Origin of the sequence: Streptomyces sp. NPDC012510, from assembly GCF_042955065.1 — a bacterium.
In the GTDB taxonomy this organism is placed as follows: domain Bacteria; phylum Actinomycetota; class Actinomycetes; order Streptomycetales; family Streptomycetaceae; genus Streptomyces.
In genome coordinates, this window is record NZ_JBIBEN010000012.1 from 195,788 (window position 1) to 252,312 (window position 56,525).

The 56,525-nt window shown below is 70.6% G+C and carries 53 protein-coding genes and 1 pseudogene (2 of these 54 running past the window's edge); 15 read left to right on the forward strand and 39 right to left on the reverse strand.

Annotated features, from left to right (window positions below):
- The 4 genes from ACFY9I_RS23255 to ACFY9I_RS23270 all read left to right on the forward strand — a co-directional run.
- Positions 1-1,878 carry the 3' portion of a multicopper oxidase domain-containing protein gene (locus tag ACFY9I_RS23255; protein WP_391004549.1) on the forward strand. 780 nt of this gene lie to the left of the window's left edge, so only the last 1,878 of its 2,658 coding nucleotides appear in the window; its start codon lies off the left edge, out of view; it ends in the stop codon at positions 1,876-1,878.
- Positions 1,878-2,324, forward strand: a complete 447-nt coding sequence (locus ACFY9I_RS23260) for a hypothetical protein (protein ID WP_391004551.1) — start codon at positions 1,878-1,880, stop codon at positions 2,322-2,324. The genes ACFY9I_RS23255 and ACFY9I_RS23260 overlap by 1 nt, the downstream gene beginning before the upstream one ends.
- 32 nt (positions 2,325-2,356) lie before the next feature.
- Positions 2,357-3,376 carry an Acg family FMN-binding oxidoreductase gene (locus ACFY9I_RS23265; RefSeq protein WP_391004553.1) on the forward strand — a complete coding sequence of 340 codons (1,020 nt, stop codon included), beginning with the start codon at positions 2,357-2,359 and terminating at the stop codon, positions 3,374-3,376.
- Positions 3,377-3,806: 430 nt separating this feature from the next.
- The gene (locus ACFY9I_RS23270) at positions 3,807-5,405 is read left to right on the forward strand and encodes a cutinase family protein (protein ID WP_391004555.1); all 1,599 of its coding nucleotides are present in this window, start codon (positions 3,807-3,809) and stop codon (positions 5,403-5,405) included.
- A 137-nt stretch (positions 5,406-5,542) separates the two neighbouring features.
- On the opposite strand, the gene adh is transcribed toward ACFY9I_RS23270, so the two are convergent.
- Complete coding sequence (gene adh / locus ACFY9I_RS23275; RefSeq protein WP_391004557.1) at positions 5,543-7,060, reverse strand: aldehyde dehydrogenase; 1,518 nt, start codon at positions 7,058-7,060, stop codon at positions 5,543-5,545.
- Positions 7,061-7,196: 136 nt separating this feature from the next.
- Positions 7,197-8,435: a GAF domain-containing protein gene (locus ACFY9I_RS23280; protein WP_391004559.1), complete on the reverse strand. Its 1,239-nt coding sequence runs from the start codon at positions 8,433-8,435 to the stop codon at positions 7,197-7,199.
- Positions 8,436-9,232: 797 nt separating this feature from the next.
- Between ACFY9I_RS23280 and ACFY9I_RS23285 the strand changes: the two genes are divergently transcribed.
- Genes ACFY9I_RS23285 through ACFY9I_RS23295 form a run of 3 tightly spaced genes read left to right on the forward strand, consistent with a single transcriptional unit; the run spans position 9,233 to position 14,413 of the window.
- Entirely contained in the window at positions 9,233-10,042 is an 810-nt protein-coding gene (locus ACFY9I_RS23285) for a hypothetical protein (protein WP_391004561.1), read from the forward strand.
- 3 nt (positions 10,043-10,045) lie between these two features.
- A complete protein-coding gene (locus ACFY9I_RS23290) occupies positions 10,046-12,208 on the forward strand; it encodes an ABC transporter substrate-binding protein (protein WP_391004563.1) in 2,163 nt (720 codons plus the stop codon).
- Between the two features lie 18 nt (positions 12,209-12,226).
- Positions 12,227-14,413, forward strand: coding sequence for an ABC transporter substrate-binding protein (locus ACFY9I_RS23295; protein WP_391004565.1), 2,187 nt, complete (start codon positions 12,227-12,229; stop codon positions 14,411-14,413).
- Positions 14,414-14,645: 232 nt separating this feature from the next.
- Here ACFY9I_RS23295 and ACFY9I_RS23300 read toward each other — a convergent pair whose 3' ends face one another.
- Positions 14,646-15,068 carry a pyridoxamine 5'-phosphate oxidase family protein gene (locus tag ACFY9I_RS23300; protein WP_391004567.1) on the reverse strand — a complete coding sequence of 141 codons (423 nt, stop codon included), beginning with the start codon at positions 15,066-15,068 and terminating at the stop codon, positions 14,646-14,648.
- A gap of 328 nt (positions 15,069-15,396) precedes the next feature.
- Between ACFY9I_RS23300 and ACFY9I_RS23305 the strand changes: the two genes are divergently transcribed.
- From ACFY9I_RS23305 to narI, 6 genes are all read left to right on the forward strand, one after another.
- Positions 15,397-16,668: an MFS transporter gene (locus ACFY9I_RS23305; RefSeq protein ID WP_391004569.1), complete on the forward strand. Its 1,272-nt coding sequence runs from the start codon at positions 15,397-15,399 to the stop codon at positions 16,666-16,668.
- Between the two features lie 47 nt (positions 16,669-16,715).
- The gene (locus tag ACFY9I_RS23310) at positions 16,716-17,192 is read left to right on the forward strand and encodes a hemerythrin domain-containing protein (RefSeq protein ID WP_391004571.1); all 477 of its coding nucleotides are present in this window, start codon (positions 16,716-16,718) and stop codon (positions 17,190-17,192) included.
- Between the two features lie 308 nt (positions 17,193-17,500).
- The gene (locus ACFY9I_RS23315) at positions 17,501-21,184 is read left to right on the forward strand and encodes a nitrate reductase subunit alpha (protein ID WP_391004769.1); all 3,684 of its coding nucleotides are present in this window, start codon (positions 17,501-17,503) and stop codon (positions 21,182-21,184) included.
- Between the two features lies 1 nt (position 21,185).
- The gene (gene narH / locus ACFY9I_RS23320) at positions 21,186-22,883 is read left to right on the forward strand and encodes a nitrate reductase subunit beta (protein ID WP_391004573.1); all 1,698 of its coding nucleotides are present in this window, start codon (positions 21,186-21,188) and stop codon (positions 22,881-22,883) included.
- 5 nt (positions 22,884-22,888) lie between these two features.
- Positions 22,889-23,560, forward strand: a complete 672-nt coding sequence (gene narJ, locus ACFY9I_RS23325; protein WP_391004575.1) for a nitrate reductase molybdenum cofactor assembly chaperone — start codon at positions 22,889-22,891, stop codon at positions 23,558-23,560.
- Positions 23,557-24,327, forward strand: coding sequence for a respiratory nitrate reductase subunit gamma (gene narI / locus ACFY9I_RS23330; protein ID WP_391004577.1), 771 nt, complete (start codon positions 23,557-23,559; stop codon positions 24,325-24,327). The genes narJ and narI overlap by 4 nt, the downstream gene beginning before the upstream one ends.
- 231 nt (positions 24,328-24,558) lie before the next feature.
- On the opposite strand, the gene ACFY9I_RS23335 is transcribed toward narI, so the two are convergent.
- On the reverse strand, positions 24,559-26,043 hold the full coding sequence (locus ACFY9I_RS23335; protein WP_391004578.1) for a DASS family sodium-coupled anion symporter: 1,485 nt from the start codon (positions 26,041-26,043) through the stop codon (positions 24,559-24,561).
- A 334-nt stretch (positions 26,044-26,377) separates the two neighbouring features.
- Positions 26,378-28,117 carry a GAF domain-containing protein gene (locus ACFY9I_RS23340; protein WP_391004580.1) on the reverse strand — a complete coding sequence of 580 codons (1,740 nt, stop codon included), beginning with the start codon at positions 28,115-28,117 and terminating at the stop codon, positions 26,378-26,380.
- A gap of 308 nt (positions 28,118-28,425) precedes the next feature.
- Here ACFY9I_RS23340 and ACFY9I_RS23345 point away from each other — a divergent pair, with 308 nt between their 5' ends.
- A complete protein-coding gene (locus tag ACFY9I_RS23345; RefSeq protein ID WP_391004582.1) occupies positions 28,426-28,602 on the forward strand; it encodes a hypothetical protein in 177 nt (58 codons plus the stop codon).
- 428 nt (positions 28,603-29,030) lie between these two features.
- On the opposite strand, the gene ACFY9I_RS23350 is transcribed toward ACFY9I_RS23345, so the two are convergent.
- The 30 genes and pseudogenes from ACFY9I_RS23350 to ACFY9I_RS23495 all read right to left on the reverse strand — a co-directional run bounded on the left by ACFY9I_RS23350 (position 29,031) and on the right by ACFY9I_RS23495 (position 53,777).
- On the reverse strand, positions 29,031-29,201 hold the full coding sequence (locus ACFY9I_RS23350; protein WP_391004584.1) for a hypothetical protein: 171 nt from the start codon (positions 29,199-29,201) through the stop codon (positions 29,031-29,033).
- A gap of 148 nt (positions 29,202-29,349) precedes the next feature.
- On the reverse strand, positions 29,350-30,720 hold the full coding sequence (locus ACFY9I_RS23355; RefSeq protein ID WP_391004586.1) for a DUF317 domain-containing protein: 1,371 nt from the start codon (positions 30,718-30,720) through the stop codon (positions 29,350-29,352).
- A gap of 63 nt (positions 30,721-30,783) precedes the next feature.
- Positions 30,784-31,920: a DnaB-like helicase N-terminal domain-containing protein gene (locus ACFY9I_RS23360; protein ID WP_391004588.1), complete on the reverse strand. Its 1,137-nt coding sequence runs from the start codon at positions 31,918-31,920 to the stop codon at positions 30,784-30,786.
- The gene (locus tag ACFY9I_RS23365; protein WP_391004771.1) at positions 31,920-33,191 is read right to left on the reverse strand and encodes a DNA cytosine methyltransferase; all 1,272 of its coding nucleotides are present in this window, start codon (positions 33,189-33,191) and stop codon (positions 31,920-31,922) included. The genes ACFY9I_RS23360 and ACFY9I_RS23365 overlap by 1 nt, the downstream gene beginning before the upstream one ends.
- Positions 33,191-34,063: a hypothetical protein gene (locus ACFY9I_RS23370; protein WP_391004590.1), complete on the reverse strand. Its 873-nt coding sequence runs from the start codon at positions 34,061-34,063 to the stop codon at positions 33,191-33,193. Before ACFY9I_RS23370 ends, ACFY9I_RS23365 begins: the two co-directional genes overlap by 1 nt.
- A 23-nt stretch (positions 34,064-34,086) precedes the next feature.
- A complete protein-coding gene (locus ACFY9I_RS23375; RefSeq protein ID WP_391004592.1) occupies positions 34,087-35,052 on the reverse strand; it encodes an alpha/beta fold hydrolase in 966 nt (321 codons plus the stop codon).
- A 148-nt stretch (positions 35,053-35,200) separates the two neighbouring features.
- Positions 35,201-35,680 carry a hypothetical protein gene (locus ACFY9I_RS23380; RefSeq protein ID WP_391004594.1) on the reverse strand — a complete coding sequence of 160 codons (480 nt, stop codon included), beginning with the start codon at positions 35,678-35,680 and terminating at the stop codon, positions 35,201-35,203.
- On the reverse strand, positions 35,677-36,453 hold the full coding sequence (locus ACFY9I_RS23385) for a hypothetical protein (RefSeq protein WP_391004596.1): 777 nt from the start codon (positions 36,451-36,453) through the stop codon (positions 35,677-35,679). Before ACFY9I_RS23385 ends, ACFY9I_RS23380 begins: the two co-directional genes overlap by 4 nt.
- Positions 36,454-36,548: 95 nt before the next feature.
- On the reverse strand, positions 36,549-37,148 hold the full coding sequence (locus ACFY9I_RS23390; RefSeq protein ID WP_391004598.1) for a hypothetical protein: 600 nt from the start codon (positions 37,146-37,148) through the stop codon (positions 36,549-36,551).
- Positions 37,149-37,203: 55 nt separating this feature from the next.
- Positions 37,204-38,994, reverse strand: coding sequence for a TraM recognition domain-containing protein (locus tag ACFY9I_RS23395; protein WP_391004773.1), 1,791 nt, complete (start codon positions 38,992-38,994; stop codon positions 37,204-37,206).
- Between the two features lie 246 nt (positions 38,995-39,240).
- A pseudogene (locus tag ACFY9I_RS23400) lies at positions 39,241-39,894 on the reverse strand (DUF317 domain-containing protein); the annotation flags it as partial.
- A gap of 250 nt (positions 39,895-40,144) precedes the next feature.
- A complete protein-coding gene (locus ACFY9I_RS23405) occupies positions 40,145-40,966 on the reverse strand; it encodes a DUF317 domain-containing protein (protein WP_391004600.1) in 822 nt (273 codons plus the stop codon).
- A complete protein-coding gene (locus ACFY9I_RS23410; RefSeq protein ID WP_391004602.1) occupies positions 40,963-41,331 on the reverse strand; it encodes a hypothetical protein in 369 nt (122 codons plus the stop codon). The genes ACFY9I_RS23405 and ACFY9I_RS23410 overlap by 4 nt, the downstream gene beginning before the upstream one ends.
- A 92-nt stretch (positions 41,332-41,423) precedes the next feature.
- Positions 41,424-42,221, reverse strand: coding sequence for a DUF317 domain-containing protein (locus ACFY9I_RS23415; protein ID WP_391004604.1), 798 nt, complete (start codon positions 42,219-42,221; stop codon positions 41,424-41,426).
- On the reverse strand, positions 42,218-42,607 hold the full coding sequence (locus tag ACFY9I_RS23420) for a hypothetical protein (protein WP_391004606.1): 390 nt from the start codon (positions 42,605-42,607) through the stop codon (positions 42,218-42,220). The genes ACFY9I_RS23415 and ACFY9I_RS23420 overlap by 4 nt, the downstream gene beginning before the upstream one ends.
- A 264-nt stretch (positions 42,608-42,871) precedes the next feature.
- Positions 42,872-43,636, reverse strand: a complete 765-nt coding sequence (locus tag ACFY9I_RS23425) for a DUF317 domain-containing protein (RefSeq protein WP_391004608.1) — start codon at positions 43,634-43,636, stop codon at positions 42,872-42,874.
- A 37-nt stretch (positions 43,637-43,673) separates the two neighbouring features.
- On the reverse strand, positions 43,674-44,087 hold the full coding sequence (locus ACFY9I_RS23430) for a hypothetical protein (RefSeq protein WP_391004610.1): 414 nt from the start codon (positions 44,085-44,087) through the stop codon (positions 43,674-43,676).
- A 55-nt stretch (positions 44,088-44,142) separates the two neighbouring features.
- Positions 44,143-44,898, reverse strand: coding sequence for a hypothetical protein (locus tag ACFY9I_RS23435; RefSeq protein WP_391004612.1), 756 nt, complete (start codon positions 44,896-44,898; stop codon positions 44,143-44,145).
- Between the two features lie 29 nt (positions 44,899-44,927).
- Positions 44,928-45,632: a hypothetical protein gene (locus ACFY9I_RS23440; RefSeq protein ID WP_391004614.1), complete on the reverse strand. Its 705-nt coding sequence runs from the start codon at positions 45,630-45,632 to the stop codon at positions 44,928-44,930.
- A gap of 14 nt (positions 45,633-45,646) precedes the next feature.
- Entirely contained in the window at positions 45,647-46,537 is an 891-nt protein-coding gene (locus tag ACFY9I_RS23445; RefSeq protein ID WP_391004616.1) for a hypothetical protein, read from the reverse strand.
- Positions 46,534-47,316, reverse strand: a complete 783-nt coding sequence (locus ACFY9I_RS23450; protein WP_391004618.1) for a hypothetical protein — start codon at positions 47,314-47,316, stop codon at positions 46,534-46,536. The genes ACFY9I_RS23445 and ACFY9I_RS23450 overlap by 4 nt, the downstream gene beginning before the upstream one ends.
- Positions 47,313-47,699: a hypothetical protein gene (locus ACFY9I_RS23455; protein WP_391004775.1), complete on the reverse strand. Its 387-nt coding sequence runs from the start codon at positions 47,697-47,699 to the stop codon at positions 47,313-47,315. Before ACFY9I_RS23455 ends, ACFY9I_RS23450 begins: the two co-directional genes overlap by 4 nt.
- Positions 47,700-47,857: 158 nt before the next feature.
- Positions 47,858-48,355: a hypothetical protein gene (locus ACFY9I_RS23460; protein WP_391004619.1), complete on the reverse strand. Its 498-nt coding sequence runs from the start codon at positions 48,353-48,355 to the stop codon at positions 47,858-47,860.
- Positions 48,356-48,401: 46 nt separating this feature from the next.
- Complete coding sequence (locus ACFY9I_RS23465; protein WP_391004621.1) at positions 48,402-48,845, reverse strand: hypothetical protein; 444 nt, start codon at positions 48,843-48,845, stop codon at positions 48,402-48,404.
- A gap of 155 nt (positions 48,846-49,000) precedes the next feature.
- Positions 49,001-50,215, reverse strand: coding sequence for an MFS transporter (locus ACFY9I_RS23470; RefSeq protein ID WP_391004623.1), 1,215 nt, complete (start codon positions 50,213-50,215; stop codon positions 49,001-49,003).
- 28 nt (positions 50,216-50,243) lie between these two features.
- A complete protein-coding gene (locus tag ACFY9I_RS23475; RefSeq protein ID WP_391004625.1) occupies positions 50,244-50,594 on the reverse strand; it encodes a hypothetical protein in 351 nt (116 codons plus the stop codon).
- A 2-nt stretch (positions 50,595-50,596) separates the two neighbouring features.
- Positions 50,597-51,007: a hypothetical protein gene (locus ACFY9I_RS23480; protein ID WP_391004627.1), complete on the reverse strand. Its 411-nt coding sequence runs from the start codon at positions 51,005-51,007 to the stop codon at positions 50,597-50,599.
- 67 nt (positions 51,008-51,074) lie between these two features.
- Positions 51,075-52,805 carry a hypothetical protein gene (locus tag ACFY9I_RS23485; RefSeq protein ID WP_391004629.1) on the reverse strand — a complete coding sequence of 577 codons (1,731 nt, stop codon included), beginning with the start codon at positions 52,803-52,805 and terminating at the stop codon, positions 51,075-51,077.
- The gene (locus ACFY9I_RS23490; RefSeq protein WP_391004631.1) at positions 52,805-53,497 is read right to left on the reverse strand and encodes a glycosyltransferase; all 693 of its coding nucleotides are present in this window, start codon (positions 53,495-53,497) and stop codon (positions 52,805-52,807) included. Before ACFY9I_RS23490 ends, ACFY9I_RS23485 begins: the two co-directional genes overlap by 1 nt.
- A 121-nt stretch (positions 53,498-53,618) precedes the next feature.
- Positions 53,619-53,777 carry a hypothetical protein gene (locus ACFY9I_RS23495; RefSeq protein WP_391004633.1) on the reverse strand — a complete coding sequence of 53 codons (159 nt, stop codon included), beginning with the start codon at positions 53,775-53,777 and terminating at the stop codon, positions 53,619-53,621.
- 138 nt (positions 53,778-53,915) lie between these two features.
- On the opposite strand from ACFY9I_RS23495, the gene ACFY9I_RS23500 reads away from it, so the two are divergent.
- Positions 53,916-54,233 carry a hypothetical protein gene (locus ACFY9I_RS23500; RefSeq protein WP_391004635.1) on the forward strand — a complete coding sequence of 106 codons (318 nt, stop codon included), beginning with the start codon at positions 53,916-53,918 and terminating at the stop codon, positions 54,231-54,233.
- A 9-nt stretch (positions 54,234-54,242) separates the two neighbouring features.
- Here the strand turns inward: ACFY9I_RS23500 and ACFY9I_RS23505 are convergent, their stop codons facing one another.
- The 4 genes from ACFY9I_RS23505 to ACFY9I_RS23520 form a co-directional block, all read right to left on the reverse strand.
- Positions 54,243-54,788 carry a hypothetical protein gene (locus ACFY9I_RS23505; RefSeq protein WP_391004637.1) on the reverse strand — a complete coding sequence of 182 codons (546 nt, stop codon included), beginning with the start codon at positions 54,786-54,788 and terminating at the stop codon, positions 54,243-54,245.
- Positions 54,785-55,495, reverse strand: a complete 711-nt coding sequence (locus ACFY9I_RS23510) for a hypothetical protein (protein ID WP_391004639.1) — start codon at positions 55,493-55,495, stop codon at positions 54,785-54,787. The genes ACFY9I_RS23505 and ACFY9I_RS23510 overlap by 4 nt, the downstream gene beginning before the upstream one ends.
- A gap of 41 nt (positions 55,496-55,536) precedes the next feature.
- Entirely contained in the window at positions 55,537-56,133 is a 597-nt protein-coding gene (locus ACFY9I_RS23515) for a hypothetical protein (RefSeq protein ID WP_391004641.1), read from the reverse strand.
- Positions 56,134-56,356: 223 nt separating this feature from the next.
- Positions 56,357-56,525: the 3' portion of a hypothetical protein gene (locus tag ACFY9I_RS23520; protein ID WP_391004643.1), read on the reverse strand. Its footprint extends 620 nt past the window's final position; the window shows 169 of its 789 coding nt (coding positions 621-789); its start codon lies off the right edge, out of view; the stop codon is at positions 56,357-56,359.

Sequence of the window (56,525 nt, forward strand, 5' to 3'; positions counted from 1 at the left end):
GTGGCGGGCCTCGCTCTGTACGTGGAAGGGGCGGCCCTCGCCGTCCACCTGTTAGTGCGCACCGTACGCGGCAACCGGCCCGTCGCCGCGGCGGCGGCCTGGATGCTCGCGGCGGCCACCTGCTGGCTGCTGATCGCGGTGGCGGCGGACCTGGCATGGCTGGCCGCCCGGCCGCTCGCAAAAGCACAGGCCGAGATCGACGCCCTGCTGCCGGTGCTGCTCGTCGGCTTCGTCGCCCAGATCCTGATCGGCGCGCTCACCTATCTGCTCCCGGTCGTCCTCAGCAGCGGCCCCAAGGACCGTGCGGCCGTACGGGCGCTGCTCGAACGGGGCTGGCTGCCGCGGTTGGTGACCCTCAACGCTGGCATCGCACTCGCGGCACTTCCGCTGCCCGGCCCGGCCGCCACGACCGGCGTGCTGCTGGCCGCGCTGGCCGGGGCCGCGTTCCTCGCCCTCGCCGTGCCCGTACTCGTCCGCAGCGGACGGGGTCTCCTCCATGACGCGGACCATGCCGCCGGTGTGTCACGGCGCCCCGCCCTGTGGGGCACCGCCGCAGGTGCCGCACTGACCGTGCTGGCCGTACTCGTGGCCAACAGCGGCGGCGACACGAGCGGCGAGGCGAGCGCCGCAGGGACGGCGGGTGCGGGAAGCGGAACCACCCGCACGGTCGCCGTCACCCTCGCCGACATGCGCATCCGCCCCGCCCGCATCGAGGTCACCGCAGGAACCGTGCTGCGCCTGAAGGTCACCAACACCGACGCCCAGCGCCACGACCTCAAGGTCGAGGACGGTCCCGCCACCCCGATGCTCGCCAACGGCGACACCCGCGTACTTGATCTCGGGCAGGTCACCGAGAACCGCGAGGCGTGGTGCACGCTACCGGGCCACAAGGCGGCCGGGATGACCATGGACATCGTCGTCAAGGGCGGCGACACGGCAGGTGACACGGCAACGGACAGCGGCGGACACGAGGGACACGCATCGGCCGCCGACAACGGCGACGCCGGTCTGGACCTCGCCGCCGACTACTCCACCGGCTGGCAGTCACGCGACGCCGGCCTGGCCCCCGCGCTCGGCGGGACGGTCCACAAGGTCGAACTGCACGCCGCCCACACGACGGTGGAGGTCGCCCCCGGAGTGAAGCAGCAGATGTGGACCTTCGGCGGCACCGCACCCGGCCCCACCCTGCGCGGAAAGGTCGGCGACGTCTTCGAGATCACCCTCGTCAACGACGACCACGGCATGGGCCACGGCATCGACTTCCACGCCGGATCCCTCGCCCCCGACAAGCCCATGCGCACCATCCAGCCCGGCGAGCGCCTGGTCTACCGCTTCCGCGCCGAGAAGGCCGGCGCATGGCTGTACCACTGCAGCACCAAACCGATGCTCCAGCACATCGGCAACGGCATGTACGGCGCCGTCGTCATCGACCCGCCCGGCCTCGCCAAGGTCGACCACGAATACGTCCTGGTGTCCTCCGAGCTCTACCTCGGCACGCCCGGCAGCACCGCCCAGGTGACGAAGATGCGTCAGAACACCCCGGACGCCTGGGTGTTCAACGGCATGGCCAACCAGTACGCCAAGGAGCCGCTGAAGGTGAAGGCCGGTGAGCGGGCCCGCTTCTGGGTGGTCGCCGCCGGACCCAGCGACGGCATCGCCTTCCACATCGTCGGCACCGTCTTCGACACCGTGTACAAGGAGGGTGCCTACCTGCTCGAGCCGGGCGAGGCGGGCGGCGCGCAGGTGCTGGACATGGCCCCGGCGCAGGGCGGCTTCGTCGAGACGACGTTCCCCGAGGCCGGCCACTACGCGTTCGTCGACCACGACATGCGCCATGCCGAGGCAGGAGCGCACGGCATGGTGGAGGTGAGTGATTGATGGACACCGTCGGCTGGTGGTCCCTGGTGCGGTTCGCGCACGTGGCCGGTGCCGCCCTGTGGGTCGGCGGCCAACTCGCCCTCTCCCTCGTCATCCTTCCACTGGCCCGCCACCTGCTCGCCCCGGAGGCCAAGGACCGCTTCACCGCCGCGGCCGGCCGCCGTTTCGGGATGCTGACCGGGGCGGTGTTCCTGCCCGTGCAGCTGGGCACCGGCTGGGCCATGGCCTGGCACCGGGGAGTCACCTGGGCCTCGCTGGCCGAACCCGGCTACGGCCGCACGCTGGCGACGAAACTCGCCCTGTTCGTGGTGGTGATGCTCGCCGCCGCAGGACACGGCATCGCCCACGCCAAGGGCCGAGCCGAACTGGCCCGGGCTCTCGCAGTGGTCTCCCTCGTCGGCTCACTCGGAGTCGTCCTGCTAGCCACCGCCCTGCCCGCCACATGACCAGCGGCCACCACGAAGAAAGAGGAGGCATCATGCGCACCCAAGCTGTACTGGACGCGGCCACCGTGGAGTCGCTCCTGGCGGCCGCCGTGGCAGCCCCGTCGATCCACAACACACAGCCCTGGCGCTTCCGCCTGAACCCGAACAGCCAGATGCTGGAGGTCCATTCGGCGCCGGAGCGAACACTGCCGCTGACCGACCCGATGCACCGCGCCCAGTATCTGTCCGTGGGCGCCGCGGTCTTCAACCTCCGGCTCGCCGCCGTCCACCACGGCTGGCGACCCGAGGTGAAACTGCTGCCGGACCCCCACGCCCCCGGCCTGTTGGCCACCGTACGACTGACCGGCCCCCTCGACGCGGAGGACCAGCCATCGGACCCTGGACTCTACGAGGCCATCGCACGACGGCACACCAGCCGGATGCCGTTCACCGGACGCTCGGTCCCCGAGCCGATCGTGGCCGAGATGACGTCCGCCGCACACGCCGCCGACGCCCGCCTTCATGTACCGGACATCGCCGGAACACGGCGACTGCTGCGCCTGACCGCCGCAGCCGAGGCACGCAACCACGCCCACCCGGACCGCACCGCCGAAACCCTCACCTGGATCACCGCACCCGGACGGGATACCCCCTACGGCATCCCCGTCACCGCCCTCGGCCCACCGGACGCGGGCAGGCGGATACCGATGCGTGACTTCACCGGACCCATCCCCGCCGTCCGCCGGCCCGCCCTGTGGTTCGAACGCCACGTCCAGCTGGCCCTGCTGTGGACGGCACACGACCGGCGGGACGACTGGCTGCGGGCGGGCCAGGCCCTGCAGTACGTCCTCCTCACGGCGACCGCCCACGGTCTGCGCACGTCACTCCTGCACCAGGCCATGGAATGGCCCGACCTGCGCGCCGCGACGGCCCTCCCACGACACAAGCGGTGCCATCCGCATGTACTGATCCGCTTCGGCTACGGCCCGGACGGCGCCGCGACACCGCGAGGACCCGTGCACTCAACTGCTCGTCCCGCAGCACCGTCTGCGACCGATTCCGAAACGGGCTGAGCGCCGCGATCTCTCACGGCGCTCCGGCCCAGGGGCGCTCGATCCGTACGCACACGCTGTCCTTTTGCCGTCGCCCAGGAAGCGGGGCGCATCCGTGGCAACCGTTCATGCTGGGCGGGACCAGATGCAGCCACATGGATTGGGACGCATGATGGGAAGCGGGAAGATCCTCAACTACCTCGGGTTCACCGATGGCAGAGCATCCAGGACTCTCTGTTGAGACGGCGGTTGCGAGGGTCAGCACGATGCGCGGCGCGCCTGCCGTGGGTTGCCCTCATAGCCATGGGCTGAAAGCAGCTACCTCCTGCATATGTGAGGCGGGCTTATGCGGCGATATTGTGCATGTCTTATTGCCGGACTCTTCCTTGTTTTTAGCGTGGGGCTCACCCCAGCTCAGGCATCATCCGGCCAGACAACCGTCGCATGCCCAGTGGTGTTCATCGGAGCGCACGGGCTCAATGAGGACTGGCAATCCACAACGATCGACAAAACGTGGCAATCCTTCAATTCTGCTCCACGCAGTAATGGGCCAAGCCTCAAAATGATCTCACTGCGTTACCCGAAGATGACAGTGTCGCAGTTCTTCAGGAACGAGGTGGTCGGCTCGGAAGCTGTCTCGGCGACGACCGTAGGCGTGGGTTTCCTGAATAAGGAAATCAGGAACGCACGTGCGAGCTGTCCTTCGACGCGCTTTGTGTTGGCCGGATACTCTGAAGGCGCATGGATCATAGACAGGTACCTGCGGCAAAAGCACGACTATAACTATCGCGATGTAATAGACGGCGTCGTGCTCTACGGTGACCCGCAAGCGGATAACGGATCCAAGGGGCAGGGACTTGCCCGGCGTTACGGATACGGCGTCAGCGACCCTTACATTCCCGATGAGCTTGGCGGCCGAGTCAAAACATTCTGCTACGACCATGACCCGATTTGCGGCAATGGGTATGAGAGTCAGTCCACCGATGCGCAAATGCGTGCCGCACTAGTATGTTCCTCCGATGCAGAGTGCGCACACTTCAGGTACGCAACTCGCGGCGCCACAGAACAAGGCGGCCGCTTCCTGGCTTCCAGGACGTTTACCGAGGGAGCAATTGACTGGCAGCATCGTACTTACGGCCTCACATGCGATGACATCGTCGACAAGCCGGTCCAGGTAGCTGTTCGCAACGGCAAAGGAGTCGCGAAGGGAAGCGGCCTCGGCGGGTATGACCACTGGGAGGTGGCAGTTCAGGAGACCGCCTCAGGCAGACTCCCACGCCTCGGCAACGTGACGGCCGTGCTCTTCTCCTGCAGCCCGCAACCCAGCAACTTCGTCAATCAGGAGCTGCGTGTCTACCACGAGGACGGTCACGAGGCGGGTCGTACGCCATCCTTCGATGTCTCAGGGCTGTCACCTGAGTACCAGCCAGAATCCTTGGTGGTAAGGGACGGTCGTCTGGCCGCCGATGTCAAGTTCTACGGGCCTGAAGACAACCATTCGACGGGACCGTCGATACTCCGCCATGTCACCTGGACGTGGGACGGCAAACGGTTCGTGACACACGGTGCTGAGCCGGAGGCGCAGGCACCCAAGCCTGTTGATCTAACTCAACACGCCATCACCGTCAACGGCATAGGTCCCGTAGAGCTGGGCATGAGTCGAGCCCAAGCCGAGAAGGCGGTGGGGGCACCGATTCCGGAAGGGCCCGGTGGGCCGGACTGCACGGACCTCTCGGTCGGAGGCGGGCCGAACGGGCTGCTTCTGCGATTTGCCCAGGACAACCTCGTAGCTGTCTACGTGTTGTCGTCGGCATCGACGTCTATCTCGACAGCCTCTGGCATCCATCTGGGCAGCACACGGGCGGACGTACTACGGACTTACGCGAACGAGGTCACCGTCGGCAAGGATCCCGACGAACTCATCTTCGAACCCTCCGGGTCTGAATTTGAGGGCAAGGTCATCAAGTTCCACACGACAAGCGGCAAGGTGGATTCCTTCATTGCCGGCCAGCGAGATTGGGCAGAATTTCTTCCCTGCGGCTCGGACTGATCCGCGAGGGTAGCCCATCGGGGGCTGCCGTCGAAGCAGCCCCCGGACTGGTGAACATCACCGACCCGTGCTGGTTGGCCGCCGCACCAGGTCGTCGGCGGCCGACTTCGGCTCGACACGCCTGGTGCGGGCGCCCGTCAGAAGAAGCCGAGCTTCTTCGGCGCGTAGCTGACGAGAAGGTTCTTCGTCTGCTGGTAGTGGTCGAGCATCATCTTGTGGGTCTCGCGGCCGATGCCCGAGCCCTTGTAGCCGCCGAAGGCCGCGTGTGCGGGGTAGGCGTGGTAGCAGTTGGTCCACACGCGTCCGGCCTTGATCTCGCGGCCGACGCGGTAGGCGTTGTTGGCGTCCCGTGTCCACACGCCGGCGCCGAGGCCGTACTGGGTGTCGTTGGCGATCTTCAGGGCCTCGTCGAGCGAGTCGTACGTGGTGACGGAGACGACGGGTCCGAAGATCTCCTCCTGGAAGATCCGCATGTCGTTGGTGCCGCGGAAGATGGTGGGCTCGATGTAGTAGCCGTCTTCCAGGCCCGTCACCGAGCGGGGGTTGCCGCCGGTGAGGAGGTCGGCGCCCTCCTTCTTGCCGATGTCGATGTAGGAGAGGATCTTCTCGTACTGGTCGACGCTGGCCTGGGCGCCGATCATGGTGGCCGGGTCCAGTGGATTGCCGCTGACGATGGCCTTGGTGCGCTCGACGCAGCGGGCAATGAACTCGTCGTAGATCGAGGTGTGGATCAGGGCGCGGGACGGGCAGGTGCACACCTCGCCCTGGTTGAGTGCGAACATCACGAAGCCCTCGACGGCCTTGTCCAGGAAGTCGTCGTCGGCCGCCATGACGTCCGGCAGGAAGACGTTCGGGCTCTTGCCGCCCAGCTCCAGTGTGACCGGGATGATGTTCTCGCTCGCGTACTGCATGATCAGCCGGCCGGTGCTGGTCTCACCCGTGAACGCGATCTTGGCGATGCGTGGACTGGACGCGAGCGGCTTGCCCGCCTCGACGCCGAAGCCGTTGACGATGTTGACCACGCCGGGCGGGAGCAGGTCCGCGATCAGTTCGATCACCAGCAGCAGGCTGACGGGGGTCTGCTCGGCCGGCTTGATGACCACGCAGTTGCCGGCGGCCAGGGCGGGCGCCAGCTTCCACGCGGCCATGAGGATCGGGAAGTTCCAGGGGATTATCTGGCCGACCACGCCCAGCGGCTCGTGGTAGTGGTACGCGACCGTGTCGGCGTCGATCTCGGAGAGGCTGCCCTCCTGGGCGCGGACCACCCCGGCGAAGTAGCGGAAGTGGTCCACGGCGAGCGGGAGGTCGGCGGCCAGCGTCTCGCGCACCGGCTTGCCGTTCTCCCAGGTCTCGGCCACGGCGAGCTTGGGGAGGTGCTCCTCGACCCGGTCCGCGATCTTGTTCAGGATGTTGGCGCGTTCGGCGCTGGAGGTGCGGCCCCACTTGCCTGCCGCGGCGTGGGCGGCGTCCAGGGCCAGCTCGATGTCGGCCGCGGAGGAGCGGGCGACCTCGCAGAAGACCTTCCCGTTCACCGGCGAGACGTTCTTGAAGTACTGGCCCTCCACGGGGGCGACCCAGTCACCGCCGATGAAGTTGTCGTATCGCGGGGCGAAGCTGACGATGCTGCCGTCCGTTCCCGGCTGTGCGTACACCATGGCGGCTCTCCTCGGTGAGCGTTGGTGAGTGACGGTGGCACGACGGCCCACGCCGTCGTGGTCTGCCTCACTGTCGCGTTGAGAGGTTGGCGTGAGGTTGGCGCGCCGCGTGCCGGCGGTCGATGTAGCGGCGGGGTCAGTCCCGCAGGGCGGTCGTCAGTCGGCCGGCCGCGATAGCCCTGCGTGCGTCAGCCGGACCGAACAGACGCAGCGCGTGCTCGTGCACCTCCGCGTCGTACGACGCCCGCCCGCCGTAGCGCAGGGCGTGCTCCGGGCGACTGCTCGCCAGGACCGCCTCGCGTACGGCGACCTCCAGGTGGGTACGCCACTCCTCGATGCCCGGGGCCTCGGACCGGGGAAGCAGCGGGCCGCGGTAGAGGCGCAGGGCCGTCTCCGTGTCGCCGTTCTCCAGCGCGCGCAGCACATCGGCGGCGTCGCAGGAGACGGGCGTGGTCAGCGCGTAGCGGCGGGTGGCGATACCGCCCCCGAGGGATCGGCGCAGATGGGAGATCTCCGCCTTGAACGTGGACGCGGTGACGGCACGGTCGCCGTACAGGGCCTCGCGGAGCCGTTCTGGTGTGTAGCCGTCCGGTTCCAGCGCGAGGAGCGTGAGGATCTCCAGCTGTCGGGGCCGCAGGAGAAGGGGCACGCCGTCTCGTACGGCTTTCTCGGCGCCCAGGCAGTCCAGCCGCACCGGGGGTCGGTCTTCGCGGGACTGAAGGGGCAGTTCCGTGCGGAGTCCGGCCTCGATGGCGGACGCCAGACCGCGCACGGTGGACATGGCCAGAGGGTGCGAGCGGTCCCAGGTGGTGGACAGGTCCAGAACACCGACGACTTGCCCGTCGGGACTGTGGATCGGCGCGCAGTAGCAGGCCCAGCCGTGCAGTGCCGTCACCAGGTGTTCGGCGGAGAAGACGGCGCTGGGGCGGCCGGTGCGCAGCGCGAGGGACACGGCGTTGGTGCCCATGGCCTGCTCGTCCCACCGCCCGCCGGGCGCGAAGTTGACCCGCTCGGCCCGTCGCCGCATGGCCTGGCCGCCGTACGTCCACAGGATCGTCCCGGACTCGTCGGTGACCGCGGTGACGAATCCGGCGTCGTCGGCGACGCCGCGCAGTTCGTCGGCGAGGCCGTCGACCGGTCGCCGCAGCAGGGAGCCGGACCAGCGTTCGTGCACCGCGCCCTCGTCGGCGACGGGAGCGCTGTCCCGTCCGGGATCCACACTGATCAGCGAGCGCGCCCAGGACTCGGTCACCTCGTGGCGCAGGCCATCACCACAGCTCGGGGCTGTACCCGCGACCTTCAGCCGTGGCACCCAGCGGGACCACTCGGCCTCCAGGCCGGCCATGCGCCTTCGCAGGTCACTGCGCTGCCCCATGTGCTTCCCCTGCCGTCGAACGGGGGCAACCGCCCCTTGCCCGCGATGACTTCGCCGACCCGCCCGACAGGGCAGGCTTCCTCGTCCGACCGGACGGGTCTGCCGGACTGACATCGACGGGCGTCAGACGTGGGCGTCCAAGCGGCCTGTGCGGCCGCTCTCCACATGCGGGAGGTTAGACGGGCGCGGGCGCGCGACACTTGGGCGGATCGGGCCTTCTTGAGGGGCCGTTCGGCCCTGCTCAGGATGGTGATCAAGGACCCGGCGTACGGTGTCTTGGACCGTCCGGTCCAGGCACCCGACCTCTGGCCTCCCGCGATGCCGGCCTCCGACCGGCCGGGAGCTGCCACGGACCGCCGTGCTCAGATGTCGGCCACGTCTGCTCGGTCCCGACGGCCGCAGCAGGCGCAGCGTGCTCCCGGTCCGGTCACCGTCCGTCCGCGTCGGCGACGAGGCGCGTGCACCGGCTTCTTCTTGGGCGGGACAGGTGCTCGCGTGGCGCCGAACCGGGTATTCCCTGGACACTTTCTGAACTACCGTGAAATGGGAGCGCGTTGGGGAACGGGGAACCATCCAGTGCCGGCGTGGCATCGGTACCGGCATGAGGTGGCCGCCTGCGATGCGTGGCGTCTGCCGCGGAGTCGGCGGCGGCTGCCAGGGGAGCGGGGAAGGCACGCACGCGACGAGGGGGCGGGACCGTGACGTATGCGAGAGCCCGGTTGGTCTGCGGGGCCGTGACGATGTGCGCGGCGTTGCTGGCCGGTTGCACGGACGGTGGCAGCGGTCCTGGTGGGGAGATGAGACGGGCATCGACTCCGGGCGACGGCCGGAGCACCGGTGGTAGGGAAACAGGGGCGACGGCGGACGCGAGCGGCGGCGACGGAGCGCTTCCGGCGGTGTCGCCGACCGAGCAGGCGGACCCGGCGAAGCAGCCGCGAACCGTGGAGGAGGCGCGGGCGTTCGTCCGGGAGGTGATCGCCGATCCGGAGCTGGTCGGGGCGGGGGCGGTGCGGGCGACGCCGTACGAGAGCGATCCGAGCAGTTGGGCGGCGCTGGGCGAGAACTGCGTGTGGCAGCGGCAGGCGTTGCCGGACGACGTACTCGCCACACTCACCCGCCACTTCACGGTGCCCTCGGGCAGCGGTAAGGGATCGGTGCGGCTGTCGGCCACGGTCACGGTGCACCGGACGGCGCTGGACGCCGCCTGGGAGCAGGCCGGGATGCTGGAGGAGGCCGCCGGTTGCCCGGAGCAGACGCTGCAGCAGGGGGAGCGGCTCACCGATCTCGCCTCAACCGCCGTCGCGTGGGGTGAGAACGGCAACGTCACCAGCGACGACTCGCTGTCGGAGACGGGCAGGTGCGTCAGCGACACGCGGGGTGGGCCGTATCACTACTCGTGGACGCAGTCCACGTTCGGCTCGGTCGTGGTCTCCGCGTCCGTGTGCGGAGGGCAGAAGAGCACCGCGAAAGAGGTGGAGGTGGCCGCCATGATGCTGGTGCGGGTACAGGACGCGATCGGGGGCCCCACCGGGTCCGGTTCGGCTTCACCGGAGCCTGCCCCCTCCTCCCCGGGCGCCACTGCCAAGGACGCGAAGGGAGGCGAGTGAGGGATGGAGCGGCTGCTTCCCACCGACCCCTCGCGTCTGGGCGGGCACCGGCTGCTGGGGCGGCTGGGCGCCGGCGGCATGGGCGTGGTCTACCTCGCCCGGACCGAGGCGGGCGACCTGGCCGCGGTCAAGGTGATCCAGCCCGAGTACGCCGACCAGGCCGAGTTCCGGTCCCGTTTCCGCCGGGAGGCGGAAACCGCCCGGCAGGTCGACAGCCCGTGGGTGGTGCGGGTGCTCGGCGCCGACACGGAGGCGCAGGCGCCGTGGCTGGCCACCGCGTTCGTGCCCGGACCCTCCCTGGCCGAGGCGGTCGCGGCCTGCGGGGCGCTGCCGGACCGTGCGGTGCGGGTGCTGGGCAAGGTGCTGGCACGTGCCCTGGCCGCCGTGCACGTGGCGGGCCTGGTGCACCGGGACGTCAAACCGGGCAACGTCCTGCTCGCCCTCGACGGGCCCCGGCTGATCGACTTCGGCATCGCACGCCCCACGGCGGCCGACGAGACGGAGCTGACCTCCGACAACGTGGTGGTCGGCACGCCCGGCTTCCTCTCCCCGGAGCAGGCGCGGGCGGTGCAGGTGGGAGCGCCGAGCGACATCTTCTCGCTGGGCTGCGTGCTGGCGTACGCGGCCACCGGCCGCCTGCCGTTCGGTACCGGCGCGGCGGACGCGCTGCTGTACCGCACCATCCATGACGTGCCCGAGCTGGACGGTGTGGCGGACGCCGAGTTGCGGGCGCTGCTCGGCCGCTGCCTGGCGAAGGAGCCTCAGCAGCGGCCCACGGCCGCCGAGGTGGACGCGCTGCTGGTGGAGGACGCCCCGGCCGGCACGGTCGACTGGCTGCCCGACGCGGTGGTACGGATGATCGCCGAACGGTCGGCTCAGATGCTCGCCCTGCCGGGCATCGAGCCCACCGAGGTGCCGGAAGGCTCCGGGGCCGGGTCCGGGCCACGGCCTCCGGGCCGGCGCAGGGTCCTCGCCCTGGCCGGCGGCACGGCGCTGCTCCTGGCGGGCGGCGGTGCCGCGCTGTGGGCGGCGCTGGCAGACGACGACGATGGCGCCGCGGCACAGACCGCGGACAGCCCGTGGACCATCGGCCTCCACGCGGATCTGACGGGCCCGCAGCGAGAGGCCGGGCGCGCGCAGGAGCGAGGCGCGCGGCTGGCGGTGGAGCAGTTCAACGCCCGCAGGAGCAGACCCTTCACTCTCGCACTGCGGACCGAGGACGACCGGGGTGAGCCGGCCCGGGCCGTGCGGGTGGCCCGGAGGCTGACCGGCACCGGCGACGTCCTCGCCGTGCTCGGCCCCACCGGCTACGCCTCGACGCTGTCCGCGCTGGAGGTCTACGACGGCGCCGGCATGCCGCTGCTGACCGTGTCGGAACTGTCGACCACCGCAGCGCAGACGGCGCTCGCAGGGGCCACCCCACGCGCGTACTTCCACGCCTCGTCGCTGTCCGCGTACGGCGCCTTCGCCACCGTCACCACGCTCGGCGCGCAGGGTGCCGGCCGGCTGGGCATGCTGGCCGACCGGGCGGGCAAGGTGGCAGGCATGGAGTCCATGCTCGTGGCGCAGAGCGCCGCACGCGAGCGGATGGAGATGTATCTGCGCGTGGTGCCCGCAGCCGCGAGCGCGAGCGCTCTGGAACCGGTCGTCGCCGACATCCTCGGCCACGGCGTGGACGGGTTCTACTACCTGGGCGCACCAGAACGCGCCGCCACGGTGGCCCGCGTTCTCGCGGAGCGTGATTTCGCCGGGTCCCGCTTCCTCGACGCCGCCTCGGCCACCGCGGCCTTCACCTCCCGGGCCGGCCGGGCGGCCGAGGACTGGCAGGTACTGACCTCGTACATCGCACCGGACGCCACACCCGTACGCGGTTTCGCCGCCGCCTACCGCAAGCGGTACGGGAGCGCGCCGGGTCCGTGGGCGGCCGAGGCGTACGACGTGACACGCCTGCTCGGCGACCGGCTCACCGCCCTCGCCCCGAAGGGCCGCAGCCGTCCCGCCCGCGACCGGCTCACCCGGGCCCTCACCGAGGCCCGGTTCACCGGGGTGGCCGCGACCTACGCCTTCAACAGCGACAAGTGGATGAGGAATGGGCTGCTCCACCATTTCCGGGTCCAGGACGGCCGGTTCGCCTACGTGGCGCCAGTGGACACCTCCGGAGCCTGACCCCGGAGGGCGTGGACGATGCGGGCGCTGAGCGCGCAGGACCCCGGCGAACTGGGCGGGCACCGGCTGCTCGCCCGGCTCGGCGCGGGCGGCATGGGCGTGGTCTACCTGGCCCGCACCACGGACGGCACCCTGGCCGCCCTGAAGGTCATCCGTGCCGAGTACGCCGCCGAGCCGTCCTTCCGGGAACGGTTCCGGCGCGAGGCGCGGCTGGCGAGAGGGCTCACCGGCCGCTGGCTGGTACCGGTCACCGCCGCCGACGCCGAGGCCCGCGAGCCGTGGCTGGCCACCGCGTTCGTGCCCGGCCCCTCCCTGGCCGAGGCCGTGGACGGCTACGGGCCCCTGCCGCCGTACGCCGTCGCCACACTCGGCGCCCGGCTGGCGGAGGCCCTGACCGAGGTGCACGCGGCGGGCCTGGTGCACCGGGACGTCAAGCCCGGCAACGTCCTGCTCGCCCTCGACGGCCCCCGGCTGATCGACTTCGGCATCGCCCGGGCCACCGGCGCGACGGCGCTGACCGAGCCCGGCGCGGTGGTCGGCACCCCCGGCTACCTCGCTCCCGAGCAGGTCCGGGCAGGCGGCGGGGCCGTCCCCGCGAGCGACGTGTTCGCCCTGGGCTGCGTGCTGGCGTACGCGGCCACCGGGCGACGGCCCTTCGGCACCGGCAATCCGGCCGCCGTCCTGTACCGCACTGTGCACGAGGAGCCCGACCTGGTCGGCTTCGACAGCCTGCTGCCCCCGCTGCGTACGGCGATCACACGCTGCCTGGCCAAGGACCCCGCCGATCGACCAACGGCCGCCGAACTCGCCCACGTACTGACAACTTCCGGCCAGGCGGCGCCCCACCTCGCCGACTGGCTGCCGTCCCCGGTGCTGCGGCTGGTGGCCGAACGCTCGTCCCGCGCGCTGGACCCACCGCCCCGGCAGACGGCCCCCACCGCGCCGGTGGAACCCACCGTCGACGCCGGACGGCTGGGGCGGGCACCCTCCCGCCGCCGGATCCTGGCCGTCGGCGGCTCGGCCGCCGCGGTGCTCGCCGCATCCGGCACCGGCGCCGCGGTCCTGCTGACCACCCGCCGGGGCACCGCGCCGGGCGGTGGGACACAGGGCCTGCCCACCCACACCATCGGCCTGCACGCCGCCCTGACGGGCGCCCACGCGGAGGAGGGACAGGCACAGCAGAGAGGCGCCCGGCTCGCCGTGGCCGATCACAACGCCCGCAAGGACGCCCGTTTCCGGCTCGCCCTGACCTCGTACGACGACCGGGGCGAGGCTGGGCGCGCGAAGGACGGGGCCCGCCGCCTGATCGCCGACCCTTCCGTCCGCGCGGTCATCGGCCCCACCACCGAAGCCACCGCCCGCGCCGTGGTCGAGCTGTACGGGAAGGCGTTCATGCCGGTCCTGCTCGTCTCGGTCGACTACGACGCCCTGAGGCTGTCCGCGGCCTTGAGCCGTTCCCTCTGCGTGACCAGGGCCCCGTCGGGGTACTGGACCTCGGCGGTGATCAGCTACCTGACCAGAGTGCGCAAGGCCGAACGCACCGCCGTCATCCAGGACCGGGCCGCGGGCCAGGCGGCCGAGGACATCGCCCGCGGGCTGCGCGAGAACCCGCCCAGCGAGGGCACCGCCACCGTTCACCCGGTGGCGGCCAAAACGGACGACTTCCGCCCGGCCGTCGCCGCCGCCCTCACCACGCGCCCCGAGGCCGTCGTCTACGCGGGCACCTCGCCGACCCGGGCCGCGGCCTGCGCCCGGGCTCTGGCCGCCGCGGGTTACACCGGACCACGCCTGGCCGTCGAGCCCGTGATGCGCCCGGACTTCACGAAGGCCGCGGGCGAGGCGGCCGAGGGCTGGGTGTTCGAGGCGCCCTACAGCGAACCGCAGTCGTCCGGCACCAAGGCCGCGAAGGCATTCACGGCAGCGTACCGCGACCGCTTCGGCGAACCTCCCGCCCGCTGGTCCGCCGAAGCCTACGATGCCGTGGGGCTGATCGCCGCCTCCCTGGACGCCCTCGGCGGCGGTGCCGGCATCACCCCCGGGCAGGTGGCCGAGCGCATCTTCAAGCTCACCTACAACGGTGTGGCCAAGCCCCTGCGCTTCACCCAGGACATGACCCACAGCCTCATACCCGACAATACGAGCTTCCTGTACCAGGTCAAGGACGGGGAGTTCCGCTACCTGGGCCGATACGACCAGGTGAGGTGACCGGCAGACGCTCGGTTCCGCACGCGAACCACACGGTCCTGCTGTCACGGGGCCCGGCGTCCACTCCCCACGTGCCGACCACCGCCGCTGGTCACGGGCCAGGCCGGAGACTCCTCACATGAGCACCGGCGCGAGGCCCGAGCCGACAGACTGACCTCGTACGGTCGGCTCGCGCCCCGTTCGCGCGGTACGTACCGGAAGCCCGGCGGGCTGCGGCGGGATGCGCCACGGCTCACTGCGTACCGTGAGTTCCCCCGAGTTCGCGTCCGGTGACCATCTCCGACTCGATCCGTACGAACACCGGGTCCCGCAGAGGCATCCAGGACGTGGGGCCGGTCTGCGAGAGCCGTTCGTGCTCGGCGGGATCGGTCACCACGGTGGCCCGGCCGGTGACGACCACGCTCCAGCCGGACCGGGTCGCCGCGTCGAACTCGTCCGCCTCGAAGGCGACCACGACGCCGTCGATGGCGTGGACGAGGTCTGAGTCCGGCGAGGTACGGAGCAGGACGGAGGCGTCCGTGTCCAGGGAGAAGTTGATGGGGAGGACCGCGGGCAGTGCGTGCCTGGTGTAGACCACGCGGCCGACCGGCACCTTGGCGAGGAGGCGCAGGCACTCCTGACGGTCGAGTGCGCGAAAGGCGTCGTTCTGGGACATCAGTCCATCGTCCCCGCGGTCGTCGTGTGGGGGTAGGGCCGACCGGCCCTACCCCTTGGGACTCGGGGCCGGCCGATCGCAGCCGCTGTTTCGCCGGTGCCGCGCGGGCAACGCGATACAGGGGGCCGGTGCGGAGGGACGTCCGGGTCCGAACCCGGGGACTGTCTGGCCGCCGGTAGGGACTCATGGCCCATGCCGCCGGTGGCTCCTGGTGCGGACAGTGGTTCCGGGATGCCGTTCCGCCGGCAAGGGGCCTGTGGGGCGTGTGCGATCCCGGTGGCGCAGTACCACCCTGAAGAGGAAAGGGACGGACAACATGGTCCAGCCGATGAAGTCGAAGAGCGACAGCTCACCGTCAGATGGGTCGGTGTCCGGCCGGGCGTGGCTGATGCTGGCCCTGGCCACCGTTGGTTTCGCCGTGAACTTCTGGGCGTGGGCGCTGCTCAGCCCGCTCGGCCCGCGGTTCAAGGACGGCCTCGACCTGTCGTCGTTCGAGCAGTCGCTGCTGGTGGCGGTGCCGGTCGTGGTCGGCTCCCTGGGCCGGATCCCGGTGGGCGCGCTGACCGACCGGTTCGGCGGCCGGGTGATGTTCCCGATCGTGTCGGCGGCCACCATCGTGCCGGTGCTCTACCTGGGGCTGGCCGGGCACTCCTCGCTCACCGCACTCCTGATCGGCGGGTTCTTCCTCGGCATCGGCGGTACGGCCTTCGCCGTCGGTGTGCCGCTCGTCAACGCCTGGTTCCCGCCCGAGCGGCGCGGCCTGGCCATCGGCGTCTTCGGCGCCGGCATGGGCGGCACTGCCATCAGCGCCCTGACCACCGTGAAGCTGGTCGACGCGAACAGCATGTCCACCCCGTTCCTGATCACCGCTGCGGTGCTGGCCGTGTACGCGGTGGCCGCCGCGCTGCTGCTGCGCGACGCACCCGGCCGCACCGTGCCCACCGAGCCGCTGGCCCGCCGCCTGGCCGCCACCGCTCGACTGCCCATCACCTGGCAGGCATCCGCGCTGTACGCGGTCGCGTTCGGCGGCTACGTCGCCTTCTCCGTCTACCTGCCCACCTACCTCAAGACCGGGTACGACCTGACCCAGGCCGACGCCGCCAACCGCATGGCCGGGTTCGTGCTCCTCGCGGTGGCGATGCGCCCGATGGGCGGCTGGCTGTCCGACCGGCTCGGCCCGGTCCGAGTGCTGGCGGGCTCGCTGGCCGTGGTCGTGGCCGGAGCGGTCGTGCAGTCCTTCACCCTCCCCCTGGCGCCCGTGGGCACCATCGCCTTCCTGTCCATGGCCGCAGCACTCGGCGCCGGCAGCGGGGCGGCCTTCGCCCTGGTGGCCCTGCGGACCCCCTCCGACCAGGTCGGCTCGGTCACCGGCGTGGTCGGCGCCGCGGGCGGCCTGGGCGGCTTCCTGCCGCCGCTGGTGATGGGCTCGCTATACGGCGAGTACGGGACGTACGCGGCCGGCCTCGCCCTCCTTGCGATCGTGGCCGCCGCCGCGCTGGCCTACACCGTCACCGGTGTGCGCGCCGCAGCCGGAGGCGGCGAGCGCAACCAGCGCACCGGTCGCCGGCATGGGCACCGCACCGCAGGCACCACCGCGTAACGGCGAGCGGACCAGACCCACAGGAACGAAGGACAGGGAGAAGACCGGTGTGCGAGTACTGCGGCTGCCAGGCCCTGGAGACGATCGGCGAACTGACCCAGGAGCATGATGAGGTGGTTCGCCTGATCAGCCACCTTCGTCCCGCCCAGCAGGAGGGCGGGGTGGTCCGGATGGCGGAGGTCGCTCGCGAGATCGCGAGGGTGCTCGGCCCGCACACCCAGGTGGAGGAGCACGGCCTGTTCCCCGCCCTGGCCGGGGACTTCCCCGACCAGATCGCCGCCCTGGAAGCCGAGCACCGCCGCATCGAGACGGTGCTCGCCGAGGCCGCCGACGGTGCGACGCCCTCGGACCCGACCTGGCCAGACCGGCTGATGGAAGCGATGGCCATGCTGCGCGATCACATCCTGAAGGAGCAGGACGGCGTCTTCCCGGCCGCACTCGCGAACCTGAGCACCGAGGAGTGGGAAGCGGTCGAGGCCACGCGCGCCAAGGCGGGCAGCACCCTGTCCCGGCCAGCCGCCTGAAAGGCCCGCCTGCCACCGCTGGCAGGACAGCATTCCCGCAAGCACCGTACCCCCGTTCACCCTGAGCGGGGGTACGGGACTTTGCAGATACGGGCATGACGGCGCGGAGCCGGGGTAACCGGCCCTGCACGCAGGCGATCTTTACGGGCCCCGCTTGTTCGTGGTGTGGCTGTTGACCTTCCGTGGGACGGCGGTCGTAGAGTCGTGTGCGGCCGGGAACCGATCACAATTCGAACGGGCGTCCGGAGCGCCCGGGGTGGAGTGGCACGGTGAGCACGGAGACCAGCCGGGAACAGACGCGGACGGGCATGGACGGCGATCTGGCGGAGGCGCTGGTGCGCAGCCGCCGCTTCTTCACCCGGGCGGAGGTCTCCGACGACCTGCGCACCCTGCACCGCAAGGGCGGTCGGCAGGCGGACGAGTTCTACCGGGACCGGTGGTCGCACGACAAGGTGGTGCGTTCCACGCACGGGGTGAACTGCACCGGCTCGTGCTCGTGGAAGGTGTACGTCAAGGACGGCATCATCACCTGGGAGGCGCAGCAGACCGACTACCCGTCGGTGGGCCCGGACCGCCCCGAGTACGAGCCGCGCGGTTGTCCGCGCGGGGCGGCCTTCTCCTGGTACACCTACTCGCCCACCAGGGTCCGCTACCCGTACGTGCGCGGCGTGCTCCTCCAGATGTACCGCGAGGCCAAGGCCCGCCTCGGCGACCCGGTGGCGGCCTGGGCGGACATCGTCTCCGACCCCGAGAAGGCGCGCCGCTACAAGAAGGCGCGCGGCAAGGGCGGCCTGGTGCGGGCGAGTTGGGACGAGGCGGTGGAGATGGTGGCCGCCGCGCATGTGCACACCATCAAGGCGTACGGTCCGGACCGGCTGGCCGGGTTCTCCCCGATCCCGGCGATGTCGATGGTCTCGCACGCCGCCGGCGCCCGCTTCTACTCGCTGCTCGGCGGGGCGATGCTGTCGTTCTATGACTGGTACGCCGACCTGCCGGTGGCCTCGCCGCAGATGTTCGGCGACCAGACCGACGTACCGGAGTCGGGGGACTGGTGGGACGCCGGGTATCTGATCATGTGGGGGTCGAACCTGCCGGTGACCCGGACGCCGGACGCGCACTGGATGGCGGAGGCCCGCTACCGCGGGCAGAAGGTCGTCGCCGTGTCGCCCGACTACGCGGACAACGTGAAGTTCGCCGACGAGTGGCTGCCCGCCCAGCCGGGCACCGACGGGGCCCTCGCCATGGCCATGGGGCATGTGATCCTCAAGGAGTTCTTCGTCGACCGGGAGACGGAGTACTTCACGTCGTATGTGAAGCGGTACACCGACCTGCCGTTCCTGGTCACCCTGGATGAGGCGGCGGACGAGCCGGGTACGTACACGCCCGGCAAGTTCCTGACCGCCGCCGACCTCGGCGGCGAGCCCGCCACGGCCGAGCACGCGGAGTTCCGGACCGTACTGCTGGACGCGGCCACCGGAGGGCCGGTCGTGCCGAACGGCACCCTCGGGGACCGCTTCGGCGATGCCGGCGCCGGAAAATGGAACCTCGACCTGGGTGACGTGGATCCGCTGCTGTCCGCCGACGGAGGCGGCGAGGCACCGGTCGCCGTCGATCTGCCCCGCTTCGACGCCCCGGACGGCAGCGCGGGACGGCTGCGGCGTGGCGTACCTGTGCGCCGGGTGGCGGGACGCTTGGTGACCACGGTGTTCGACCTGCTGCTGGCCCAGTACGGGGTGGCCCGCGACGGATTGCCTGGCCAGTGGCCGGCTTCGTACGACGATGCCGAGGAGCCGTACACCCCGGCCTGGCAGGCGGCGATCACCGGAGTGGACGCGGCCCGGGCGGCCCGGATCGCCCGGGAATTCGCGACCAACGCCGAGGAGTCCGGCGGCCGTTCGATGATCATCATGGGGGCGGGCACCAACCACTGGTTCCACTCCGACACCATCTACCGCGCGTTCCTGACGCTGACCACGCTGACCGGCTGTCAGGGGGTCAACGGCGGTGGCTGGGCGCACTACGTCGGTCAGGAGAAGGTCCGCCCGATCACCGGCTACTCGGCGATCGCGACCGCCGCGGACTGGAACCGTCCGGCCCGGCTGATGATCCAGACCGCGTACTGGTACCTGCACAGTGACCAGTTCCGCTACGACCCGTTCTCCGCCGACACCCTCGCGGCGGCGGGTCAGCAAGGCCCGTTCGCGGGGAAGACCACCGCCGATGTGATCGCGCAGTCGGCGCGGATGGGCTGGATGCCGTCATACCCGACCTTCGACCGCAACCCGCTGGACCTCGCCGACGAGGCCGCGGCCGCCGGCCGCGACGTGGGCGCTCACGTCGTGGAGGAGCTGAAGTCAGGGCGACTGGGGTTCGCGGGTGAGGATCCGGACGCCCCGGAGAACTACCCGCGGGTGCTGACCGTGTGGCGGGCCAATCTGCTGGGCTCCTCGGCCAAGGGCAACGAGTACTTCCTCAAGCATCTGCTGGGCACCGATTCCTCCGTACGCGCCACGGAGGCGCCGCCGGATGCCCGTCCGCGGGATGTGGTGTGGCGGGAGGAGGCACCGGCGGGCAAGCTCGATCTGCTGATGACGCTGGACTTCCGGATGACCAGCACGACCGTCTTCTCCGACGTGGTCCTGCCGGCTGCGACCTGGTACGAGAAGCACGACCTGTCCAGCACGGACATGCACCCCTTCGTGCACGCCTTCAATCCGGCGATCGCCCCGCCGTGGCAGACCCGTACCGACTGGGACGCCTTCCACACCCTCGCCAAGGAGTTCAGCCGCCAGGCCGCCGGCCACCTCGGCGTCCGCAAGGACGTCGTGGCCGCGCCGCTGCTGCACGACACTCCCGACGAGCTGGCCACCCCGCACGGCCGGGTGCGGGACTGGAAGGCGGGGGAGTGCGAGCCGGTGCCGGGCCGCACCATGCCGAAGCTGGCGACGGTCGAGCGGGACTACGGTGCGGTCGCGGACAAGATGGGCGCCCTCGGCCCCCTCCTGGACTCCCTGGGCGCCACCACCAAGGGCATCACCTTCAAGGTCGACCGTGAGCTGGAGTACCTGCGGCACAAGAACGGCACCGTGCGGGGCGGCGCGGCCGACGGACGGCCCTCCATCGCCCGGGATGTGCACGCCTGCGAGGCGATCCTCGCCTTGTCCGGCACCAGCAACGGGCACTTGGCCACGCAGGGCTTCCACACGCTCGAGACCCGCACCGGCACGCAACTCGCGGACCTGGCCGCCGAGCACGAGGGCAAGCAGATCACCTTTGCCGACACCCAGGCCGCTCCGGTCCCGGTCATCACCTCGCCGGAGTGGTCCGGTTCGGAGACGGGCGGGCGCCGCTACTCGCCGTTCACGGTCAACGTGGAGCGTCTCAAGCCCTGGCACACTCTCACCGGCCGCCAGCACTTCTATCTCGACCACGACTGGATGACCGCGCTCGGCGAGCAACTTCCGGTCTATCGTCCGCCGTTGAACATGGATGCCCTGTTCGACGAGCCGCGCCTGGGGGACGTCGGGGAACTGGGCGTGACGGTCCGCTACCTGACCCCGCACAACAAGTGGTCGATCCACTCCGAGTATCAGGACAACCTGTTCATGCTGTCCCTCTCGAGGGGCGGCCCGACGATCTGGATGAGCACGCAGGATGCGGCCAAGGTCGGGGTGAGGGACAACGACTGGGTGGAGGCCGTCAACCGCAACGGTGTGGTCGCCGCCCGCGCGGTCGTCTCGCACCGCATGCCGGAGGGCACCGTCTACATGCACCACGCCCAGGACCGGCTGATCGACGTGCCCCGCACCGAGACGAGCGGCCGGCGCGGCGGCATCCACAACTCCCTGACCCGTCTGCTGATCAAGCCCAGCCATCTGATCGGCGGCTACGCCCAGCTGTCGTACGCCTTCAACTACCTCGGCCCGACCGGCAACCAGCGCGACGAGGTCACCGTCATCCGCCGCCGCGCGAACCAGGAGGTGGAGTACTGACATGCGTGTCATGGCTCAGATGGCGATGGTGATGAACCTCGACAAGTGCATCGGCTGCCACACCTGCTCGGTCACCTGCAAACAGGCGTGGACCAACCGCACCGGCGTCGAGTACGTATGGTTCAACAACGTCGAGACCCGCCCCGGCCAGGGATATCCACGCCGCTACGAGGACCAGGACACCTGGAAGGGCGGCTGGGAACTCAACAAGCGCGGGAAGCTGGCGCTGAAGGCCGGCGGCCGCTTCAAGAAACTGATCCAGATCTTCTCCAACCCCGTGCTGCCGTCCCTCGACGACTACTACGAGCCCTGGACCTACGACTACGAGACGCTGACCAACGCCCCGCTGCAGGAGCACACCCCGGTCGCCCGCCCCAAGTCCCTGATCTCGGGCAAGGACATGAAGATCTCCTGGTCGGCGAACTGGGACGACGACCTCGGCGGCTCGGCCGCCACCAGCGAGAAGGACGTGCTGCTGAACGAGGTCGCGGAGAAGATCAAGCTCGAGTTCGAACAGAGCTTCATGTTCTACCTGCCGCGCATCTGCGAGCACTGCCTCAACCCGTCCTGCGCGGCCTCCTGCCCCTCCGGCGCGATCTACAAGCGCGAGGAGGACGGCATCGTCCTCGTCGACCAGGACCGCTGCCGGGGCTGGCGGATGTGCGTCACGGGATGCCCCTACAAGAAGGTGTACTTCAACCACCGCACCGGCAAAGCCGAGAAGTGCACCTTCTGCTTCCCACGCGTCGAGGTCGGTCTGCCCACCGTCTGCTCCGAGACCTGCGTCGGCCGGCTGCGCTACATCGGCCTCGTTCTCTACGACGCCGACCGCGTCCTGGAAGCCGCCTCGACACCCGACGAGAAGGGTCTGTACGAGGCCCAGAGGCAGGTCTTCCTCGACCCGCACGACCCCCAGGTCATCGCCGAAGCCGAGAAGGCGGACATCCCCCGGGACTGGATCGATGCGGCCCAACGCTCCCCGATTCACTCCCTGATCAACACCTACAAGGTGGCCCTGCCACTGCACCCGGAGTACCGCACCCTGCCCATGGTCTGGTACATCCCGCCGCTGTCCCCGGTGGTCGACGCCGTACGCGGCACCGGAGCCGACGCCGAGAACCACCACAACCTCTTCGCCGCCGTCGATGCCCTGCGCATCCCCGTCGACTACCTCGCCCAGCTCTTCACCGCCGGTGACCCGGCCCCCGTCGACGCGGTCCTGCGCCGCCTCGCCGCCATGCGGTCCTACATGCGGGACATCAATCTCGGCCGTGAACCCAATGCCGCGATCCCCAAGGAGGTCGGCATGGGCGAGGAGCAGATGTACGACATGTACCGGCTGCTCGCCCTGGCCAAGTACGACGAGCGGTACGTCATCCCGCCCGCCCATGCAGAACAGGCGCACAAGCTGGAGGAACTGGCCACCGAGTGCAGCCTCGACTACGAGGGTGGCCCGGGCATGGGCGGCTCCGGCCCCTTCGGTGAGACCTCCGGAGGCGCGGCGCCCATCGCCGTGGAGAACTTCCACGCCTTGCGTGACCGCCAGACCTCCGACACCCCCGCCGCCCCCACCGACAAGGGCACCCGGGTCAACCTCCTCAACTGGGACGGCAAGGGTTCCCCGCCCGGCCTGTTCCCCGACAAACGAGCCGGAGGCGTCGGCGGCGACAGCGCAGGGGAGGTCGAGCCGAAGCCATGAAATCCATGAAAGCCATGAAGGGGAAGACCACGCGCAGGGCTCGCACGGAGCCTTGGCACTCCTGGGCCTGGCAGGCCCAGTCCCTGCTGCTCGCCTACCCCGACGAGGAGTTCGAGCAGCGCCTGGCCCTGGCCGGCCGGGTCGCCGCCACCCTGCCGGACCCGGTCGCCCGCCCCCTGCTGCGCTTCACCGCACACGCCGAGCAGACCGCCCCCGCGGACCTGGCCGCCACCTACGTGGCCACCTTCGACCACCGCAAGCGCTGCTGCTTCTACCTGACGTACTACGCACACGGCGACACCAGGAAGCGCGGCACCGCCCTGCTGCGGTTGAAACAGACCTACGCCACGGCCGGCTGGCGCCTCGCCGACGACGAACTGCCCGACCACCTCGCCGTCGTCCTCGAATTCGCCGCCACCGACCCGCCCACCGGAACACGCCTGCTCACCGAACACCGCGCCGGCCTGGAACTCCTGCGCCTGGCCCTGAACGACGACGGCTCACCCTGGGCACACGTCCTGGACTCCGTCTCCGCCACCCTGCCTGCCCTCGCCGGCGACGACCGAGAAGCCGTCCTGCGCCTGGCCGCCGAGGGCCCGCCCGAGGAACAGGTCGGCCTCGACCCGTACGCATCCCCGGTTTTCCTGCCCGATCCCGTCGTAGGAGGTCCCCGATGACCGCACCCGCGCAGCCTCTCACCTTGGCGGCGGAGACCGGCACCGGCGGCATCCTCCTGTGGGTCGTCCTGCCGTATGTCGTCCTCGCGATGTTCGTTCTCGGCCACGTCTGGCGCTACCGCTACGACAAGTTCGGCTGGACGACCCGCTCCTCCCAGCTCTACGAGAGGCGGCTGCTGCGCATCGGCAGCCCGCTGTTCCACTTCGGCATCCTCGTCGTCCTCATCGGACACATCGGCGGGCTGGTGATTCCGAAGAGCTGGACGGAAGCGGTCGGTATCAGCGAGCACACGTACCACATCGGCGCGGTCGTCCTCGGCACCATCGCGGGAGTCGCCACGCTCGGCGGACTGGCCATCCTGATCTACCGCCGCCGCACCGTCGGCCCGGTCTTCTCCGCCACCACCCGCAACGACAAGGCCATGTATGTCTCCCTGACCGTCACCATCGTGCTCGGCCTGGCCGCCACCGTGGCCGCGAACGTCGTCGGCGGCGGATACGACTACCGCGAGACCATCTCCCCCTGGTTCCGCTCCATCTTCTACCTCCAACCCGACCCCGACCTGATGACCGAAGCCCCGGTGCTCTTCCAGCTGCACGCGATCAGCGCCCTGTTGCTGTTCGCGGCCTGGCCCTTCACCCGCCTCGTCCACATGCTCACCGCACCGCTCGGCTACTTGACCCGCCCCTACATCGTCTACCGCAGCCGCGACACCCAACTCGGCGCCCGCGCCCCGCGCCGCGGCTGGGACCGTGTCGGGTCATGAACAGCCAGGCCGGGTGACGAGTGATGGGCCGGCGCTGACGGCCGGGGACTTGGTCCAAGTCGGCCGCGGCGGTAGCGCCGCGGCCGGTGCACATCCGGAGTGGCTCCGGTGGGGTCTGCCCGGTTCCGACGGATCCGAGCCGAGCTCGGGGTCTACTGCTGAGGACTCCGGCCCGTTCCGCAAGCAGAACGGGCCGGGAGGACCAGGTAGCCGGTCGGCTGGTCGCGTTGCTCACCAGTGGCCGAGGACCTTCAGCCAGGCGGCGCCGACGCCCATCCAGATGACGATGTTGGCAGCGGCGGTGATCAGGCCGGTGCGCCACCATTCGCCGAGGGTGACGTAGCCGCCGCCGAAGAGGACGGGGGCCGGTCCGGAGGCGTAGTGGGTCAGGCCGCCGTACAGGGAGCTGATGAAGCCGAGCACGAGCGCGGCCATGACGGGCGGTGCGCCGGTGGCGGTGGCGGCCGCCAGGAAGGCGGCGTACATGGCTGCCACATGGGCGGTGTTGGAAGCGAACAGGTAGTGGGAGAAGAGGTAGACGAGTGTCAGGATGGCGAACGCGGTCTGCCAGCCGACTCCGGAGGTGGCGTCGGTGATCGATGCGCTGAACCAGCCGATCACGCCGAGTTCCTGAAGCTGACCGGCCATCATCACCAGGACGGAGAACCACACCAATGTGGTCCACGCCGCCTTCTCCGCGACCAGGTCGCCCCACGTCAGCACGCCGGTGATGAGCAGCAGCGCCACGCCGGTGAAGGCGGAGACGGTGGCCGACAGGTCCCAGACCTGGCCGCCGACCGACCACAGCAGGAGCAGGAGCACGAAGACCGCGGCCATCGTCCACTCCTGACGGGACATCCGGCCGAGCTCGGCGAGCTGGGAACGTGCCTGAACCGGGGCCTCGGGGGTCTCGCGGACCGCGGGCGGGAAGACCCGGTAGAGCAGTGCGGGAAGCACCAGCAGCGCCACCAGGCCGGGCACCAGGGCCGCCAGCGCCCAGGAGGTCCAGGTGAGGTGGATGCCGTGGTCGGCGGCGAGCTTCTGTACCAGCGGGTTGGCGGCCATGGAGGTCAGGAACATGGCGCTGGTCACGGTGTTGATCTGCATCGCGGTCACGCTCAGGTAGGCGCCGAGCTTGCGGCGGCTTTCGTCGCCGGGGTGGGAGCCGGCGTTGGTGCTGAGCGAGCGGATGACGGGGTGGATGACACCCCCGGAGCGGGCGGTGTTGCTGGGGGTGGCCGGCGCCAGCACCAGATCGGTCAGCGTGATCCCGTACGCCAAGCCCAGGCTGCTGCGGCCCAGAGCACGCACGAACAGCAGCGCGATCCGGCGGCCCAGCCCGGTCTTGGTGAAGCCGAGGGAGATGAAGAACGCCGCCACGATCAGCCAGATCGTCGGCTCGGAGAAGCCGCCGAGCGCGACATCCGGCTCCAGCGTCCCGGTGATCATCGCGGTGGTCAGGCCGACCAGGGCGACTGCGCCCAGAGGCAGTGGCTGCAGGATCAGCCCCAGCACGGTACCGACGAAGATCGCCAGTACGGCCCAGCCACCGGACTTGACCCCGTCCGGCTGCGGCAGCAGGTAGACGGTCAGACCCGCCACGACCGGAATGATCCACTTCAGCGCCGTCCACACCGCGGCCGTGCGGGCCTTGGCCGGGGCAGGCGGCGGGGCCGACCTGGCTGGTGTTTCTTCTGCGTCCCGGAAGGGGCTCATTGTTGCCATCCCATGGGAGGGGCCCGGCTTGTCTCAGACTGCTCAGCCGGACCAGGGGCGAGCTTTCGCCTCCACGGTGACGGACAGGGGCGGGACCCGGCGCGAGGCGAACGGCCCCTGTCATGGGGCCGAACGGCACCACCAGGGAGGGACAACTCTCCGTGATCCGTCGGCTGTTCAGGGGCGAGTGTGCTCCCACCCACTGGACGTTAGCGGGCACGAGGCGGCTGAGTGAAAGCGATGCGGCCCGACGATCACGCGGCCGGGCATTGCATGTCCCTTCAGGGCACGTTCGCCATCGCGGGCGTTTTCCCGGCGCGTTGGATCGCGGAATTCAGGCTTGTGCCTGTGCGGGCAGCGGCACGGTCCATTCCGCGATGGTGCCAGTGGGCTGGTTCTGGGTGAGGGTGAAGCTGCCGCCGAGGTCGGTGGCGCGCCGGCGGAGGTTGTCCAGGCCGCTGCGCCGGGTGACGGCCGGGTCGATGCCGGTTCCGTTGTCGGTGACGCGCAGCCGTAGTCGGCTGCCGTCCGTCTCGGCGGTGACCTCGACGGCGGTGGCGTGCGCGTGCCGGGCGGCGTTCGACAGCGTTTCACGCAGCACCGCGACGAGGTGCTCGGCATAGTCGGAGGGCACGTCGGTGTCCAACAGACCGGTCATACGCAGAGCGGGACTGAAGCCCAGCACAGCGGCGGCCTGGTCGGTCTCGACCAGAAGCTTTGCGCGCAGCCCGCCGCGGCCGTCGGAGCGGTCGCGCTCGCGCAGCGCGTAGATCGTGCCCCGTACCGTCTTGATGGTGTCGTCGAGGTCGTCGACGACCCGCTGGACACGCTCGGCCACCTGGGGCCGGTCGGAGACGCGGCCGAGTACCGAGTTCAGGGTCAGGCCGGAGGCGAACAGTCGCTGGATGGCCAGGTCGTGCAGGTCGCGGGCGATGCGGTCGCGGTCGCTCAGCACCAGCAGCTGCTCGGCCTCGCGCCGGTGCTCGGCGATCTCCAGCGCCAGCGCTGCCTGGTCGGCGAAACTGCTGATCATGGTCATGGTGGCGTCCGAGAACTCGGCCCCGCCGGCCCGGTTGGCGACCTGCAGGACCGCGCGGACACGCTCACCACCTCCCAGTGGGAGCAGGAACCCCGGCCCCAGGTCGATCAGTGCCGCGGAGCCGCCTCCCGCCTGAGGCTCGCCGGACAGCGCACCGCTGGTGATCCGCTCGTTGGAGTGGTAGACCTTCGCGGCCAGTGTGGTGGCAGCCAGCACCAGCCCCTGCACGCGCTCGGCGCCTTCGCCGTCGGCCGCCTCGATCACCAGCTCGTCGCCGCTGTCGAACGGCACCGCCAGCGTCACCAGATCGGCGCTGGACAGCGCCCTGACGGTCGCGGCGACCTTGTACAGCACCTGGTCCGGGTCGGTGCCGGACAACAGGCTGCGGGTCAGTTCGCTGCTCGCCGCCAGCCACCGCTCCCTGCGGCGTGTGTCCTCGTACAGGCGCGCGTTGTCGATCGCGACGCCCGCCGCGGCCGCGAGGGTGCGCAGCACCGCCTCGTCATCGTCGTCGAACTCCGCGCCGCCGCGCTTGTCGGTGAGGTACAGATTTCCGAAGACCTGGTCGCGCACGCGCACCGGCGCGCCCAGGAACGTCGTCATCGGCGGATGGCCTTCGGGGAAGCCCACCGAGTCGGGATGCCGGCCCAGGTCGGCCAGCCGCAGCGGCTCCGGCTCCTTGATCAGCAGCCCCAGGATGCCCTTGCCCTCGGGATAGTGGCCGATGGCGTGGATGGTGTCCTCGTCCATGCCGACCGTGATGAACTGCCGGATCTTCCCTTCCTCGCCCAGCACGCCCAGGGCTCCGTACCGGGCGTCCACCAGGGTGACCGCGGACTCGGTGATCCGCCGCAGTACGACGTCGAGATCCAGATCGGTGCCGATGGCGAGGACCGCGTCCAGCAGCGTGTGCACCCGGTCCCGGGCCGCGCGGACCTGCTCCACCTGCGCCTGAAGGCCCTCCAACAGCTCATCCAGCCGCAACTGGGGTGCCGCCGGGCGGCTCCTGCGCTCCTCGGCCGGACTGTCCGCCATCCCCGCTCCCTCCGGAATAGGTGCCGCTGCTACGCCCTCATCATGCCTGAACGGCCCTACCTTCACGTGAACGCACGTGCTAAATGGGCCGCCGCCGCCCCAGCAGCCAAGATCCTATGGCCCTCCCGTCTCTGTGGCCGAAGTGCTGTGCACGGTCCGGGCCCGAGCCGTGGCCGTCTGGCCCCCGGTCCCAGTGCTCAGCGCCAGGCACCGCCCGCCGCTGCGAGTCGGTTGCCGTCCGCGCCACTGGGCGGCCGCCACGGCTGCCTGCGGTCGGCTTCGCCTGGCTTGCTGGGCTGACCTCCGCGGTGGCGCTGTACATCGGATTCCTGCCTGCCGCAGCCGCCCTGGTGCTCGTCGACGGACTGCTTCTTCTGCTCAGCCTGGGCACCATCCCCGTGGTGGGTGCTGCGCAGGCGTTTCGCTGGCGCAGGCACGTGGATACCGGCCACCGCAGTCGCCTTCTGGCGCACTGGCCTTCCTGACCACCGCCAACGCGGTTCTCACAGCCCGCGCCAGTACCGCGGAGCCGTGACTGCCTTCCCGCTCGGTCGTTACCAGAACGCCCCTCGGCACCTTTCGGGGGCCCGGTGTTGTCATGGCTGATTCCCCCGGGGCCCCGTGGGCCCGGGATCGGGTCGAGGATGTCGCGTGTGCGGGCCGAGTATCCGAGCCGGGACGGACCGGTCGGCGAACACTTCCAGCAGTTCTTTGGTCGCGGTGAGCGTCCACTGGTCGTACCGGTTCACGACACACTTACGGCTCGGACTGGCGCTCCCATGCTCGGCAACTGTTCACCCTGCAGGGCAGCTCCCCGCTGCCCTGCACCGGATGCGGCACAGCGTTCTGCATATCGGGCAGACCTTGGTCCGTCGCGGTCCGCACGATCTGATCCCCCTCGTCGCAGGTCACATCAGGTTTCAGCAGCATCGTGCCCCCTGATGTTGCGGAACAGCCGGTCCGTCACCGGCCAGCTCCCGCCCGTATCGTGTCCGAGCGTTTCGGTGAAGCACTCGGCGGTCAGCTTCAGGTGGAACAGGCCCCGGCTTGCGGCTGTGTCCCTGCCCGCCTTGGTGGTCAGCACCGAGGACAGGAAGTGCCGGGTGCTGGTGCAGCCTTCGCACCCATCGCCGCGCGGACCTCGGCGAGGTCCTCGTGGAGGAAGAACCCGCTGCCGACCCGTCACCGTGTCCGCCGCGGAGAGATGGGACAGCCCGGATTCTATGGCGAGGTCAACGTCGGCGGCCTGTAGTCAGAGTGCTCGGTGGTACTGCAGGCGGGGGCGTGGCGGTGATCCGGCTGGTGTGCCTGGCGGCGTGGTGAGGGCTGCTGCGGCGGGTGCCGGTTCCGTGGGCGAGCTCTTCTGCGAGGTGGGCGAGGAGGCTGGCGGGGGTGTAGGCCGAGGCGTGGATGGTCCAGGCCGGGCGGTCGATGCTGGGGCCGGCCCAGATGGTCCAGGTGGAGAGGGCGGAGTTGGGGGTCTGGGCAGCGAAGGCGTCGAATTGCACTCCTGCGTCTTTCTGATTTGTCTGCCAGCGCAGCCAGCGTCCGTCCACGGTATGCGTCCAGCCTGCGTCGGTGAGCGGACGGGTGGCCTCGGTGACGGTCTTCTCGATGACCGGACTTCCGACCGCTGTCTCCCACGCGTCCCCGGCGGCGATGACGGTCAGCAGGATGTTCAGGATGGGGGCGGGGGTGGCGGTGGCGATGGTCATGTGCCACATGCGCTCGCTGACGGGTGTTTCGTACGCGGCGATGGTCCATTTCGTGTCACGGGCTTCGGCGTCGTGGTCGAGTAGGGCGCGCAGGGTGAGCGATTCGTGGTTGGCGATGGTGGTGTTGTCGTCCCAGGTCCGGTACTTCTCCCAGTCGGTGTTCTCGTCGAGGAAGTCGTGCAGCAGGGTCTCGTGGTCGCCGGGATCGGCGGCGTAGGCGGGCACGGTCTCGACGGTCGGCGCCGGCGGGGCCACCGCCGTGTCCGGTGAGTCGAGGCTGGTGCGGGCTTGGGCTGTCTGGCGTTCGGTGTCGGTCATGGGAGCGGGTCCGGGGCGTAGGGCATCGCCGTGAGCGCGTTCGAAGGCGGTGAGTGCTTGGGCTGGCGAGTCGAAGGTGTCGGCGATCTGCCGCAGGTGGTTCTCGCCGTGGAGGTAGACGCTCTTGCCGCTGTGGCGGTAGGTGCCGACGGCCGCGATGGTCCAGCCGTCGTCTGCGTGGGCATGGATGATCAGGCGGCCGTGGCGGATGTCGTCGTAGATCTTCTGTGCCTCGTTGGAGACTTCGCGGATCTCGGCGCGGGTGCACCAGGGCATGGGGTAGTCGGCCCAGGTCCATTCCTCGTCAAGGGCTTCCCGTAGCCGGGGTGTGATTTCGGCGGTGATGCCTTCGGCATTCAGGGCATGGGCGGCCTGGTCGGCCCAGTACGGCTCTTCGTGGTCGATCCGGGCCAGGACCATCGTGTGCTCGTCCAGGCTCTCGAAGCCGCGGGCGGCCAGGAGGGCTTGGGCGGTGCGATGGTGGGTGCCGTCAAGGGTGGCGGTCACAGCGCTCGAGTGGGCGGGGTGGGTGTCGAAGCGGACGTGGGCGTCGATGGATGTGTCGGACATGTGGGTTGGCTCGATTCGAGTCCGGGCCCGGCCGTGGATGGTCGTCAGGCCCGGTGGCTGAGGTCATCGGTGGGCTCGTACGGCGGTCACGGTGGGCCGGTCCGGGGGGCTGGCTGCCCGGGGAAGTGGCGCGGCTCGTCCGGATGGCCTGGTGGTGGGCGCGGCTGCGGGCGCGGTGGCGCGGTTCCAGCGGGTGCGCAGGGCGCTGAGGTCGGCCAAGACCCGGCGGCTGCCGGTGATGAGCTGGTGGGGGGTGTTGGCGGGGTCGTCGGTGTACGCGGTGATCCGCTCGGCGACCGCGCGGGCCCGGGCGAGCAGAGCGCGCTGGAGGATCTTCTCGCCCCAGTACTCGGGAGTTCCGGCGGGTATGGATACCAGAGTCATCAGGTCGCGGGGGGTGACGGCGTCGGTGATCAGTCCGTGGTGCTGGGCCTCGCCGAGGACGGTGACCGGGTCGACCATGCCGCCGCGATGGACCAGGGCCGTGACGCACTGCCAGAGCGCGGCGTGCAGCGGCAGGATGAAGTCCTCCGCCATCAGCCACTTCATCTGTTGCACGTCCCGCGGGCTGGCGGTGGCGGTAGCGAGGAGGAAGCGTTCCTCGTCGAGGTCCTCCTCGGCCGCGTGCCGTACGACGTCAGCTGGGAGTGGTGTGCGGGGCAAGGAGCCGGGGTGCGGTGTGAACTGGCCGGCGAGGTCGTCCAGAACGCGGCCGAGGGCGTCGGCCTGGGAGAGGGCGTCGGCAGCTGGGTCCGGCCCGGCAGCCTCTGTGGCGATCAGGGCGAGGCGTTCGGCGTGGCAGCGCAGCAGCCGCCGGGCGTGGTCGGCCCGGATCATATGCGTATAAGCAGCGGCGTGCTTCGGCTGAGGGCAGAACTGGATGAGGGCGTGCAGGTGAGAGGCGTTCAGACCCGGAGCTTGGAGCCGGGCGTGTTCCAGAACCTGGTTGAGCCAGGCGGTGTCCTTGGCGTGGTCGTCGGGGTCGGGCGGCGGAAGGGTGCGGATCGCGGTGAACAGGCTGGCATGGTTGTGGTTGTCGAAGTGGTCGGCGTCCAGAGTGCCGGTATCGGCAAGGCGCTGAGGTTCGAGCAGGAGCGCGCCGAGCAGAGCCTGCTCGGCGTAGTGGACCGGCTGCGGAGGCCGCACACGGTCCAGATCGTCGTCGTCCGGGGGGTTGGGGGCGTCCAGAGTGGGGGGCATCAGGCGGCGAGGGTGAAGTCGGCGGGGTTGAAGGATTTGTTCAGGTGCGGGGCGAGCAGATGCGCGGCCAGCCGTGGCGGGACCGCGTTGCCGATCTGCGAGAACTGCTGGCCCTTGTTGCCCTGCCACGGGTAGTCGGCCGGGAAGCTCTGCAGCACCCCCGCCTCCCGGGCGGTGATCCGGATCGGTTCCGGCACCAAACCTTGCTCCGCCTCCGGAACGTTGGAGGCGGTGTCGGCGACCCAGGTGCACTCGTTGGCACGGTGGCCGAAGAACAGCGTGCCGGCGGGCTCATCCGCGCGGCGGACGGTGGCGTTGGCCTGATTGTTGCTGCGCAGCGACCACGACCAGCGGTGCGCTTCGGCGGTGAATGTGGGGGCCGGCGCACCTGTCGGGCGGTTCTCGCGGACACCGTGACGGGCGGCCCAGCCGGAGCCCTCGCGGCGGGAGGCGAGCACGATGTCTGTCCCGGTACGGGGTGCCCAGGTGCCGCGGGCGCGGGCGTCGGTGAGGGTTTTGCGGGAACCGGAGGGGAAGGGCTCGGGGCCTCCGCCGGGTCCGCCGCCGGCGCACACGGTGGGGACGGGCCGGTCGGTGGCACCCCAGCCGAGGGCCTCGGCCATGGACACCCACTGGGCGCGGCCCGGCCCGAACAGCGACTCGGGCTCGGCGACCTGGGCGTGGGTGGGCGCGGGCGGTTCGGCGGTACGGACGCGGGAGGCAAGAAGGATTGCACGCCTTCTTGTCTGCGGTACGCCGTAGTCGGCGGCGTTGAGGATGCCGGTCCATACGGAGTAGCCCCACCGGCGGAGGGTGGCCGCGTACTGGCGCCACAGCGGCAGCACGTCGGGGACCTCCTCCATGGCGACCCATTCCGGTTCGCCCACCGTGTTCAGGGCGTTCAGGTAGCGCATGGGCTCGGCGGCCAGGAGGCTGCGCTCGTCCTGGCAGGAGGCGAGCAGCATCTCGCGGGTGTCGCGGCCGGCGGCGAGATCCGCGACGGCCTGGTGCACCAGCGGCTGGTCCACCAGGCCGAGGCGCTTGCCGGCCATCGACCACGCCTGGCACGGCGGGCTCGCGATCAGCCCGACTGTCCGTCCGAGGAAAGGCCGGACGGGATACATGGCCACGTCCGTGCGAATGGTCAACTGCCCTGCTGCCGCACGGGTCTTGCAGGCCCACTCGTCCCATTCCAGGCCCACGTCCCGGATGCCGAGGACGTTGAGCGCGTGGCTCCATCCACCCGGTCCCGCAAACAGGTCCAGGATGATCAAGAGGCCAGTCCGAAGTCGTCCTGCACCGGCTCGACTTCACCGCGGCAGGCCCACGGTGAACAGCCATCGATGACGCCCTGCTCCAGCTCCTCAAGGTCTGGTCCGGTGTCGGTGAGTTCCTGCTGCATCGCCGCCCATTCGGCGGCGGTGACGTGGTCGATCGGGGCTTCGCTGAGAGGGACGCGGGAGCGGTGGAGAAACGCCTCACCGAGCAGCCTGTTGCCGGTGGCGTTGGCTCGGGCGTTCCCCTTTCGGATGGCCGCGTCGAACTCCACCACGTCCTGCCATTCCGCAGGGGAGTTGTCGCGGATATGCCGCCATTGGGCGTTTCCGTGGAACGGGCACCCGAGGCAGCTCGACTTCGGCGTGTCGGCCAGTCCGAGCGAGGTCAGGTAGCGGACGCAGTCGGATCGCGACCAGCTCATGTCGATGAGTGGATGCCGGTTGCGCATGTACTTAACATCGGCGTCCTTGGCCCGATGGAATTCATCGGTGGAAATGCCGACCCACTGCTCGACGAACACTCCCTTGGGAATGCGTGCCGGATAGGGGTAGCCGAGGAGTTCCCGGACCTTCTTCTTGATCGGCTTTATTTTGTATTCCCCGGTGCACTGGCGCCTGGTCATACCGGGTCTGCCATCCTTGTTGAGGACGTAGAGAGGCATGGACGCGAAGCGGTGGTCCGGGTCCAGGGCGTCGTTACGGATGTTTCCCGAGGAGACGCGCAGAATGGGTATGCCTGCGGGTTCGGCTATCTCACGTTCCAGGCGTTGCAGGTGTGCATAGACGGCCCCGGGTTCCCATCCTGTGTCGGCGAAAATCGCGTAGTCGATCTTCGGGAGAATGCCTTCGGCTGACAGTGCGAGCATGGCGCTGGATTGAATCCCGGCGCCTAGTGAAATTGCTCGGAAAGCGGGGAGTTCGGAAATGGCGGGTCCTTCGGGGGGTGAGAGTCGGAGTGCGGCCCGGCGGCGAGGTGTGCGATGCGGGCGCTGATGAGTGCCGGGTGGCGGATGGGTAGGGCGTGCGTGGTGCGCGGGAGGATCTCCAGGCGGGCGCCGCACAGTCGGTCGGCCAGTTGTGCGGTGTGGGCGGCGGGGATGTGCTGGTCGTCCGCGCCGGCCATCAGCAGCAGCTGACCGCCGAGCTGCTCCAGCACGGGGAGGTGGCGCGCTTCGTAGCGGCGCAGGGACTGCCAGAGCGCTGCGAGATCGGCGGTGGGGGTGTGGCGTACGCCGTGGCGGCACGGCGGCGGTCTGTCGTGCGGTCCGGTGCTGGGGCGGGGTGTGAGGGTGTAGGGGTGGGTGTCGGGGAGCAGGCGTCGCACCCGGTCCACGGCCTGGGGTGCGTGGGTGCAGGTCAGGGCGAACAGGCTGCGTCCGGCGGCCAGGAGCAGGGCGCGCGGGCTGTGGCCGGGCATAACGCTCGCGCCGTGGGCGGTGGCCGACAGCAGCACCATGCCCCGGATCCGGGGCAGGAGCTGGGGGTGCAGGGCGGCGAGTTCCTGGAGGACGAGGGCGCCCAGGGAGTGGCCGGCGAGCACCAGCGGTCCGGTGGGGGCGAGGGCGCGCAGGATGTGGTGCAGGTCGTCGGCGAGCTGCTCGATGGTCAGCGGTGCTTGGCCGCGCGGGGTGCGGCCGTGCGCACGCTGGTCATAGCGCAGCACGTTGAAGCCCGGGCTGGTCAGGTGCCGGGTGTGAAGGCGCCACAGGTCAGCGGTGACCGACGCGCCGTGCACCAGCACGATCGTCGCGCCGTCGGGCCGCGGGCGGGCTGGGGTGTCGCGGTAGACGGACAGCGCAGTGCCGTCAGCGGCCGAGACCGACAACACCTCGGTGGCATAAGGCAGATTGAGCACAGAGGCACTCCGGAGAGGGGGATCAGTTGAGGGCCGCCGCCGTGCCCCGCCCACTCGGCGCTGGTGGAAGCTGTTCGGCCTGGACGGCGACTGGCCGCGTGAGCGGGCGGGCGGATGGCGAGGAGCGGACCTCGTGGGGCGCGGGTGGTCAGCCGCAGCGCCGGGAGTGGGGTGCGCGGGCGTCGCGGGCGCTGGGGTGTGCGGTGAAATGCCGCGGCGGAGCGGGTGGCCACAGTCGGGTCGCCGAGGACGGGAAGGTGGCCTGGGCGAGGTGGTAGAGGACAGCCAGTCCCTTGGGGATAAGTGCCAGCCGCTGGCCGATGAGGGATGCGGGGTGGGCGGTGTGGTCGCGGTAGGCCAGGCCCTTGCGTTCCAGGGCGTGCCACGTGGTGATCGCGATGTGCGACGAGGTCTGGGTGCCCACGTACTGCGAGCCGTTGTTCCGCTGCCGGACTCGACTGGGTGTCCTGGCGAGAACCCGCAGGGCGGCGCGCTGCTGCCACGTCATACGGCGTGTGATGGCGGACAGCTCTGCGGCGGAGAGGGGCGGTTCGGCAGGACCGCGGGACTGGGTGCCGCTGTGCCCGGTGGAAGGAGATGGCGGGCCGGGTGGGTTGGTGCTGGTCATCGCGTGCGTCCCGCTGCCTGCTTCGCTGCTGGAGGCGTCACGACCGCTGTTCGGGTGGGGGCCGTGGTGGGCTTGTGATGGGCAAGGGCACGGTGGCCTTCGGCGGTGACGCGGAGGCGCTGGCCCTGGTGCAAAGGCGTCGTGGTGTCCACAGCGACGAGTTCCCGCTTGACCAGGGCGTTGAGGGTGGCGACGTTCACGGTGGCCCGGTCCTTGTCGATGGCCTTGAGCACGCCGTATCGGCTGATCACATAACGGGTGCCGCCGCCTGCGGACAGCCGGGCGAGGACTGCGTACTGGCTGTCCGTGATCTTCGGCGGCGGGGTCGCCTGGTTCTGGTTCTGTTCGGCGTGCTGCTTCAGGTCCCGGGTGATGCCGCTGGCGAGGTAGTAGCAGCCGGTGTGGGCCAAGTCGAGCTGGTGGGCGGCATCCGCGAGGTGCCCCGCCATGGTCGGGACCGCCTCCGCGTGCCGTGCCTGGCGCACGGCCGCTTCATCGACCGGCGGGCCGGGAAACGCGGCGCCCTCCAGCGGATTGGTTTCCAGCGCGCAGGCCAGGTCGGATGCGGCGATGCTCGCAGCCAAGACGACGGAGACCAGCGCCTCCAGGGTCGGGCGGCTGCCGGGGACAGCGGTGTACTGGCTGCCGTCGAGAGCGGCGAGGCGTTCCATGGCACGTTGGACCAGCTCGTTCGTGGCCACGATTTTCGACGTGAGCTGCTGCCGGGCGTCGGTGCCGGGGGTGAGGGTGAGCGAGCGGATCTCGCTGTGCAAGTCCTCAAAGTCGCTTCCGAGTTGCCGTAGGCGGGCAATCTCAGCTTGCAGGTCGATCTGGTGAATGGTGCTGCTCCGAGTGGGACGGACGGTGGTCAGTGGCTGCGCCGCTTGACCTGTGTGGTGGGCGGCGGTGCGGTAGCAGCTGCGCTGCGGGTTGGTGCCGGCGGGATGTCCTGCGGGGTGGCGATGCCGAGGTCGATGCGCACGCTGATGCCGTCGGCATAGAGGTGGGCCTCGGCGCGGACAACGGCACTGAGTGCGTCGCGTTCACCGAGCTCGGGAGGCAGCCCGTACTGCTGCTTCGCCCCCGTTGGCGCGAAGCCGTACTGGACGAGGATGGCGCCGGCCTGGTCCGTGTCCGCAGTCGCGGTGACCGTGCCGTCGGCGAAGCCGATGGACACGTCGGGCTGGGTGGCCGGGCTTGCGCCGTGCTGGCGCGTGGTCCAGGCGAGGTCGACGAGGTCCAGGGTGTGGGCCATGAGCCCGTAGGCCGCGACACCGGCGCGCTCGTGCGCGTCCTCGGCCGTCTCGGGCGGCAGGAGGTAGAGGGTGCGGCCCTGGTGCTTGCGGGCGGTGAACCCCGCCGCGGTCAGGACGCGGGCGGCGTTGCGCAGAGGACGGTTGAGGACGACGAAGGTCCATCCGTCGCCGGTTGAGCCGATGAAGACGTCGTGGTGGTCGGTGAGAGCCATGGTGCTCCGGAGGTTCGGGGGCGGTGAGCGCGATCCGAGGGGTGGCGCCGCCCGGTCAGGCCGCCGTGCCGTAGTCGCCTCGCTTGGGTGTGTGCTTCGCGACGGCGCGGGCGGTGATGGCCTTCGACGCTCGGGCGGAGGCAGCGGCTAGGGTGTCGGCGCCGGGCTCGAGGTACCAGGGGCGCAGGTCGAGCATGGCGGCGCGCATACCGGTGGCGAAGCACAGGGCGGTGCCCTTGGGCAGGGCACGGATCGCGTCTGCGGGCAGGATCCGCTCTTGCCGCATCGACACGGAGGTCGACCTGCCGGACTCGGAGATGGAGGTCGAGGTGGTCTCGACGTCGTGGTCGCCGATGAGGCGGGAGAGTTTGTCGGCGAAATCGGGGTCGTCGATGCCGGAGCCGATCACCTTGACGGTGGAGGCGGACCACATGGCGTCCATGCCCGCGTCGCCCCACACTTTCTGGCCCTGCCGGTAGGACTGCAGAATCGTGATCGGGATGATCCCGCGCGAGCCCAAGTGCGAGTACAGGTCCGGCAAATCGCTGATCTTGCAGACGTTGGCGGCCTCATCGAGGATCGCGAGCATGGGCGGGTCGAGGCGCCCACCGGCGCGTTCGGCCTGCGCAGTGGCCGCGCGCATCACAGAGTCCGCGCACGCCGCGATCAACGCTGACGCTCCGCCTCCGCCGTCCTTCGACAGCAGGTAGAGGGTGTCGGTGGACCGAACGAACTCCGACGGGCGAAACTCGGGGACGTCCTTTTGCGGGGTGACCCAGGCGGCGATCTCGGAGTTCAGCAGGGCGGCGGCGTACTGGCGGGCGGTTTCGTAGATGCCGTCGCGGGTCTCGGGCGGACCTTCGACGGTGCCCTTGAGCTGGGCAGCGACCGCGGTGAACTGGTGATCGCGCAGGATGTCCAGCGGGGTGCGGTCGGCAGGGAAGGCCAGCCACTGCATGACGTCGGTGATCGGCCGGTCGTCCAGGGCCGCGGCGAGGAACAACTGGCTCAAGATGTTGGATCCCGCCTTGGACCAGAAGTCGCCCTGCTGGCTCGCGTCCACGGACGCGGCGAGGAAGTGGCCGGCCAGGCGTCCGGAGCCGTCGAGGGTCTTGGCGTCCGCGAGCGGGTTCCACCACATGGCACGTTCGGCGTGGGCGATCTGCTGTGGATCCATCTCCCACGTCCGACCGACCACCGCTCGGGCGTCGAGCGTGGCGGTGTAGGCGTCACCAGCGGCCTTGTTGGACGTGAGCAGGACCGGGCCGGGCGCGTTGAGGATGGAGGGGATCGCGAGCGAAGTGGTCTTGCCGGAGCGGGGCGCCATGATTGCGACGGCGACGTCCTCGTACCCCATGCGGACTTCGTGGCGGGTGCCCTGGAGGTTGCCGAGCAGGATGCCGGTGTCTGCGGCATCGATGTGCTTGGCCTTCAAGCTGGGCCGCAGGGAGCGGGCCTTGGCGGTGATGGCCTTCGCCATGAGCGGCTCGATGTCCTTCGGCTTGGCCATCCCGGTGATCTTCTTTTTCCGCCCGCCTGCGGAGTTCTTGTGCCGCGACCAGACGAGTGCGGCGGTGACGGCAAGGGCGATCATGACGGTGACGGGGATGATGCGGGCACCGATGAGCAGGGACGTTTCTCCGGCTGTTGGCCAGAGTCGGCTGGGGTGAAGGAGCGCGTTGACCGGTTGGTACGGCGCCCAGGGGCCGGAGTGGATTGCCTGGACGATGAGGTTGCCGCACAGCCAGGCGAGGTTGGACAGGGGGACGGCGATCGCGAGGGCGCCGAGCAGGACGCGGAAGGCGAGGTCGTAGCCGTCGGTACTGGGGGTGGTGTGATTGGGCAGGGCGCAGTTCCAGGGGAGCGGGAGTCGTGGGCAGGTGGCTACCGGATGCGGGCGGCTGGGGTGGTCTTCCGTGGCTGCGGCAGCGTACGTATCAGTCGGTGACGTCCTCGTCGTGCCGTAGGTCCCAGGTGACGAGTTCGTCCGGTGGCTGCCTCTTGTCGTGCGGCTTGTTGGCGAAGGGCCGGTCCAGCCGGCGTCGTGCAGGATCTGAAAGGGGTCGGTGTCGGGTGCCTCGTCGGGGTGGGTCAGCGCTTGGGTAAAGGCGACGAACAACTCGGCCGGGGTGCGTGCCTGCAAGGTCGCGTGCCAGAGGGGGCCGTGAGGCGGGATGCCGAGCATGGTCCACCACGGTCGTTCCGGGTCCGGATCCAGGCACAGTCGGATGGTCGCGTCGGGGCTTTCGAGGTCTGTGCGCAGACAGCCGGGCTCAGACAGTTCCCGCCATCCGTGCTCGCGCAGGTGCGTGGTGACGATGCTGGGGTCGCCGCCTCCTGCCAGGTGACGCGGGGCGCCGAAGCTGACGCCGTCGGTGTCGGTGTCGGACACGGTCACCTCCGCGCCGGTCTCGCCAAACCGGTGAGCGGGACCGCTGTCGCGGTCGACCGGGGCCAGGGCCGAGGGGGCGTGCCGGGCGGCCGTGTGAATGTCCCGGATGACATGGCCGTGGGTGGCCCAGTCATCGAGGGCACTCCACGCCTCGGCGTGGTGGACGGCGAGCGCGTCGTCGAAGACCTCGGTCCCGGTGCCGGCGGGGAGATGCTCGCGGGTCTGCAGCCACTCATCGTGCAGGGCCTCGAGCCGGTCGAGCGCGTCGCGCAGGGTGGCGAGTTGCCACGCCCAGCGGGCCTGTACTGCGCCGGCGGGCAGGGCGGTGAGCTGGATCTCGGCGGTGGCGAGCATTTGGTGTGCTCCCTTGCGGACGCACTCGAACGCCTTGGCGGTGTCGGCGTCGCGGTGGGCGGCGCGCCGCCCGTAGGTCTCGTCGTCGTATGGCCAGCCGTCGGCGTCGGTGTGCTGGTCGGAGTAGGTGTCCCAGTCGGAGAGGATCTTCTCGCTCTCGTGCAGGTATCGGCCGAGCTGCTCCAGCAGCTCGGCATGAGCCGAGGGCGATGGAGGTGAGGGCACGGAAAGATTCCATGGGTGGATTGGGCTATCGGCTGTGGGCGGTGGGCGTCGTACGAGGGGGCGTCGCCGGGGCCGGCGTGGTGGTGAGGGCTTGCTGGCGGCGCCTGTGTGCGCGGGATCGGCGGCGGAGGCTGTCGATACGGCTGCGGTAGACGTCGATGACCTGCTCGGGAGTGAGCGGGCTGGGTTTCTGTACGGCGCTGTAGTGGGCGACGCGGTCGAACATGCCGCGCTGGAGTGGCTCGGGGCTGGTGAGCGCGGCGATGAATCCCCCGATCAGATGGGTGGGGGTGTCGCTCGCGAACGAGGCGTGCCACAGGCGCGGTCCGCCTTCGTGCTTGCCGGCGTCGATGTGCCAGGAGCAGGCCGTGTCGCTGCTGCCCCGCGCTCGGGTTTCCACGGCGACCATGCCGTCGGGCGAGTGGGCCCGGCCGTCGTCATCGACCGGCCAGCCTGCCGTGGACAGCATCTGCCAGGGGTCCGGTTGCGGCTTGCGGGGCGGGGCGACAAGGGCGTCGGTGAGCCCGGCGAGGACCTCGGCGGGCAGGAGTTCTCCGAACTCGGCGTACCAGCCGGGTTCAGTGGCGGTTGCCTTGGCCCGCAGCCGCCACCAGGCGCTGGTGGTGGACTGCGGGTCGAACTGCAGGCTGTAGCGCAGGCCGGGACTGGTGAGCACAATGTCGGGGCCGAGGGGGTCGGACGTGCGATTCCATCCGGCTGCGGCCAGGCTGTGTGTGACGTAGCGGGCGTCACCGGGGCCGGCCAGGTGACGGGGCGTGGTGTCGAACGGGATGCGCCAGGCGATCTGATCGGCGTACTCGGTCAGCTGCCGCTCCGACAGCGTCACGAACGCTCCTGCGCTGTCGTGGGTTCCTGGTGCAGCAGGGCCCGCACTTCGTCGAGCGCGTAGTGCAAAGTGTGCTGTTCGGTCTGCTCCCACGCCGCGGTGCGCAGATCGGCGATGAGGGCGCGGAAGTCGGCGCTGCGCAGTGCCGGGCTGTTGGCGACCGCTCGGGCGAAGGCCCGCAGCACATCGCCGAGCTGGATGGGCAGGCCGGTGTATTCGTCGAGCAGCGGCTCCATGAGGGCGAGCGCTGTGGGCAGGTCGGGGTTGCCGCGCAGATAGACGGTGAGCTGCGACAGGGTCTCGGCGGCGTCGCGGATGTCGTCGGGGGTGGGGTTGACGTCCGTGTCCGGGAAGTGGTCGGGCATGAAGGGTCCTCGGAATTGAGCGGGGAGCGGGCGCGGGCGGCAGGCTCCTGGGTGCGGGGGCCGTGTCGGCCCAGGGGCGCGGTCGTGTCTGGTCAGCGGCTACGTGCGCGGCTGGCCGTGGAGTAGGGGCCCGGGGCGGGGTCGCGGCGGGGTCGGGTGGTGCCCCAGGAGTTGCGCGCCCAGGTCGCGGCGCGGGCAGCGGTGATCCGGGCCTGCTGCCAGGCGCTGAGTTCTTCAGGCAGCACGGAGACGGAGGTGGTGCGGATCCGGTTGGACGGTGGGACGTGCCCGCGCGGACGCATCACTGGCTGCGGATCGGCCAGAGCGGTGGTGAACGCCTGGATGAGATACATCGGGGTGGTCGGTGTGAACGTCGCGTCCCAGGTCCGGCCATGCTCGGTACGGGCTCCGGCGAACCAGTGGGCCTGTCCTGCTTGGTCGGTGTGGAACTGCACGAACGCGTCGCCGTCCGGGCTCGTCGCGGTGAACTGCCCATCGTGTTCGGTCTTCCAGCGCTGCTGCCGAAGCGGGGCCCAGACGTTCGGTGCGTGCGCGGAGCGGGGCTGGGTGAGGGCGTCGGTGAACCCGGCGACGATCTCCACGGGGACCTGGCGGCCGAAGGTCGCATGCCAAGCGTCCTGCTGCGCGGTTGGCTTGCCGGAGATGGTCCAGCCGCCGGGCTGGGTGAACGGGTCGTAGCCGACGCGGACTGTGCTGTCGGGGCTGTCGAAGACGAGGCGGCCCCCTGAGGACTTGTCCTTCCAGCCGGAGGCGCGCAGGAATTCGGTGACGTGCCGCAGGTCGCCACCGCCGGCCAGATGGCGGGGCTGGATGAGGTAGTGCTGCTGGGGCTGTTGCCCCGCGCCCCAGCCGGTCCACTGCTTCTTCATCGGCGCCGCCTGACGACGAGGGCGGAGGCGACTGGTTTCGGTGTCGCCGGCAGCGGCGGTGCCGCTGGGTTGGCGAGGTCGTCGAGCTGTTCGACGTGCTCGTCGAGGTCCAGACCGATGCTGTGGAGTTCGTTGGCGGCGCGACCCACCGCCAGCCATACCTTCGGCGGGAGGATGCCGCGTTCAGAGTGGTGCTTGGCGAACTGGGAGCCGGTGGCCATCAGAGCGGTGAACCGGCCCAGGACACCGGTGTGTTGGTCGAGGACAGTGGCGAGGATGTGGGCGGCCTCGCGTGGTGGAGCGAGCGCGAGGTGTTCGGACAGTCGGCCGATCTGGTCGGCGATCTCCTGGGCGAGTCTCACGGGGTGAACGGGCGGGTCGGTCACGGGCCTCCTGGATCGGAACGTCGGGGCGGGACTTAGCTGTGGTGGCCGAGGCGGCGGGACTCGTCCAGGGCGGACTCGGGGCGGCCGGTGGCCAGCGGGTTGGCCCTGCCTCGTGTGCTCTGGACGAAGGCGCGCAGGTAGCGGCGGAAGAGGAAGACGGCCAGGCGGGGTGGACGATCAGCGGTGATCGGTGGCGGCGTTTGGCGTGGTGCGAGGGGTACGGAAAGTTCCTGAAGCGGGTGATGAACGGACGTGGGGGTGTGGTCAGCGGGGGCGGGCGAGGGGAGGGCGGCCGGTAGGGGCTGGTAGTGCGGCAGGTGATGTGCCGGCGACGCGGCGGCCACGGATTTCGGCGATCCGTGCTTCGAGCAGCGCCTGCTCGTCGTCGTAGCCGTGGGGGGTCTGGGTGAGACGGGTGTAGGGCCCGCATCCGTACAGCGGTGTTCCGATGGCCATCCGCGGCAGCGGGTCGGGTGAGGCGAGGCTGCGGGTGAATGCGGTGACGACGCCGGGCGGGGTGTGGGTGCTGAAGGTGGCGGTCCACCAGGTATGTCCGTCGACCGTGCAGGCGGCGTGCCAGGGCCCGCGCGTGGGGCTGAGTGCGGTCTCCTCGGTGAAGCGGACCAGGCCGTCCGGTGACACGGCCGTCGGAGTGGGGGCAGCGGCGTCCGCGTTCCAGCCTGCCGCGTGCAACGGGCCGAGGACATCAGGGCGGTGGCTCGAGTCAGGCCGCAGCATGGCATCCACGAGCGCGGTGACGTACTCGACGGGAAGGTGCGCGCCGAGGATCGCTGCCCATTCGCGCCCAGCGGGGGTGGTGGCGCGCAGGTTCCAGGTCCAGGCTCCCCGGCGGTTGAGGGCGACGTGCAGACGGCCATCGGGGCTGGCCAGGGCGGTGCGCTGGTCGATCGTGGACACGTCCCGCCAGCCGTGGCCGCGCAGCAGCCACTCGGTCAGATGTTCCCAGTCGCTGCCGCCGGCGAGGTAGCCGGGCGTCGCCAGGACATAGGCGACGGTGGGGTGGGGCATCGGGCTCCTGCGGGACGGAGAGAGGGCCTGGGCGAAGTCAGCTGGCGCGGCGGGAGCTTCGGGCACGTGAGGACCCTCCGGCTGAGGGTGCGGGGGTGGTGGGTGCGGCGCGCTGGGCTCGGATCTGGGCGACGGCGCCGCGGTAGGCGGATTCGTCGAAGAGGTAGTCGGGGATGTGGACGACGTATCCGGCCATCAGCAGCGTGGGAACGGCGCGGGAGGCGAGCCGCTTCTTCTCGTCCTCGCCGAGGTGGGCGGGGACCTCGTGCCAGACGTAGGTCGGGCCTGCGTCGCCTGCGGGCTGGACGGTGTTGCGTTCGAAGCCGAGCTGGTCGAGCAGCGCGAGGAGCTGCTCGGGGGCTCCGGTGGGGGTGTCGGCGTGGACGGTGTCGGTCAGGGGTTTGCGGTAGATCTCGACGTCGGTGCCTTCCTCGTCGGCGCGGTTTCCCATGGGATGGATCTCCTGTTGCGGCGGGGCGGCTCCGTGACAGCCCCGCTCCTGCTTGTCAACGGGTTCGGTGCGGGGACCGGGCCGGTGAGACGGGCGGCTGGGCCGGCGCGGTGTCCGGGGCGGGTCGGCCGGGCGGGCGGGACAGCAGGACGCCGACGCCGAGTTCGGACAGCCGGTGGCCGACGGCGCGGACGGATGCGGCTACTCGGGCCGAATCCCCGTCGGACAGCACGAACAGGTTCCGAGCCTCATCGACTACGAAGCCGTGCTCGGTGAGGGCCTTAGCGATGTCGTCGCGGTCGGGCTTGGCGGTCACGAGGTCCTCGCCGGACCAGGTCAGCACCACGCGCTCCTGCGTGCCGGCCTGTTCGGCGGCGAGGCGGGAGGCGTTGTCCCGCACCTGGGCGAGGGCCTTCTCGTAGCGGGGCAGCAGGCGCAACGAGACGTGCTTGGCGGCGCGGAAGGGGTCTTCGTCGACTGCGATGCCGTCGGGCTCGCGGACGCCGCGGAACGCCTCCACGGGCAGGTCCTCAAGCGCCATGGCAGCAATCAGGAAGCCGTCGTCGTGGCCCTTGCGGTCCATGATGAACAGCCGGGTGCCGTCCGCGCGGCGGGTCAGGACCGCGCAGTGGTCGACGATGTACTCGGCCATGGCGTCGGCGACCTGGTCCATGTCCCAGACATCGGCGGTCAGTTCATCGTGGTCGGTGTTACCTCCGCGGTCGGGGTGGTACTGGCTGATCCACTGGCCGGGTAGTTCGCCGGCCAGGACTGCGGCGAAGGAGGCAAGGGAGTCGTCGGGGGCGGGCAAGAGTCTCCTCGGGGGCAAAGGGTGGTGGCTCATCTCCGGCGGCCGGTCGGGGCAGGTGTGGTGGGGAGGGCACTGGGGATGGTGGGGATTTGGGGCGGCGGGCAGGCACGGACGGCTGACGCTTCCGTCTCGCCCGGGCCGGTCTCGGCGGTGCACGGCCGCCGGGTGGTGTGGGGCTGGTGCCGGTCGGCGAGGTCGTTGCGGGTGTGCGCGAGGTCGGACCAGAGCGTCTGCAGCGGTTTCTCGGCGAGGTGGCGCAGCCGTTTCGCGGTGTACCGGTCGGAGGGTTGGCCGAGGTGCTCGTAGAAGTCGGCTGCCGCGACGAGTACGTCGCCCAGGGCCGTCAGGACACCGTCGTGCGTGGCAGTCAGCTCGGTCAGGATGTCGGCGGCGTCGTCCGTGGTGGTGGCCTGACGGAGACGTTCGGCGAGGTGCGCGACCTGGGCGCCGAGCGGGAGCTCGTACGGCTCGCGGCGGCCGGTGTCGAACGCTTCGTCGCAGTCGACGTGGTAGTGGACCGCGCGCAGCCGGGCCACCGCACGGGTGGCGCGGCGTTGCTCCTCGCCCTCGTCGAGGCCGGTGGGCAGGCGGTGGTAGTGCTCGTGGAGCCGGGCGACGAGGACGAACCCGGTGCGCTGCAGGACGCTGGGGGCTTCGGGGGCTCCGCCGCGGGCGAGAACTTCGCCGGAATGAACATCGCGCCTCAGGGTCAGCAGGTGGTCGGCCAGGGGCAACGGGCGGGAACTTTCTAGGTAGTTGATCGAGGACGGGCGGACGCTGCCTTGGGCCGGGCCACGGGCCGCACGGGGGCGGGAACCGTCTGGTGGGACGCGGCGGACAGGTCTGCGGCGACGGTGTTGAGGTCCTGCTGGATGCCGTGCAGGCGGCGGGCGATCCACTCCAGCTGGTGTTCAGAGGCGGGGCCGTAGGCGTGGGGGAGGGGACCGAGGCGGTGCGCCGCGCGCTCGACGAGCGCGCGCACGGTGGCCAGTGGCCCGGTTGCCTCGTCGGCGAGCTGGTGAAGCAGCTGGGCGAGCTGCGCCGTGGGGCCGACTGCGGTGGGAGCGGCGGGGCGGGCTGGTGCAGTGGCGTGAGGCGCGGGAGGGGCGTGGAAGGGCTGGAGGAGACCGAGGTCCGTCTCGAGTCGCTGGCACTCTGTCATCAGTCGGCGGTACAGGTCGGGCTGGGTGGTCCAAGTGCCGTCGGCGCGGATGAGATTGGCGATCAGGTCGAGGCGCCGGGGCTGGGCCTGGACGGCGATCCAGAGGCAGCCGTTTGTGTCGCCCGGTGTCGCGATGCCGGCGGCTCGGGCGAGCCGGTGGGCGATCTCCGACCACTCCGGGCCGGTGAGTAGGCGGTCGACCGGGGCGAGACGCACATCGGCGTGCCAGATGGCGAAGCGGTCTTCCTGGGGACTCGCGGCGAAGGGATGATTCCACGAGGGGACGTCCAGATGTGTCGTCCATTCCTGCGACGTCCAGGTCGGCTGCTCGTCGTCGTGGGTGAAGCGGTCCAGGCCGGGCCAGTGGGCGACCGCCGTGTGCCCGGTCAGACCCTCCCGATCGGACACCGGGTGGTCGAGAGCGTCGGCGAGGGCCTCGGCAGCCTCCAGGCTCCGGACGTGCACACGCGGGATCATCCATGGATCCCTTCCGCGTGGCGGCCGACGAGGTGCCGGACGTCGCGGACCGCGCCGATCAGGGAGCGTTCGCGGACGAGGTCGGCGTGGACGGACACGTCGCCGGGCGGCAGCAGGTCCAGGGCGCGGTCGATCGACGCCAGCGCGGCCCGGTACTCGCCGAGCCCGCGCAGGGCGCCAGCCTCACGGAACAGCGCGATCGGGTCGGTGCGGGAGGCGAACGGCGGACGGCCGAGGATCTGCAGCATCTGCTCCTCACGCCCGGGCAGGTCGTGCCCGAGCCACAGCCCGTGCAGCAGCACATGCAACGTCTTGACGTGGTCGTCCGCATCGTCGAGGACCTCCCGCATGAGGGCGAGGCCCTCGGGCCGGGACTGCCCGAGAAGGGCGAAGGCGTACAGGGCGCGGCTGTAGCAGTCCAGGCCGTCACGTTCCTGCGGCGCGAGCTGTTCGATGAGGGAGGCGAGGGTCGGGCAGCGGAAGTCGTAGCGCAGGGCGCTCAGGTACAGATGCCGCATCGCCCGGGTGGCGACCGGGTCGGGTCCGGGGGCGAGGACGTCTTCGAGATGGAGGAGGCCCAGCACACTGTGGCCGGCGGCGCGTGCTGTCCACGCGACGTCGGCGCACAGCTGCGCGGATTCCTGCCAGGTCGCGTCGAGTTCGCTCAGACTGGCGGCCAGCTGCGTCGGCCAGTGAGCTGCGGGGATGGCTGCGGTGGCGTCGGCGCTAATGCGCAGCAGCGTCAGGGCCCGGCCGGGGCGGCGGGTGGGGAGGGTCACCGGCCACATCGGGCGTCGTGCACGTGGACGAGCTGGTTGAGGTGGGTGAGGGAGTACCAGCCGCAGTCGAAGGACCCGCTCCCCGAGGGCACCTTGGGCAGGACGTAGTCCTCCAGGGCGCGGCGGTAGATCAGGCAGTCGGGGCAGTGGCGGGAGAGGTGGATCATGTAGCGGGGGTGGGCGGTGATGAAGGTGCGCTCGCCGCCCTTGGGGTTGCGCAGCCGCCAGCCGTCCTCGTCCGTCAGTGTGTGCCAGGAGGGGGCGACGATGGTCATGACGTCGCCCGACAGATGGCCGTCGGCGACGCCTGTGGGGATCACGATCGTGTCGCCGGCGACGAAATGGGCGTGAGTGATGTCCCGCTTGGAGGTCATCGTCTCCATGGTGGGTCTCCAGGCGGCGGGTATGTGCGAGGGGCCGGGAGCGTCGGGCACAGCAGGGGTCCTTCCACGAGCGGCACGGGGTGGCGGTGGGAGGATCAATGCTCCGGACGATCCCCGGTTTCGGTAACCGGGGATCGTGGGGTATAACCGCTGGTCGGCTACCGGTACGGGTTCTCGGTGCCGCGGTCGTGTTCGGTGGCGGCGTCGAGGAGTTCGGGCAGATCGGTGCCTTCGGCATCCCTGTGGTCGATCCACCATCCGGCCCGGGTGACGGTGCGGATCTTCTCCTCCAGCACCGTCCAGTCGGTCTCGTCCCATGCTCCTTCGGTTACAAGGGCGGCGTATGCCCGGGTGGCTAGCTGGTGGCGGCAGCGCTCGCCCCAGTCCTGGGCGCGTTCGGTGCCCTCCAGCGGCGGCATCTCGAACTGCTCGGCCCACTGAGCGGCGGCCTGCTGCTCTTCGGCGCGCCGGGCGGCGAGCCACTCCTCCTTGCCGGCACTGTCGCCGTCGCGGGCGGCCTTCCAGCAGTCGGTGCAGTCGCGTTCGGTGAGCCAGCGGGCGAATCCGGCGCGCCGGTCGGCAGGGCGGTCGGACAGGTCGTGCGTGATCTCGTGTCCACAGGCGTGGACGACGGTCCAGGTCTTCTGGACGGCCATGGGCGGGAATTCTCCTTTGTGTTGGGGCGGCGCGGGCGCCGGCGGGTCAAAGGGTGTGGGAGGCGGGTGCGTGCTGCTCGGCGAACTGCTCGGCGGCGCGATCGAGGAGATCCGCCTGGCGCCGAGGGGTCCGGCGGGCAGCGGTGGCCAGGACGCCGTCGATCCGGGCATCGAGGGTGCTGGCGGCGTCCAGACCTGCGGCGCGGGCGACGGCCAGGCGCAGTTCGGCGTCGACCCAGGGCCAGTGCTCGGTCCTGGGCACCGGGGTGGTCTCGTCGCCGCCCAGGGACGAAGCCAGGCCGCGCAGGTAGTGGCCGCCGTCGCTGAGGATCTCGGGCAGCGGGATGTCGTCCTCGACCATGAAGACGCCGTGTTGCAGGAGAGTGAGGACGGCGCAGCGCAGTAGGGCCGGCTCGTCGCGGTCGGGTGAGGTGCAGACCGTGCAGTCCTCGATGTGGTGGTCCCAGACGGACGAAGACGGGTGGGGCAAGGCGGAAGGGGCCTTTCAGAGGTGAGGGATGGGAAGCGGGGCGGTGGCGATGTCCACGGGGCGGTGGGCGTGTCGGCCTCGGACCAGCGGTGGCCGCCCTTATTGGGGACCGAGGAGTCGCTGAGGTGGAAACAGATGGGACGACGGTGGTGGGCTCAGTGGTCACCGCGGGCGGTGATGCGGTGGCGGGCGGCGGCGAGGACCGTCACGGCGAGGGCGGCTCCGGCCGCGGGCAGGGCCGCGGCGGTGAGGCGGTGGGTGGCTAGGGCCCCGGCCAGGGCGGTGCCAGCGGCCTGGCCGACGCCGACCGAGGCGATCAGCCAGGCGTACGCTTCGGTTCTCCGCTGAGTTGGCACGAGGGCGTCCGCGGTTGTGAAGCCGCAGGCGATCACCACGGTGAGGAACACGCCCGGCACGGTGACCACGACGGTGGCCAAGTGAGGGCCGGGAAGGGCGAACAGCGGCAGCCAGCCGGCGCAGAATCCGGCCGCGGCCGAAAGCAGCTGGACGATGGGCGAGCCCGGCCAGGCTCGGCGGGCGTAGAGCAGGCCGCCGAGGAAGCTGCCAGTGGCGAAGGCGGCGGGGATCAGCCCGGACAGCAGCTCCATGTTGTGCAGTTCAGCCATGGCCACCGCCCAGACGTTCATGGCGCCGAGGGCGATTCCGAAGCCGGCATGGGCCAGGAAGACCAGTGACAGGGGCGTGCTGTGCAGCCCGGCCGCAGTGGAGCCGCCGGTGTGCTGCGGGTGCCAGGTGCGGGACGGGGGCGCGGTGAGCACCACGGTCGTGCCCACAAGGCCCAGCACGACGGTCGCGAGGATCGCGGCGGGGGGACCGTAGGCGGTGGCGAGCGCGGCGGCCAGGAGCGGGCCGGCGATGTAGAGCAGGCCCTGGGAGCCGGTGTCGAGCGCGAGGGCGACTCGGCGCCAGCCAGGGTCGGGCAGGACGGTGGGCCACAAGGCCCGCAGTCCTGCCTCCAGGGGAGGGGAGCACAGGCCCGCGAGCACGACCGCGGCTAGCGCGAGGGTCGGATCGTCTCCGACCAGCAGGAGGAGCAGACAGCCGGAGTTGATGACTGCGCCGGGTGCGGACACCGGCATCTGGCCATGACGGTCCATGAGGCGGCCTTTGACCGGCTGGGAGAGTGCGCCGGCCAGCCCGTACAGGGCGCTCAGCAGTCCGGCGGAGGCCAGGGAGGCGCCTTGGGAGGTGATCAGGAGCACGATGGCGACGGGCGCCATGCCGTTGGGCATGCGTCCGATGAGAGTGCCGCCGAGCAGCCGGGCGACATGTCGGCTGCCCAGTACGGCGCGATAGGAAGTCGAGGCGGCGGCCGGGGCCTGGCCCGAAGCGTGATCAGTCGTGGTCAATTGGGGAGAGGTGTTTCCATTCAAGAGATCAGCGGCGAGGGTGCCGGGCGCTGCCGGGCGGTGCGGGCTGGGTGGTGATCGCGGCCTTCGTACGGCGGGCCGCCGGCGGCGCGGATCCGCCGGGCGGGCCGGGTCGCAGGTCCGGGTCCAGGTCGACGCGGTAGCGGGCGGCGGTGAGCATGTCGGCCGCCCAGCTGGCGTGCTCGTTCTCCCAGGCGCGGCCGAGGTCGAAGGGGAGCCGGACCCAGACGCCGCGCAGCGTGGGGAAGGTCTCGAATCCGGCGCGAGCCAGGATGCTCGCGGCGAAGGCGTCGTAGGAGCCGTCGACCTCGACCACTCCGAGCTCGTCCCGGGTGATCCGGATCGTTGCGTTTCCCATGCTCACCGGCCCCGTGCGGGTCCGGCCGATCGGCCGGGTCCGGCAGCCGGTGCCGCAGCGGCGGGCTGTGGGCCCGGGTGGCCGGACATGGGCGTGGCCGTGAGCGGGGGTGCCTGCTGCGGAGAGTGGGTGGCGGCGGCCTGCGCGACGCGGGTGCGGCGCTCCGTCAGCCCGTTGCGTACGGCCGGTTGCGGCGGGCCGGGGGTACGGGCAGGGTCGAGGGCGGGCTCGGCCTGCACCGCGTACCCGAGGCGGCGCAGGTCATGGACGGCCTGGCGGGTGCGGCGCACTCCGTCCTGCTCGGGGTGGGCGAGCCGGTACAGGCCCGGGGTATCGGGTACCGGCTCGAACTGCTCACGGGCCAGGAACCACTGGGCCAGGTGTGGGGGGATGTTCGCCGTGGCGATGGCCACGAAGCCGTGTTCGGGGTGGGCGCTGAAGCGGAAGTGGTCAGACAGGTGCGGGGTCTTTCTTCTCGGGTCACCGGCGCGCGGAACGCGCACAGGGAGGCGTGGGCAGGGCTGGTGGGAGCGCGCGGACAGCGTGGTTGTGTGCGGCGAGCGGGTGGAGCGGGGCTGCGGCGCTGGCCTGGCGCAGGAACACTTCACAGTCGGCCATCCATGCCTCGATCACGGGCAGCATGCGCGCGTCGCGTTCGGCCTTCGCGTCCCCGTACGTCTCGGCCGGCAGTGCGGCCGGAGTCTGGCGGAGGTCGTCCAGCCGGGCGTTCCAGTCGGCCAGGATCCCGGTGCCCTGCGCGAGGGCTTCGCGCAGGCGGTCCAGTGTGGCGGCGTCTTCGGGCCAGGCGGTCGTGGCGGGGCGGCACTGATCGAGCAGGGCCGGTGCGTGGGTGAGGACGTCGCGGAACTCCTGCCAGGTGAAGTCGGCAGACTGCCCTTCCAGGTCCGGGATGTGGCCTGGGTTCATGGGGCTGCCGTCGCGGAAGCGGCCGGACTCCGTGATCGCCTGCCTGGCGTCGTACTCCTCGCGGATCCGCTCGAGTGCGAAGGCGACGGTGGCCCACCGCCGGGTGTGAAGAACGTGGTGGTAGGCGGGCAGGAACCGGTTGGCGATCGCATTGGCGGCCTGCTCGGGCGCGGCGGGCAGGACGATGCTGCTCGGCGGACTCGTCTTGGCGACGTGTTCATCGAAGCCGTTCGGGGCGAATGCGCCGAGCAGGTAGTCGTGTTGGTGTCCGGGCCGTTCAAAGAGCAGCAGTTCGATCCCCGTGTCGTCGGTCAGGATCGCCGTGTAGGGGAGCCGCTCGGTTTGGATCGCGTGGGCCAGTTCGCCGGCGTCCCACAGCCACGGGAGCAGGTCGTGCTGCCACACCGGGTGGTTGTGCACGCCTACCTTGGTGCGCCAAGGGCCCGGCAGGTGGGCGGCTATTTCGTCGGCGACGTCGCCGAGGTAGCGCCTGTTGCTGGCCGTGACGGTGGCCTGGTGGCGGCGGGCGGTGCGGATCAGCTGGTGCACGGCGTCGCGTGCCGCCTGCGGATGTTTGACCGCCAGGGCGAACGCGCCGTTGTCGCGTCGGTGGAAGCCGACGAGTTTGAGTGCGGTCTCTGCCCACTGGTATTGCTCGCCGTGAGCGACGGCGACGATGCCGGCGCTGGCGCTCAAGACGAGCGTTATCTCGGCAGGGGGATTGGAAGGCATGCGGGGTTCTTTCGAGGGGGGGCAGCGCTGCAATCGCTGCCGGGGTTGAGGCCCGGCATGGGCAGGCGGTTGCGTCCGTAGCGCGGCCGAGGGCGGTGTGGAAGGTGGCGCCGGTGCGGGCGCAGGGCGCAGGGCCGTGACGGTTTCGCGAAGCCGGGCGGCGGCCTCGGCGTACTTCTCGGCCGCGATAGTCCGCACCTCGGGGTCGTTGCGCAGAGGGGAGGCGGCGAGGTCCGGCAGGGCCTCCCGGTGGAAGCCGGTCGCGGCGTAGGTCAGGGCCTCGGTGAGCAGGTCCAGGGCGCCCGCGATACCGGCAGCGGCCTCCGCGAGCCGAACCAAAGCGTCGCGTTCCGGCAGGTAGACCGTCTCGGGCACGGTGAACCGGTCCTGTGCGCGCTCGGTGGTGTACTGCAGATGGTGGGCCAGGATGCCGATGTCGTCCGTCAGCGTGACCACGTCGACCGCCGCAGGGCTGGTGGGGAAGGCGTCGGCGAGTTCGTCCAGGCGCCGGCCCAGGTAGTTAAGGGCGGCCTGGGTGGCGGAGGTGGACATCAGCGTGCCTCGCTCGCGTTACTCGGCTTCAGGCCGCGGAGGGCGGTCCGCAGGCTGCGTCCGAAGTTCCACGCATGCCGCCGAGCGCTGGCCTCCAGGGCGTCGTAGGCGTCCTGGCGGGTCATCTGGCCGGGGTGTTGGCGGTACCGGTAGACCGGGAGGGGCAGCAGGATGCCGGGCGCGAGGCTGGTGACGCCGAGGGCGGCGATGTAGTCCTCGCCCTGGACGAGCCCGCCCATGGGGGCGGCGCGCACGAGGTCGGTGCGGGCGAGGATGGTGGTGGGGCCGATCGGGATGGTGTCCTCGGGCCTCTTCCAGTACATCCACACGTCCCCGGCCTTGTGCCGGCCGGGCGGGGTCGGGCACCGCCACAGCGTCGTCGACCCGTCCGGGCGCAGGTCCTGGCTATATCCCGCGCACCAGCCCACACCTGTCGCCTCCAGCACGCGCAGCCGTACGGCCATCGCGTGGTCGCTGAATTCGTCATCGTCATCGGCCCAGTTGATGTAGTCGGTGCGCACTTCGTTGAGTGCGAGGTTGCGGGCGCACGCTGCCCCTACCGGGCGGGGCAGCGGCAGAACGCGGACGCGGTCATCGGCGGCGAGCGGGGCCGGGAGCCGGGCGGGGTCGGCGCCGTCGAGCGCGACGACCGCCTCCCAGGGCACCTGCTGGCGGGTGAGGCTTTCGTACATGGCCGTCAGGTGGCCGAGCCGCTCGGGCTTGAGCTGGGTGGCGATGACGACCGTGATCTTGGCGGGGGATGGCGCGGGCAGAGAGTTCTCCGGGACAGGTAAACGGATGAGGGGAGTTGTGTCAGCGGCGGGGAGTGGTCCGGGCGGTGAGCGCCGCAGGGCCGGAGGTGATGGTCGAGGCCGTCGTGCGGGGCGGCAGGGTCGCCGGGACCGGGTGGCCGGGGCGCCACCGGTAGGGGCTGTTGCTGAACCGGGCCCTGGGGTCGGTGTCCCAGGCCACGATGGGGCCGCGGTCCTCCGTGTCGAGCGGGATGACTTCGATGCCGTGCAGGTGCAGGACGTATCCCCAGTCCAGGCCCCGGTGGGAGGTCTCGGTGACGGTCCACGGCTCGGGCTCGGCTGCGCCGACGGTGATGACGTGGACGTTGTCGAGCTTCCTGCTGGGGTGTTCGTCGCTGTCGACGAGTTCGGCGCGCAGGGGTTCGGGGGCGCCGTCGAGGAGGTCGGTGCCCAGCTGGGACCAGCCGTCGGGCGCCTCGTCGATCAGGTGCCAGCACAGGGCGTCGAGGTCACCGCCGAAGCGGTACTGATGGGCGCCGAGCAGCAGGGGGAGGTGGTGGCTGGGATAACCGTCCCAGTGGACGTAGACGCCGGCGTAGCCGGTGTCGGTGGGGCGGGCGATGAAGGAACGGGTGGCCAGGAGTGCTCCAAGGACGTGCGGACGGTTGATGGTTGACCCGGAATTTCAGGGGCGGCGGCGCACGGGGTGGGTGCCGGTGCTGTCGGCGGCACGGTGGTGCTGCTCGGCGGCAGCGTGCGCTGGCGGGGGCCGTGTACTGGGCTGAGCGTCGGTGAGGGGGCTGGTGACGGCTGCCAGGGCCCGGTTCAGGCTGCGCAGCGCGGCGGCGTGGCCGAGCGTGGCGGCCAGCTGGCTCTCGACGGGGGCGGCGGTGCCGGGGCGCGGGGTGAGCCGGTGGGTGTCGGCGAGGCCGATCACGGCCGTGCTCAGGTGCGTTGCAGCACGGTTGCTGTGTGCGAGCGCGGTGGCCAGTTGGGACAGGTACGCGCGTCCCGCATCGCTCGTCGCGAGGGAGCCGTCGGCGGACTGGCGCAGGTCGGCGACGAGGCCGGAGGCCAGGTTGTACACGGCGACGAGCTGGTCCAGCACGGGCCCGAGGGCAGCGCGTGCCGGACCGGTCTGCGGTGGGATGAGGCTCGCGGCCGTCTGCGTGATGTGGCGCTGCCAGTAGGCCAGGCGAGCGTCGATGAAGGCGTCGTCGGCAAGACTCATCGGCGCCTGCCCGGGTGCCGGTCGGCCGGTGGCGTCACGGGCCGGTCGGCGGTTCCAACCGGGTTGTGCGGGGGACGGACGGCCACGGTGAAGTCCAGGCTTTCCAGGCGTGCGACGCTGCGGTGGAGCTGGCGTGCGGCCTGCTCGGGCGGGAGGTCCTTGGGCAGGTGGCACTCGCCCGTAGCGGGGTCGAGAAGGAATCCGCCGTACGCGAGGAGATGAGTGAGGGCGCGGCCGTAGGTGCAGGTGATGCGCGGGCGGGCCTCGGCGTCGAAGTGGATCTCCACCAACAGGCGGCCGGGACTCGCGTGGCGCCAGGCCGACATGGCCGCGAGACGGTAGTCGATCAGGAAGCGGCGGCGTACGGCGGCTGCGGCGCGGGCGGGATGCGCGGGAACGGCGATGCCGCGCGGGGCATTCTTCAGACCCTGGACGTGCTCGTGGCTGGTGCCGGCGGGCAGCATCGGCAGCACCAGGTACTCATCCGGGCGGTGGGGGCGGGGCATGACGTACAGCTGGAGTCCGTGCGGGGATGTGAGCACGCATCGCTGCACGTCGGCGGCTTCGAAGGCGGTGTACGCCAGGGGGCCGCTGTCCCAGATGCGGTTGCTGGCGGCGTCCTGGGCGATGAGTGTTGTCGCCGGACCGGGCTGCCACCGGCCGGGCAGGCGGTCGGCGAGCGCGGTGGCGAACTCAGTTACATGCAAGGGTAGTTCCTCGTCCACGTGGCTCCTCGGGGCTGCGGTGGTCACGCGGAGATGGACAGGCCCTCGGCGTCGGTTCGGCGGCAGGTGTAGCCGATCAGCTGCGACTTCCCCGGCGTGGTGGGGACGGTGGCCACGTCGGAGCAGGTGAACGTGTACGTGAAGGAAGGGCTCGGGGTGGTGCCGAGCCAGGCGCGGTCTTGCTTGTCCGGCACGATCTGCAGCCCGGAGTGGGCGACGGCGTCGCGCTGGGTGTGGGTGTGTGCGAGGACCACGAGGGCACGGTCATCAGCTGTCTTGAGCGCGTAGCTGTCGGGGAATTCGGTGACGGCGGAGGAGAACTCGGTGGTGCCGCGGCTGCCGAACTCGTGGATCGTCTCGTCGTGGACCTTGATCTGCCGCTTCGAGGTCTTCGTCGTGGCGAAGACCTTCTTGCCGGTCAGGTCGCAGCCAGTTGAGAAGTTGTCGATCACGGCGGCACGCAGCACGTCGTCTGGGGCGGCGACGGCCTTGGCGGAGGTCGCGTCGATGGCGGTGGCGTAGCCGTCCGCGTCGAAAGCGATCTCCGGGACCTGCTTCTTGTCGTCGAGGTCGACGGCGGCGACCATCTCCCACCGCTGCGTCTTGGCCTGTTCGGCCATGATCAGAACGCGGGCGTACTTGTTGTTCTTGCCGCTGTAGGTGACGGCGGCGAACCACTTGGGCTGTCCGGCGGTGAAGCGGGGGATGTGGCCCGGGATCGGGTTGGATCTGGTCGGGGAGCGGGAGGTGGTCAGCGACGGTGTTGAGCCGGTCGGCCACGTCGTGTAGCAGCATCCGCTGGTCAGGATCGGACAGCGGCAACTCCAGGATGGGTGGGGGCGTCTACCGCCGGGCCGCGGACGGCGTGCCCGCTGTTGGCTGCGCGGCGGGCGCTGCTGTGGGCGGGCGGGTCGGTGGGCCCGCGGAGGCGGGGGTGGCGTGGCGGAAGTTGACGCCGATGCCCTGGGCGGTGAGCAGTCGGACGGCGCTCTGGATGAGCAGGGCGCGGTCG

What these genes read in the sequence shown, in the direction of transcription:
- ACFY9I_RS23475 (WP_391004625.1), bottom strand. Translation starts at nt 50,594, where the DNA reads ATGGGAAACGCAACGATCCGGATCACCCGGGACGAGCTCGGAGTGGTC.
- adh (WP_391004557.1), bottom strand. Translation starts at nt 7,060, where the DNA reads ATGGTGTACGCACAGCCGGGAACGGACGGCAGCATCGTCAGCTTCGCC.
- narH (WP_391004573.1), top strand. Translation starts at nt 21,186, where the DNA reads ATGCGTGTCATGGCTCAGATGGCGATGGTGATGAACCTCGACAAGTGC.
- ACFY9I_RS23445 (WP_391004616.1), bottom strand. Translation starts at nt 46,537, where the DNA reads ATGATCCCGCGTGTGCACGTCCGGAGCCTGGAGGCTGCCGAGGCCCTC.
- ACFY9I_RS23410 (WP_391004602.1), bottom strand. Translation starts at nt 41,331, where the DNA reads ATGCCCGACCACTTCCCGGACACGGACGTCAACCCCACCCCCGACGAC.
- ACFY9I_RS23340 (WP_391004580.1), bottom strand. Translation starts at nt 28,117, where the DNA reads ATGGCGGACAGTCCGGCCGAGGAGCGCAGGAGCCGCCCGGCGGCACCC.
- ACFY9I_RS23300 (WP_391004567.1), bottom strand. Translation starts at nt 15,068, where the DNA reads ATGTCCCAGAACGACGCCTTTCGCGCACTCGACCGTCAGGAGTGCCTG.
- ACFY9I_RS23455 (WP_391004775.1), bottom strand. Translation starts at nt 47,699, where the DNA reads ATGGAGACGATGACCTCCAAGCGGGACATCACTCACGCCCATTTCGTC.
- narJ (WP_391004575.1), top strand. Translation starts at nt 22,889, where the DNA reads ATGAAAGCCATGAAGGGGAAGACCACGCGCAGGGCTCGCACGGAGCCT.
- ACFY9I_RS23280 (WP_391004559.1), bottom strand. Translation starts at nt 8,435, where the DNA reads ATGGGGCAGCGCAGTGACCTGCGAAGGCGCATGGCCGGCCTGGAGGCC.
- ACFY9I_RS23515 (WP_391004641.1), bottom strand. Translation starts at nt 56,133, where the DNA reads ATGGCCGAACAGGCCAAGACGCAGCGGTGGGAGATGGTCGCCGCCGTC.
- ACFY9I_RS23305 (WP_391004569.1), top strand. Translation starts at nt 15,397, where the DNA reads ATGAAGTCGAAGAGCGACAGCTCACCGTCAGATGGGTCGGTGTCCGGC.
- ACFY9I_RS23390 (WP_391004598.1), bottom strand. Translation starts at nt 37,148, where the DNA reads ATGGCTCTCACCGACCACCACGACGTCTTCATCGGCTCAACCGGCGAC.
- ACFY9I_RS23355 (WP_391004586.1), bottom strand. Translation starts at nt 30,720, where the DNA reads ATGTCCGACACATCCATCGACGCCCACGTCCGCTTCGACACCCACCCC.
- ACFY9I_RS23460 (WP_391004619.1), bottom strand. Translation starts at nt 48,355, where the DNA reads ATGGCCGTCCAGAAGACCTGGACCGTCGTCCACGCCTGTGGACACGAG.
- ACFY9I_RS23490 (WP_391004631.1), bottom strand. Translation starts at nt 53,497, where the DNA reads ATGTACGAAAGCCTCACCCGCCAGCAGGTGCCCTGGGAGGCGGTCGTC.
- ACFY9I_RS23430 (WP_391004610.1), bottom strand. Translation starts at nt 44,087, where the DNA reads ATGGGAAACCGCGCCGACGAGGAAGGCACCGACGTCGAGATCTACCGC.
- ACFY9I_RS23380 (WP_391004594.1), bottom strand. Translation starts at nt 35,680, where the DNA reads ATGACCAGCACCAACCCACCCGGCCCGCCATCTCCTTCCACCGGGCAC.
- ACFY9I_RS23295 (WP_391004565.1), top strand. Translation starts at nt 12,227, where the DNA reads ATGCGGGCGCTGAGCGCGCAGGACCCCGGCGAACTGGGCGGGCACCGG.
- narI (WP_391004577.1), top strand. Translation starts at nt 23,557, where the DNA reads ATGACCGCACCCGCGCAGCCTCTCACCTTGGCGGCGGAGACCGGCACC.
- ACFY9I_RS23285 (WP_391004561.1), top strand. Translation starts at nt 9,233, where the DNA reads ATGAGACGGGCATCGACTCCGGGCGACGGCCGGAGCACCGGTGGTAGG.
- ACFY9I_RS23335 (WP_391004578.1), bottom strand. Translation starts at nt 26,043, where the DNA reads ATGAGCCCCTTCCGGGACGCAGAAGAAACACCAGCCAGGTCGGCCCCG.
- ACFY9I_RS23425 (WP_391004608.1), bottom strand. Translation starts at nt 43,636, where the DNA reads ATGCCCCACCCCACCGTCGCCTATGTCCTGGCGACGCCCGGCTACCTC.
- ACFY9I_RS23505 (WP_391004637.1), bottom strand. Translation starts at nt 54,788, where the DNA reads ATGAGTCTTGCCGACGACGCCTTCATCGACGCTCGCCTGGCCTACTGG.
- ACFY9I_RS23260 (WP_391004551.1), top strand. Translation starts at nt 1,878, where the DNA reads ATGGACACCGTCGGCTGGTGGTCCCTGGTGCGGTTCGCGCACGTGGCC.
- ACFY9I_RS23415 (WP_391004604.1), bottom strand. Translation starts at nt 42,221, where the DNA reads ATGAAGAAGCAGTGGACCGGCTGGGGCGCGGGGCAACAGCCCCAGCAG.
- ACFY9I_RS23290 (WP_391004563.1), top strand. Translation starts at nt 10,046, where the DNA reads ATGGAGCGGCTGCTTCCCACCGACCCCTCGCGTCTGGGCGGGCACCGG.
- ACFY9I_RS23360 (WP_391004588.1), bottom strand. Translation starts at nt 31,920, where the DNA reads ATGCCCCCCACTCTGGACGCCCCCAACCCCCCGGACGACGACGATCTG.
- ACFY9I_RS23370 (WP_391004590.1), bottom strand. Translation starts at nt 34,063, where the DNA reads ATGCTCGCACTGTCAGCCGAAGGCATTCTCCCGAAGATCGACTACGCG.
- ACFY9I_RS23485 (WP_391004629.1), bottom strand. Translation starts at nt 52,805, where the DNA reads ATGTCCACCTCCGCCACCCAGGCCGCCCTTAACTACCTGGGCCGGCGC.
- ACFY9I_RS23315 (WP_391004769.1), top strand. Translation starts at nt 17,501, where the DNA reads ATGGACGGCGATCTGGCGGAGGCGCTGGTGCGCAGCCGCCGCTTCTTC.
- ACFY9I_RS23265 (WP_391004553.1), top strand. Translation starts at nt 2,357, where the DNA reads ATGCGCACCCAAGCTGTACTGGACGCGGCCACCGTGGAGTCGCTCCTG.